54 protein-coding genes, 1 tRNA gene, 1 pseudogene and 1 riboswitch are annotated in these 54,171 nt (G+C 45.3%); of the genes and pseudogenes, 39 read left to right on the plus strand and 17 right to left on the minus strand.

What is annotated here, in order from left to right; all coding sequences use genetic code 11:
* Nucleotides 1-116: 116 nt before the first annotated feature.
* Together KJB35_RS25425 and KJB35_RS25430 are read left to right on the plus strand one after the other, a co-directional pair.
* Nucleotides 117-207, plus strand: a tRNA-Ser gene (locus tag KJB35_RS25425).
* A gap of 91 nt (nucleotides 208-298) precedes the next feature.
* Complete coding sequence (locus KJB35_RS25430) at nucleotides 299-421, plus strand: hypothetical protein (RefSeq protein WP_258483176.1); 123 nt, start codon at nucleotides 299-301, stop codon at nucleotides 419-421.
* A 498-nt stretch (nucleotides 422-919) separates the two neighbouring features.
* Here KJB35_RS25430 and KJB35_RS25435 read toward each other — a convergent pair whose 3' ends face one another.
* The 4 genes from KJB35_RS25435 to hemC are packed head-to-tail and all read right to left on the minus strand — an operon-like array spanning nucleotide 920 to nucleotide 4,999.
* Nucleotides 920-2,101, minus strand: coding sequence for a heme biosynthesis protein HemY (locus tag KJB35_RS25435; protein ID WP_017635979.1), 1,182 nt, complete (start codon nucleotides 2,099-2,101; stop codon nucleotides 920-922).
* Nucleotides 2,101-3,312: a uroporphyrinogen-III C-methyltransferase gene (locus KJB35_RS25440; RefSeq protein WP_005378751.1), complete on the minus strand. Its 1,212-nt coding sequence runs from the start codon at nucleotides 3,310-3,312 to the stop codon at nucleotides 2,101-2,103. Before KJB35_RS25440 ends, KJB35_RS25435 begins: the two co-directional genes overlap by 1 nt.
* A 17-nt stretch (nucleotides 3,313-3,329) precedes the next feature.
* Entirely contained in the window at nucleotides 3,330-4,058 is a 729-nt protein-coding gene (locus KJB35_RS25445; RefSeq protein ID WP_005383386.1) for a uroporphyrinogen-III synthase, read from the minus strand.
* 2 nt (nucleotides 4,059-4,060) lie between these two features.
* Nucleotides 4,061-4,999, minus strand: coding sequence for a hydroxymethylbilane synthase (gene hemC, locus KJB35_RS25450; RefSeq protein WP_115386364.1), 939 nt, complete (start codon nucleotides 4,997-4,999; stop codon nucleotides 4,061-4,063).
* A 346-nt stretch (nucleotides 5,000-5,345) separates the two neighbouring features.
* Between hemC and KJB35_RS25455 the strand changes: the two genes are divergently transcribed.
* Nucleotides 5,346-7,874 (plus strand): class I adenylate cyclase, encoded by a 2,529-nt coding sequence (locus KJB35_RS25455; protein ID WP_042523920.1) that lies wholly within the window; start codon nucleotides 5,346-5,348, stop codon nucleotides 7,872-7,874.
* Nucleotides 7,875-7,943: 69 nt separating this feature from the next.
* Here KJB35_RS25455 and cyaY read toward each other — a convergent pair whose 3' ends face one another.
* A complete protein-coding gene (gene cyaY, locus KJB35_RS25460; protein ID WP_085570113.1) occupies nucleotides 7,944-8,258 on the minus strand; it encodes an iron donor protein CyaY in 315 nt (104 codons plus the stop codon).
* Here cyaY and KJB35_RS25465 point away from each other — a divergent pair.
* The 7 genes and pseudogenes from KJB35_RS25465 to KJB35_RS25495 all read left to right on the plus strand — a co-directional run bounded on the left by KJB35_RS25465 (nucleotide 8,238) and on the right by KJB35_RS25495 (nucleotide 15,578).
* A pseudogene (locus tag KJB35_RS25465) lies at nucleotides 8,238-8,449 on the plus strand (lipoprotein). The gene cyaY and the pseudogene KJB35_RS25465 sit on opposite strands and share 21 nt — an antisense overlap.
* 61 nt (nucleotides 8,450-8,510) lie before the next feature.
* Nucleotides 8,511-9,764 carry a diaminopimelate decarboxylase gene (gene lysA, locus KJB35_RS25470; protein ID WP_005378745.1) on the plus strand — a complete coding sequence of 418 codons (1,254 nt, stop codon included), beginning with the start codon at nucleotides 8,511-8,513 and terminating at the stop codon, nucleotides 9,762-9,764.
* Nucleotides 9,765-9,774: 10 nt separating this feature from the next.
* Entirely contained in the window at nucleotides 9,775-10,605 is an 831-nt protein-coding gene (gene dapF / locus KJB35_RS25475; RefSeq protein WP_005378744.1) for a diaminopimelate epimerase, read from the plus strand.
* Nucleotides 10,599-11,330: a DUF484 family protein gene (locus KJB35_RS25480; RefSeq protein WP_182016945.1), complete on the plus strand. Its 732-nt coding sequence runs from the start codon at nucleotides 10,599-10,601 to the stop codon at nucleotides 11,328-11,330. The genes dapF and KJB35_RS25480 overlap by 7 nt, the downstream gene beginning before the upstream one ends.
* Nucleotides 11,296-12,228 carry a tyrosine recombinase XerC gene (xerC, locus tag KJB35_RS25485; RefSeq protein ID WP_005378742.1) on the plus strand — a complete coding sequence of 311 codons (933 nt, stop codon included), beginning with the start codon at nucleotides 11,296-11,298 and terminating at the stop codon, nucleotides 12,226-12,228. The genes KJB35_RS25480 and xerC overlap by 35 nt, the downstream gene beginning before the upstream one ends.
* Nucleotides 12,229-12,236: 8 nt before the next feature.
* The gene (gene yigB / locus KJB35_RS25490) at nucleotides 12,237-12,953 is read left to right on the plus strand and encodes a 5-amino-6-(5-phospho-D-ribitylamino)uracil phosphatase YigB (protein WP_047104010.1); all 717 of its coding nucleotides are present in this window, start codon (nucleotides 12,237-12,239) and stop codon (nucleotides 12,951-12,953) included.
* Between the two features lie 138 nt (nucleotides 12,954-13,091).
* On the plus strand, nucleotides 13,092-15,578 hold the full coding sequence (locus tag KJB35_RS25495; RefSeq protein WP_213908258.1) for an EAL domain-containing protein: 2,487 nt from the start codon (nucleotides 13,092-13,094) through the stop codon (nucleotides 15,576-15,578).
* Nucleotides 15,579-15,661: 83 nt separating this feature from the next.
* Here KJB35_RS25495 and KJB35_RS25500 read toward each other — a convergent pair whose 3' ends face one another.
* Nucleotides 15,662-16,258 carry a tRNA-uridine aminocarboxypropyltransferase gene (locus KJB35_RS25500; RefSeq protein ID WP_025768162.1) on the minus strand — a complete coding sequence of 199 codons (597 nt, stop codon included), beginning with the start codon at nucleotides 16,256-16,258 and terminating at the stop codon, nucleotides 15,662-15,664.
* A complete protein-coding gene (locus KJB35_RS25505; RefSeq protein ID WP_025768163.1) occupies nucleotides 16,258-17,808 on the minus strand; it encodes a COG3650 family protein in 1,551 nt (516 codons plus the stop codon). Before KJB35_RS25505 ends, KJB35_RS25500 begins: the two co-directional genes overlap by 1 nt.
* A 47-nt stretch (nucleotides 17,809-17,855) precedes the next feature.
* Between KJB35_RS25505 and KJB35_RS25510 the strand changes: the two genes are divergently transcribed.
* Nucleotides 17,856-18,326: an EVE domain-containing protein gene (locus KJB35_RS25510; protein WP_005378735.1), complete on the plus strand. Its 471-nt coding sequence runs from the start codon at nucleotides 17,856-17,858 to the stop codon at nucleotides 18,324-18,326.
* 50 nt (nucleotides 18,327-18,376) lie between these two features.
* Here KJB35_RS25510 and KJB35_RS25515 read toward each other — a convergent pair whose 3' ends face one another.
* Nucleotides 18,377-19,201: a Cof-type HAD-IIB family hydrolase gene (locus tag KJB35_RS25515; protein WP_053307416.1), complete on the minus strand. Its 825-nt coding sequence runs from the start codon at nucleotides 19,199-19,201 to the stop codon at nucleotides 18,377-18,379.
* Between the two features lie 244 nt (nucleotides 19,202-19,445).
* Entirely contained in the window at nucleotides 19,446-20,456 is a 1,011-nt protein-coding gene (locus KJB35_RS25520) for an alpha/beta fold hydrolase (protein ID WP_005378733.1), read from the minus strand.
* A gap of 65 nt (nucleotides 20,457-20,521) precedes the next feature.
* Between KJB35_RS25520 and rhtB the strand changes: the two genes are divergently transcribed.
* The 7 genes from rhtB (at nucleotide 20,522) to KJB35_RS25555 (ending at nucleotide 27,197) form a co-directional block, all read left to right on the plus strand.
* Entirely contained in the window at nucleotides 20,522-21,139 is a 618-nt protein-coding gene (gene rhtB / locus KJB35_RS25525) for a homoserine/homoserine lactone efflux protein (protein ID WP_005378732.1), read from the plus strand.
* Nucleotides 21,140-21,163: 24 nt separating this feature from the next.
* A complete protein-coding gene (locus tag KJB35_RS25530) occupies nucleotides 21,164-22,387 on the plus strand; it encodes an EAL and HDOD domain-containing protein (RefSeq protein WP_053304474.1) in 1,224 nt (407 codons plus the stop codon).
* A gap of 154 nt (nucleotides 22,388-22,541) precedes the next feature.
* On the plus strand, nucleotides 22,542-22,877 hold the full coding sequence (locus tag KJB35_RS25535) for a metalloregulator ArsR/SmtB family transcription factor (RefSeq protein ID WP_005378730.1): 336 nt from the start codon (nucleotides 22,542-22,544) through the stop codon (nucleotides 22,875-22,877).
* A 42-nt stretch (nucleotides 22,878-22,919) separates the two neighbouring features.
* Nucleotides 22,920-23,921, plus strand: coding sequence for an ArsJ-associated glyceraldehyde-3-phosphate dehydrogenase (locus tag KJB35_RS25540; RefSeq protein WP_005383630.1), 1,002 nt, complete (start codon nucleotides 22,920-22,922; stop codon nucleotides 23,919-23,921).
* Nucleotides 23,922-23,933: 12 nt separating this feature from the next.
* Nucleotides 23,934-24,428 carry a cyclin-dependent kinase inhibitor 3 family protein gene (locus KJB35_RS25545; protein ID WP_005383629.1) on the plus strand — a complete coding sequence of 165 codons (495 nt, stop codon included), beginning with the start codon at nucleotides 23,934-23,936 and terminating at the stop codon, nucleotides 24,426-24,428.
* 254 nt (nucleotides 24,429-24,682) lie between these two features.
* A complete protein-coding gene (gene arsJ, locus KJB35_RS25550; RefSeq protein WP_053307419.1) occupies nucleotides 24,683-25,900 on the plus strand; it encodes an organoarsenical effux MFS transporter ArsJ in 1,218 nt (405 codons plus the stop codon).
* Nucleotides 25,901-26,183: 283 nt separating this feature from the next.
* Complete coding sequence (locus KJB35_RS25555) at nucleotides 26,184-27,197, plus strand: acyltransferase (protein WP_017636080.1); 1,014 nt, start codon at nucleotides 26,184-26,186, stop codon at nucleotides 27,195-27,197.
* On the opposite strand, the gene KJB35_RS25560 is transcribed toward KJB35_RS25555, so the two are convergent.
* Complete coding sequence (locus tag KJB35_RS25560) at nucleotides 27,194-27,523, minus strand: DUF2500 domain-containing protein (RefSeq protein ID WP_005389668.1); 330 nt, start codon at nucleotides 27,521-27,523, stop codon at nucleotides 27,194-27,196. The genes KJB35_RS25555 and KJB35_RS25560 overlap by 4 nt on opposite strands.
* 94 nt (nucleotides 27,524-27,617) lie before the next feature.
* On the opposite strand from KJB35_RS25560, the gene KJB35_RS25565 reads away from it, so the two are divergent.
* From KJB35_RS25565 to KJB35_RS25585, 5 genes are all read left to right on the plus strand, one after another.
* Nucleotides 27,618-27,794: a hypothetical protein gene (locus KJB35_RS25565; protein ID WP_155490590.1), complete on the plus strand. Its 177-nt coding sequence runs from the start codon at nucleotides 27,618-27,620 to the stop codon at nucleotides 27,792-27,794.
* A gap of 56 nt (nucleotides 27,795-27,850) precedes the next feature.
* Nucleotides 27,851-28,219: a hypothetical protein gene (locus KJB35_RS25570; protein ID WP_005378717.1), complete on the plus strand. Its 369-nt coding sequence runs from the start codon at nucleotides 27,851-27,853 to the stop codon at nucleotides 28,217-28,219.
* 1,081 nt (nucleotides 28,220-29,300) lie between these two features.
* Entirely contained in the window at nucleotides 29,301-29,921 is a 621-nt protein-coding gene (locus KJB35_RS25575) for a lysoplasmalogenase (RefSeq protein WP_005389670.1), read from the plus strand.
* Between the two features lie 69 nt (nucleotides 29,922-29,990).
* Nucleotides 29,991-30,212 (plus strand): YecH family metal-binding protein, encoded by a 222-nt coding sequence (locus KJB35_RS25580; RefSeq protein ID WP_005378711.1) that lies wholly within the window; start codon nucleotides 29,991-29,993, stop codon nucleotides 30,210-30,212.
* Between the two features lie 107 nt (nucleotides 30,213-30,319).
* On the plus strand, nucleotides 30,320-30,904 hold the full coding sequence (locus KJB35_RS25585) for a YhgN family NAAT transporter (RefSeq protein WP_005389671.1): 585 nt from the start codon (nucleotides 30,320-30,322) through the stop codon (nucleotides 30,902-30,904).
* A gap of 57 nt (nucleotides 30,905-30,961) precedes the next feature.
* On the opposite strand, the gene KJB35_RS25590 is transcribed toward KJB35_RS25585, so the two are convergent.
* Both KJB35_RS25590 and rsmD read right to left on the minus strand, forming a co-directional pair.
* A complete protein-coding gene (locus KJB35_RS25590; protein WP_005378704.1) occupies nucleotides 30,962-31,228 on the minus strand; it encodes a DUF1145 domain-containing protein in 267 nt (88 codons plus the stop codon).
* 25 nt (nucleotides 31,229-31,253) lie between these two features.
* Nucleotides 31,254-31,853, minus strand: a complete 600-nt coding sequence (gene rsmD / locus KJB35_RS25595) for a 16S rRNA (guanine(966)-N(2))-methyltransferase RsmD (protein WP_285357177.1) — start codon at nucleotides 31,851-31,853, stop codon at nucleotides 31,254-31,256.
* 230 nt (nucleotides 31,854-32,083) lie between these two features.
* Here rsmD and ftsY point away from each other — a divergent pair, with 230 nt between their 5' ends.
* The 6 genes from ftsY (at nucleotide 32,084) to glpG (ending at nucleotide 37,637) form a co-directional block, all read left to right on the plus strand.
* Nucleotides 32,084-33,292, plus strand: a complete 1,209-nt coding sequence (ftsY, locus tag KJB35_RS25600; protein ID WP_285357175.1) for a signal recognition particle-docking protein FtsY — start codon at nucleotides 32,084-32,086, stop codon at nucleotides 33,290-33,292.
* A 22-nt stretch (nucleotides 33,293-33,314) separates the two neighbouring features.
* Nucleotides 33,315-33,989 carry a cell division ATP-binding protein FtsE gene (ftsE, locus tag KJB35_RS25605; protein ID WP_005393800.1) on the plus strand — a complete coding sequence of 225 codons (675 nt, stop codon included), beginning with the start codon at nucleotides 33,315-33,317 and terminating at the stop codon, nucleotides 33,987-33,989.
* Nucleotides 33,979-34,947 carry a permease-like cell division protein FtsX gene (gene ftsX / locus KJB35_RS25610; protein WP_005378695.1) on the plus strand — a complete coding sequence of 323 codons (969 nt, stop codon included), beginning with the start codon at nucleotides 33,979-33,981 and terminating at the stop codon, nucleotides 34,945-34,947. Before ftsE ends, ftsX begins: the two co-directional genes overlap by 11 nt.
* 176 nt (nucleotides 34,948-35,123) lie before the next feature.
* Nucleotides 35,124-35,981 carry an RNA polymerase sigma factor RpoH gene (rpoH, locus tag KJB35_RS25615; RefSeq protein ID WP_005378693.1) on the plus strand — a complete coding sequence of 286 codons (858 nt, stop codon included), beginning with the start codon at nucleotides 35,124-35,126 and terminating at the stop codon, nucleotides 35,979-35,981.
* Nucleotides 35,982-36,474: 493 nt separating this feature from the next.
* Entirely contained in the window at nucleotides 36,475-36,795 is a 321-nt protein-coding gene (gene glpE, locus KJB35_RS25620) for a thiosulfate sulfurtransferase GlpE (protein ID WP_005378691.1), read from the plus strand.
* On the plus strand, nucleotides 36,795-37,637 hold the full coding sequence (gene glpG / locus KJB35_RS25625) for a rhomboid family intramembrane serine protease GlpG (RefSeq protein WP_031781355.1): 843 nt from the start codon (nucleotides 36,795-36,797) through the stop codon (nucleotides 37,635-37,637). Before glpE ends, glpG begins: the two co-directional genes overlap by 1 nt.
* A 63-nt stretch (nucleotides 37,638-37,700) precedes the next feature.
* Here glpG and KJB35_RS25630 read toward each other — a convergent pair whose 3' ends face one another.
* Complete coding sequence (locus KJB35_RS25630) at nucleotides 37,701-38,111, minus strand: flagellar basal body-associated protein FliL (RefSeq protein WP_005378687.1); 411 nt, start codon at nucleotides 38,109-38,111, stop codon at nucleotides 37,701-37,703.
* Between the two features lie 161 nt (nucleotides 38,112-38,272).
* On the opposite strand from KJB35_RS25630, the gene KJB35_RS25635 reads away from it, so the two are divergent.
* Nucleotides 38,273-38,812 carry a chorismate lyase gene (locus KJB35_RS25635; protein ID WP_170894169.1) on the plus strand — a complete coding sequence of 180 codons (540 nt, stop codon included), beginning with the start codon at nucleotides 38,273-38,275 and terminating at the stop codon, nucleotides 38,810-38,812.
* Nucleotides 38,813-39,667, plus strand: a complete 855-nt coding sequence (gene ubiA, locus KJB35_RS25640; protein WP_005378684.1) for a 4-hydroxybenzoate octaprenyltransferase — start codon at nucleotides 38,813-38,815, stop codon at nucleotides 39,665-39,667.
* Between the two features lie 64 nt (nucleotides 39,668-39,731).
* On the opposite strand, the gene plsB is transcribed toward ubiA, so the two are convergent.
* On the minus strand, nucleotides 39,732-42,158 hold the full coding sequence (gene plsB / locus KJB35_RS25645) for a glycerol-3-phosphate 1-O-acyltransferase PlsB (protein WP_213907449.1): 2,427 nt from the start codon (nucleotides 42,156-42,158) through the stop codon (nucleotides 39,732-39,734).
* Between the two features lie 368 nt (nucleotides 42,159-42,526).
* Between plsB and lexA the strand changes: the two genes are divergently transcribed.
* The 3 genes from lexA (at nucleotide 42,527) to dinF (ending at nucleotide 45,531) form a co-directional block, all read left to right on the plus strand.
* The gene (lexA, locus tag KJB35_RS25650; protein ID WP_005378682.1) at nucleotides 42,527-43,147 is read left to right on the plus strand and encodes a transcriptional repressor LexA; all 621 of its coding nucleotides are present in this window, start codon (nucleotides 42,527-42,529) and stop codon (nucleotides 43,145-43,147) included.
* Nucleotides 43,148-43,331: 184 nt separating this feature from the next.
* Nucleotides 43,332-44,126 (plus strand): class I SAM-dependent methyltransferase, encoded by a 795-nt coding sequence (locus tag KJB35_RS25655; RefSeq protein ID WP_005378679.1) that lies wholly within the window; start codon nucleotides 43,332-43,334, stop codon nucleotides 44,124-44,126.
* A gap of 55 nt (nucleotides 44,127-44,181) precedes the next feature.
* Nucleotides 44,182-45,531, plus strand: coding sequence for an MATE family efflux transporter DinF (gene dinF, locus KJB35_RS25660; protein WP_054579651.1), 1,350 nt, complete (start codon nucleotides 44,182-44,184; stop codon nucleotides 45,529-45,531).
* Nucleotides 45,532-45,588: 57 nt separating this feature from the next.
* Here dinF and sthA read toward each other — a convergent pair whose 3' ends face one another.
* Nucleotides 45,589-47,019 (minus strand): Si-specific NAD(P)(+) transhydrogenase, encoded by a 1,431-nt coding sequence (gene sthA / locus KJB35_RS25665; RefSeq protein ID WP_206960053.1) that lies wholly within the window; start codon nucleotides 47,017-47,019, stop codon nucleotides 45,589-45,591.
* Between the two features lie 263 nt (nucleotides 47,020-47,282).
* Here sthA and fabR point away from each other — a divergent pair, with 263 nt between their 5' ends.
* Together fabR and KJB35_RS25675 are read left to right on the plus strand one after the other, a co-directional pair.
* Nucleotides 47,283-47,924, plus strand: a complete 642-nt coding sequence (gene fabR, locus KJB35_RS25670; protein WP_005378632.1) for an HTH-type transcriptional repressor FabR — start codon at nucleotides 47,283-47,285, stop codon at nucleotides 47,922-47,924.
* Nucleotides 47,924-48,289, plus strand: coding sequence for a YijD family membrane protein (locus KJB35_RS25675; RefSeq protein ID WP_005378634.1), 366 nt, complete (start codon nucleotides 47,924-47,926; stop codon nucleotides 48,287-48,289). Before fabR ends, KJB35_RS25675 begins: the two co-directional genes overlap by 1 nt.
* A 66-nt stretch (nucleotides 48,290-48,355) precedes the next feature.
* On the opposite strand, the gene trmA is transcribed toward KJB35_RS25675, so the two are convergent.
* Complete coding sequence (trmA, locus tag KJB35_RS25680) at nucleotides 48,356-49,465, minus strand: tRNA (uridine(54)-C5)-methyltransferase TrmA (RefSeq protein ID WP_206955044.1); 1,110 nt, start codon at nucleotides 49,463-49,465, stop codon at nucleotides 48,356-48,358.
* Nucleotides 49,466-49,649: 184 nt separating this feature from the next.
* Nucleotides 49,650-49,850: riboswitch (cobalamin riboswitch) on the plus strand.
* A 55-nt stretch (nucleotides 49,851-49,905) separates the two neighbouring features.
* Here trmA and btuB point away from each other — a divergent pair.
* From btuB to murI, 3 genes are read left to right on the plus strand one after another with little or no spacing between them, the layout of a single operon-like run.
* Nucleotides 49,906-51,741 (plus strand): TonB-dependent vitamin B12 receptor, encoded by a 1,836-nt coding sequence (gene btuB / locus KJB35_RS25685; protein WP_005389692.1) that lies wholly within the window; start codon nucleotides 49,906-49,908, stop codon nucleotides 51,739-51,741.
* A 59-nt stretch (nucleotides 51,742-51,800) separates the two neighbouring features.
* Nucleotides 51,801-52,493 carry an ATPase gene (locus tag KJB35_RS25690; protein WP_005389693.1) on the plus strand — a complete coding sequence of 231 codons (693 nt, stop codon included), beginning with the start codon at nucleotides 51,801-51,803 and terminating at the stop codon, nucleotides 52,491-52,493.
* Between the two features lie 31 nt (nucleotides 52,494-52,524).
* The gene (gene murI, locus KJB35_RS25695; RefSeq protein WP_047104461.1) at nucleotides 52,525-53,328 is read left to right on the plus strand and encodes a glutamate racemase; all 804 of its coding nucleotides are present in this window, start codon (nucleotides 52,525-52,527) and stop codon (nucleotides 53,326-53,328) included.
* Here the strand turns inward: murI and KJB35_RS25700 are convergent.
* Nucleotides 53,291-53,746 carry an RNA-binding protein gene (locus KJB35_RS25700; protein WP_017821270.1) on the minus strand — a complete coding sequence of 152 codons (456 nt, stop codon included), beginning with the start codon at nucleotides 53,744-53,746 and terminating at the stop codon, nucleotides 53,291-53,293. The two genes, murI and KJB35_RS25700, sit on opposite strands and share 38 nt — an antisense overlap.
* Nucleotides 53,747-54,171 lie beyond the last annotated feature (425 nt).

The raw sequence follows: 54,171 nt of genomic DNA on the forward strand, positions 1-54,171 counted from the left end.
ATGGTAGTGTGGGGCTTCCCCATGTGAGAGTAGGACATCGCCAGGCTTTAAATATCGTTATTTGCATAGACAAGTAACAACATCACCAGTGTACTAATCTGTTGATGACAATTTGTGGAGAGATGGCTGAGTGGTTGAAAGCACCGGTCTTGAAAACCGGCATACGTTAATAGCGTATCTAGGGTTCAAATCCCTATCTCTCCGCCACTATTAAGAAGCCTCGCTAGAAATAGCGAGGCTTTTTTCATTTCCGCACATCTTTATTACTCTATCTGTGCTTGCCAAAAATCAATTCCATATGCGATCTACTTTTGGACTAAGTAATATCGGTATCGGTATCGGTATCGGTATCGGTATCGGTATCGGTATTGGTATTGGTTGTGACGTTTTGATTTTTGCTAAGAAGTGCAGTTGCTTCTAAAGCTGTTCATCCTCATCACTGCATGCTGTCCCGATAAGGTTGTTGGAGATGCTTTGTTAAGGTGTTGAACCATCTATTGCCTTATCGTTCTCTTAAAGCACTACCATTGCTTCTCTAGCCCATTTTACCGGATAGACCGAACAAATAAGCATACTCAAATAGCCACTGTTTCACTGATGTATCTTTTTGTTTTACTCAGTCTAGCGACGCGTGTGCTCTATTGCCTAAATCTAGCTACGTCTTAAAACCATACATCAACAGGCTAAAGTTACGTATTCCTGCATCTTTTAAAATTGTTTTGGATTCTGCTGGAATGACAGGATCAGAGTAGTCAAAAGAGAAGAGGAAAGTGAAACGATAGTGAGTTGCTAGGAAGTTGAGAACTACTTGGGAGCCAATGAATTGGATAAACATATTGATGACTAAGGACTGAAGGGTTAATAGCAGGCAATAAAAAAGCCGACAGGTAAGCTGTCGGCTTGGTTAGGTCATCTTAAGTTAGTCATTCTGTACGAGCGTGAGAGCTTTACGAGAGACTTCGTGAGCAGCTTTGGTTAGATTTTGCTTCTCTAGTGTGTCTGCTAGGAATGCATAGTCAGAGACGTCAGAGCGAAGCTTTAAGGCGATCTCAAAGTGATCCTGGGCTTCTTGCCACTTCTCTTGACGGAAATAGAAGTGCGCTAATGCGCTATGGGCAGCGGCGTTATCCGGTTCTTTCTTCACTACTCCCTCTAAGAAGACCACGACAGGGTGGGTATCTGGCAGGTTTAGATCTGGCAGAAGTTGATAAAGCTCTGGGGCAGGTTGTTTTTTTAATGCTTCTTTTAGCACGGTAAAGGCTTCTGCATCAGCTTTTCGTGTGATGAGTTCTCGAGCAAAACAGGCAACGAGGTTTGTGTCTTGTTTCACTTTACGTGAGAGACTATTCCAATGGGAGATTAGCCCTTCGCTACCTTGTTGTTGCGCTACTTCATGGAGTAAGCCGCACTGCGCCTTTTGAATCAGCTCTGCATGTTCTTCTTCCGTGATGAGTTTTGCTTTGGTTAGTTGTGGCAAGAGGTCAATAAGAGGTTGCCACAACTTTAGCTGCATGTACGTTGTTTTCAGCAAGTTCAATACAATAGAGTTACTCGCATACTGACTTTTTAACGATTGCAAGGTATCGAAAGCGGACTCGAACTCGTTGTCGCGGATAAATTGTTTCGCTCGAGTCAGTTCTACTGCGAGATGAGCGTTCTCTTGTTGGCTCGCTAGCTCTAGATAGTGATCTCGTTTTGCTTTATCACCTTGGCCTTGTGCGGCTTCAGACGCAACCAAGTAGCAAAGCAGCGGCATATCGTGATGATTTGCCCAGCGAGTTACTTTCTTCTCAGCACCTTTCCAGTCACCTTCTAGAAGTTTAATAATGCCTTCATTGGTGTATCGGCGGGAATGGCGCATTTTGCGAACACTGAAGTAGTTCCATGTTGTAGAACTAGCATAAACTAACTTCTTAATCAGGTACTCAAGCAGAAAAAGACCTGCGAGTGCAGCGATAACGAAAACCACTAATGTCGTTACGCTCATCTCGATCGTTTTCTCGGCAATGGAGATGAGTACATAGCCTTGCTGACCAGAAAACTGGGTGCCAACAAATAGTCCTGCGCCTAGTACAACAAATAGGAAAATAAGACGAAACATTACTTATCCTCCATGCCTGTCATCGTTGTGACTTCACGACGTAGGCGTTCACGGATGACATCTGATAGTTGAGACTGACTTTGCAGTTTTGTTGGGTATTCCACTTGAATATTTTGCTGACTTAGTAGGTTAACCGTTTTGTTGAACTCTTTAACAGAATTATCGTCTTGGTTGAAGAAAGCTAATGCCCATTTGTCGGCTGTTTTTAGAGATGTGGTGTAAATTTCACCTTGTTCTTGGTACACCGCTTTTATTGCCGTTTCCAATTTGGCTTTGATGTTTTCTTTCAGGTAAAAGTGTTGCTCAGGAGAAAGCAGTGGAATGACGTTACCATCGCGCGTGCGGAAGGTAATGAAGTTTTCTGAAAAGTCCTTCAAAGAGGTCATTAAGTTATCTTGCCAGTTTGCGATATCTTCAGACACTTCAGTGTTTTCTACGGCTTCAGCTTCAGGTAGCAGTGCATTGGCGAGAGGGAGCTTGTCTACTTGCTGTTGTAGGGCAGTTAAGCGTAGTACCAATCCATCACGGTCAATTAGCGGGATCGTGCGAAGTTTGGTGATATCGTTCGCCATTGCTTTACGTAGTTTGACGAGGCTAGGGTCATTCAGTGCTGCAATGCGTTGGTCTGCACTTTCCATCAGTTGAGTCGCGCTTTCTACATCGTGCTCTAAGAACAATTTACGACCAGCTAATTTGACAAGGTAATCGGCTTCCGCTAATAGCCAGTCGTTTGGTCGACGACCTTTCACATCGGCAACGGCGAGCTGTAAGCTTTCAATGCTCTTCTGTTGCTGTCCAAGTACCACTTCCGCTTTGTGTGTCACGGTTGTTGCTTTCTCGATGGTTTCTTCTTGTACCCGGCTGAGTTCTTGCTTCATGGAAGCTTGAGTGCTTTCTAGCTGACTTTTTAGTTGGGCGATCTGCGCTTGGTAATCGGCTTGCTGTTGATGCAGCTTGTACGCGAGGCCACCGCCAAAAATAATCGATAAGATGATAGCGACCGTACCTAGTTTGACACCACGTTTACCTTGTTTTTCTTCAAACTCGACTTTGGTTGGCTCTGCTGTTTTTGGGGGCTCGGCCGCTTGTGGTTGCTCTTTTTTAAGGTCCGCATCCTGCTGCGATGTGGTTTTTTCGACTAGCGGTGCCGATGAGGTTTCTTCGGAAAGGTTTTTATCGTTATTTTTTTGGTCGTTATTTTTACTTGTCATGCCTATATCCTGTGTAGCTAGGGCTGGAGAGCCGCCAGTAATTCTTGGTTGGATGCGCTTCCCGTGCATCTCACGCGAGTGAACCCCCTTTGAATTGCGATGTCAGCGATACGCTGACTGGGGATATACAACTCTTGTTGATTAAGCCAAGTCAATTGCTCCGACGTCAATTGGCTGCACAAATAATCCAGTTGTTCACCACTGGTGACAATAATCTGGTTAATTTGTAGGTTTTTCCATAGTGAGATACAGCTTACTGGATCGAATGGGATGAATTCTCTCTTGTAAGTCTCACTATAGTGAACTTTTGCGCCACGCCTCACCAATGCATCTTTGATCAGCTCTCTTCCGCCGTTACCACGAAGGATAAGAACTTGTTGTTGTGCCACATTGTTGAGCTCTGGCAGTCGCAATAAGTGTTCACTATCACTGACTTGGGGATAGTGTACTTTCTGTTGGGTACATTTGCTTAAATAGTGTGCTGTTTTTTGACCAACGGCAAGGTAAATAGCTTGTTTCGGCCATGACATCCCGTTGCTGGCTAAGATTTGCTGTGCACATTGCACTGCATGTCGACTAACAGCGATAACAATTTGAGCTTGATGTAGATGTTTAGAGAGGTGCGTGTCCGTGAGATCGGCGACAATGTCGATCAGAGGATGGTGATATGCGGAAATGCCGTGCCTTTCGAGCAGAGAGCAAAGCGCGTTGCCTTGCTCTCCCGGCCGAGTGACCAACACTGCCATGGTTATTCGTGATCTGCGTACAGCTTAGTTAGGATTTCACGAGCGCCGTTATCTAGCAGCTCATTGGCTAGCTGCACTCCTAATGCTTCGCAATCTTTACGATGGCCACGAATTTCACCACGCACAATTTCGCTGCCATCTGGTTCGCCAACTAATGCGCGTAGCCAAATGTTGTCGCCGTCTAGCAGGGCATAGCTGCCGATAGGTACCTGACAGCCGCCTTCTAGCGTAAGGTTCATTGCGCGCTCACACAAAACGCGGTCTACGGTGTCTTGGTGGTTAAGTGGCTCAAGCAGCTTAAGCAGTCTTTCATCGTCAAGGCGGCACTCAATACCGACAGCACCTTGGCCTACCGCTGGTAGTGATTGCTCTGGTTCGATAAAGCTACGAATGCGTTCTTCAAGCTTCAATCGTTTGAGGCCAGCCGCAGCAAGAATGATTGCATCATACTCACCCGCATCTAACTTACCAAGGCGAGTGCCCACATTACCGCGAAGCTCTTTGATGATGATGTCCGGACGATATTCTTTCAGTTGGCATTGACGGCGCAAACTGCAAGTACCAACCACAGCACCTTGAGGGAGCTCATCAATGTGGCTATAGGTATTAGAGACGAAGGCATCACGAGGATCTTCACGCTCACAAATGGTCACGAGGCCAAGGCCTTCTGGGAAATCGACGGGTACGTCTTTCATTGAGTGAACGGCGAGGTCTGCACGTCCTTCTAGCATCGCGATTTCAAGCTCTTTTACGAACAAGCCTTTGCCGCCAACTTTTGCTAGTGGTGTATCTAAAATCACGTCACCTTTGGTCACCATGGTTACTAACTCGACTTCCAAGCCAGGGTGAGCGGCTTGAAGGGCGTCTTTAACAAAGTAAGCTTGCCATAAAGCAAGAGGGCTTTTTCGAGTTGCAATGCGAATCGGTGTGGATTGTGTCATGATCTTCTCAATGCTGTTTGGATTTGGGTTTATCCTACCATTCTCATCAAGAAATGCTTACTGTTAGTTCGTTATCTCTGAAGGCTATGAATGGAATTACATGACGTTATGAAAATAGTGTGACTGGATTCTCAATTAGACTAAGGACTATTATTAGTAATAGGTAATAAGAGCGACACTACCGCGCGATTAATTTTGTGACTAAAGTATGGTTTTGTATCCAGAGTGATACGCGGGCGTGAAGCTTTACCCGCACCAATAAAAGTGTTAAATTGATCACGTTTTTAAGCCATTTTGGTTTAAAACGTCAGCAGATTTTCGTGATTGTTCAACCAAGGAATTCCCCTTGCAGGCTTACACCCAAAAAATCATCCAGCGACTAGATAATTTGAATCAGCAGCGAGTTGATCGCGCGTTGGCGCTTATGGATTCGCAAAGCCAGCAAGTCTTCCACTTGATTCCTGCCTTGTTGAACTACAACCATCCTGTAATTCCTGGCTATTATGATGCCGATGTCCCGTTTGGTGTGCATGGGCTTGAACTAAATAGCATTCAGCAACAATTCATAGATGATATTCAACTTGCCATTGGTCAGCCGCTCAAGACGGTAGAAAAGCCCGCTATATTGGGTTTATACACCATGGGCAGTACCTCCTCGATTGGTCAAAGTACTTCCAGTGATTTGGATATTTGGGTGTGTATCTCGCCCGATATGGATTGTGACGAACGCGAGTTATTGACCAATAAATGCTTACTCATCACGGATTGGGCACAAAGCAAAGGCGTGGAAGCGAACTTTTTCTTAATGGATAAAGAGCGCTTTAGAAGCAATCATTCTGAGGAGATGACAGGTGATAACTGTGGTTCATCTCAGCACTTACTTTTGCTAGATGAATTCTATCGTAGTGCGGTGCGTATTGCCGGACAGCGTTTGTTATGGCAAATCGTGCCGCCAGAAATGGAAGAGTGTTACGACGAGTACGTTTCTCAACTGTGCAGTGATGGTTACATCGACTGTAGTGAATGGATCGACTTTGGTAAATTGAACTGCATTCCTGCTGAAGAATACTTCGGCTCGAACTTGTGGCAGTTATACAAAAGCATCGACTCTCCCTACAAATCGGTATTAAAAGCCATCTTGCTAGAAGCTTACTCGTGGGAATACCCGCATACTCAATTGTTAAGTATCGACACTAAGCGTCGTTTCTTTGCCCATGAGCCTGACCTCTATGGCATGGATGCGTACTACTTAATGTTGGAAAAAGTAACCCGTTACTTAGAGCGAATTCAAGACGATACACGTTTGGATTTGGTGCGTCGCTGTTTCTATCTCAAAACCCATGAAAAACTATCTCGTGAGCCGAATATTGGCTCAGTAGCTTGGCGTCGTGAAGCACTGAGCGATATGATTGCAAAATGGAATTGGGATGCCAGTGTCGTTGCAGAGCTCGATGACCGCCGTAATTGGAAGGTTGAACAAGTAAAGGTGGTACATCATGCATTGCTGGATGCGTTGATGCAAAGCTACCGTAACTTGATTCAATTTGCGCGTCGTAACGACATCACTTCTGCTATCAGTCCGCAAGACATCAGTATTTTGGCCCGTAAACTCTACGCTGCTTTTGAAGTATTGCCGGGCAAAGTAACGTTACTAAACCCACAGATTTCACCTGATCTGCACGAGCCTGACTTGAGCTTTATCGAAGTGAAAAAAGGGGGGGTAAACAAGTCTGGTTGGTACCTCTATAAACAACCGCTTATTGCGCACCGCATTTTGGGGCAACCATATCTAGAGCATCATGAATACTTGAGTAAGTTGGTTGCTTGGGCATTCTTCAATGGCTTGATCACTGAATCGACTCGTTTACATGCCGTGGTACGTGAAGCGCAGCTAGATATTGATAAGTTTTACCAAATGGTGAGTGACTTACGAAATACTTTTGCGTTGCGTAAGCGTCGTCCATCTATGCAGGCGCTAGCGAGTCCTTGTGAAATAAGCCAGCTTGCGATGTTCATCAACTTCGAAAATGATCCGACGTCTGAACTTTCTGGTCGTTCGTTGAAAGTGGATGTTAAGAACACCGATATTTTTAGCTTTGGTCCAGAACATAAAAATTTAGTCGGCAGTGTTGACCTTGTTTACCGTAACTCTTGGCATGAAGTGCGTACGCTGCATTTCAAAGGGGAAACGGCGATGCTGGATGCACTGAAAACCATTTTGGGCAAAATGCACCAAGATGCGTTGCCACCAGAATCAGTGGATGTGTTCTGCTATGCGAAGAACATGCGTGGTGTGATGCGTAATATGGTTTACCAGCTTTTAGCTGAATGTATCGACTTACGCTTGAAACCAGTAGAGCAAGAGAAACGTCGCCGCTTTAAAGCGATGCGTCTTGGTAACCAGACTTATGGGTTGTTCTTTGAACGTCGTGGTGTGTCGGTGCAGAAGCTAGAAAATTCCATCGATTTCTACCGCAGCATTTCTACTAACAAACTCAAAGGCTCGCCGCTGTTAATGCTCGATCGTGAGCAAGAATATCAAATGCCGGAAGCGGTGGATGGGTTTGCCAGTGAAGGTCTGGTGCAGTTCTTCTTTGAAGATAACGAAGATGGCTTCAATATTTATGTGTTGGATGAGTCAAATCAAGTAGAAGTGTATCACCAATTTAGTGGCTCCAAAGATGAAATGATTTCGTCTGTAAACAGTTTCTACACGTCGGTAAAAGACGATAGTCGCGTCGCGTCGAAGTTTATTAATTTTAACCTGCCTCAGTACTATCAAATTATTCACCCTGAAGAGGGGAATGCGTATATCATTCCTTACCGTAATGACGGTTGTTCACCGAGTCGCCCGACCAAAACTGTGAACGCGTAATTAAACCCTTATCAATAAACAAAAAGAGCACTTCGGTGCTCTTTTTGTTTTGGTGACGATTGACCAGTATTATACCCAATCAATGGCTTCGCCCGCGTGCTTTTCACACTCTTGCTTCACCATTTCAAATAGCTCCATACCCGTTTTTGAGCAGGTCCATTTACCTTCAATAAGCTTGAAGTGGAAACCACCAGATTTGGACGCTAGCCAGATCTCATGCATCGGCTCTTGGCGATTAATGATGATTTGGCTGCGGTCTTCAAATTCCAATGTCATTACGTTGCCAGTGACTTCGTAATCAATGTCTGCGCCTGAATCATCGATGGATTCTTCGATGATTTGCATCTGCGCATCCACCAGTTGATGAAATTCAGTATCGTTCATCCGTCTATCCTATTGCTTTTCCTGAGTGTGGTGCGATTATAGGGGGCATTGATTCAATAATCACGATATGCGAAATGAAAAAATTAGTTACTGTGTTGTTTGTGATGGTTGCCGCGACCTTAGCGGGGTGTGGTCAGTCTGGCTCACTATACATTCCAGATGACACTCAACAGAATGAGCAATCACAATAAATAACCGCACCTTAGGGTGAAATTAGGGTTCAGCAGTCGAATAAAATAAGGGAAGCGAATTTTGGATTACTTCAACTATCAGGATGATGGCCAGCTTTGGGCCGAAGACGTCCCACTTCAAGCTCTTGCAGAGCAATATGGCACTCCTCTTTACGTATATTCTCGAGCCACGCTAGAGCGCCATTGGAAGGCGTTTGATAGTGCTGTGGGTCAGCATCCTCACCTGGTTTGCTACGCGGTGAAAGCCAACTCAAACTTAGGCGTATTGAACACGCTAGCGCGTTTGGGATCGGGTTTTGACATCGTGTCGGGTGGTGAACTTGAGCGTGTGATTGCCGCAGGCGGTGATCCGAAAAAAGTCGTTTTCTCTGGTGTTGGTAAAACACCGGCAGAGATGAAGCGCGCTCTTGAGCTAGGTATCAAATGTTTCAACGTTGAATCTGAGCCAGAGCTAGAACGTTTGAACAAGGTTGCGGGTGAGCTTGGTGTGATTGCGCCAATTTCTCTGCGTATCAATCCAGATGTCGACGCGAAAACACACCCTTACATTTCGACTGGTCTTCGCGACAATAAATTCGGCATTGCGTTTGATCGTGCGCCAGATGTTTATAAATTCGCGCAAAGCCTGCCGAACTTGAATGTGCAAGGCATCGACTGCCACATTGGTTCTCAGCTGACCAATATAGACCCATTTATCGACGCGACAGACCGTTTATTAGCCCTGATTGATGATTTAAAAGCGCAAGGCATTAACATTCGTCACCTTGATGTCGGCGGCGGTTTGGGTGTGGTCTATCGTGATGAATTACCACCTCAGCCTTCTGATTACGCCAAAGCGTTACTTGGTCGTCTTGAAAATCACCAAGACTTGGAGCTGATCTTTGAGCCAGGCCGTGCAATTGCTGCGAACGCAGGTATCTTGCTAACGCGTGTTGAGTTTTTAAAACATACTGAGCATAAAAACTTTGCGATTATCGACGCTGCAATGAACGACTTGATGCGTCCTGCGCTATACCAAGCATGGCAAGATATTGTGCCAGTTTCACCGCGAAAGGGTGAAGCTCAGACTTACGACTTGGTTGGTCCTATTTGTGAAACCGGCGACTTCTTGGGTAAAGATCGCGCACTCGTTTTGCAAGAAGGTGATCTACTCGCGGTTCGTTCAGCAGGTGCCTATGGTTTTGTGATGTCTTCGAACTACAATACTCGTACCCGAGCGGCAGAAGTGATGGTGGACGGTAAACAAAGCCACTTAGTTCGCCAGCGTGAGGAGCTGACCAGTTTGTGGCAGCTGGAACAGATTCTACCGGAGTAACACACAACAAATGCATTTCCACTTTTCCAAAATGCACGGTTTGGGCAACGACTTCATGGTCGTCGACTGTATTACCCAGAACGTGTTTTTCTCGCAAGACCTGATCCGCCGCTTGGCGGATCGTCATACTGGCGTTGGTTTTGACCAATTGCTTGTGGTAGAGGCCCCGTACGACCCCGAAACCGACTTCCATTATCGGATTTTTAATGCCGATGGTAGTGAAGTTGAACAGTGTGGTAACGGTGCACGCTGTTTTGCCCGCTTTGTTCGCTTGAAGGGGCTGACCAATAAATACAGCATCAGCGTGAGCACCAAGAAAGGAAAGATGATTCTCAACATCGAAGATGATGGGGAAGTGACGGTCAACATGGGCGTGCCAGAGTTTGAACCGAACAAAATTCCTTTCAAAGCGAAGCAAAAAGAGAAAACTTACATCATGCGAGCAGGCGACAATACCTTGTTTTGTGGTGCTGTGAGCATGGGTAACCCGCACGTAGTGACCGTGGTCGACGATGTGGATACGGCAGAAGTGGAAACTCTCGGTCCGCTGCTTGAGTCGCATGAGCGTTTCCCAGAGCGCGTCAACGCTGGCTTTATGCAGGTGATGAGTCGTGACCATATTCGTCTTCGAGTTTACGAGCGAGGCGCAGGAGAGACACAAGCTTGTGGTAGTGGTGCATGCGCGGCAGTCGCGGTTGGGATTCTGCAGGGCTTGTTGGATGAAAACGTTAAGGTTTCTCTACCTGGTGGTGAATTGCGAATTGCATGGCAAGGCCCTGGCAAGCCGTTGTTTATGACCGGACCTACAACGCATGTATTTGATGGTCAATTGTCTTGCTAGTTGAAGAAAAAGGAAACGCTTTGTCTCAAGTAGAAGCAGATGCCTTAACGGCTGAAGTAGTGGCCGAGTACCTCAAAGATCATCCAGACTTTTTTGTGCAACGTCCGGAGCTTGTGGATCGTTTATCTTTCCCACACTCAGACTTAGGCGCGGTATCTTTGGTACACATCCAAATGAATCGCCAACGTCAGCGCATTGAAGAGTTAGAGGAAGAGATCACTACACTAATGTCGCTTGCGGCGAACAATGATCGCACCTTTTACGAATTTATGGATTTGCAGGGGCAGATTCTAAAGTGTGGTGACTTTAAACAAGTCATTCATTCTATCGAAGAGAAAGCCAAAGCATTGGGCTTACGTGCGTTTGTTCGATTGTTTAGTCAATGCGACGCATCGATTCAATTGAGTAAGGAAAGTTATCAACGCTTTGCGACCACTCACTTAAATGGCAAAGATGCGTACTTAGGACGTCTTCGCAAAGTGGATCGTGAAGCTTTGTTTGGCAACATGGAAGTGCCGGAAATGGGGTCCTATGTGGTACTGCCGCTCGTGAAACAGCAAACACTGGGCGTGCTTGCTTTTTCTAGTGAAGATGGCGGCCATTTTCAGCCAGATATGGATACCTTGTTTTTGCGTCACCTATCATTAGTAGTGGCACATCTCGCTCAAACACTGGTATGGCAAAGTTACGATGACGACAACTCCCAACACTCCTCTACCAAATAGTCTGCAAAAGCCTCTTGAGCGCTTCTATGAATTCTTACGAAGCGAAAAGGGGCTTAGCCTACATACTCAGCGCAATTACAAACAGCAGCTAGAAACTATGGCGCAGCACTTAGCTGAAATGGGGCTCAAAGATTGGTCTCAAGTGGATGCTGGTTGGGTGCGCCAATTAGCAGGTAAGGGCATGCGAGAAGGCATGAAAGCCAGCAGTTTGGCAACGCGACTCTCATCGCTGCGTAGTTTTTTCGATTTCCTTATTCTGCGTGGCGAGATGTCGGCTAACCCAGCCAAAGGGGTTTCAGCACCTCGCAAAAAACGCCCGTTGCCCAAAAACCTCGATGTTGACGAAGTGAGCCAATTACTTGAAGTCAACGAGGACGACCCGTTGGCTGTGCGCGATCGCGCCATGATGGAGCTGATGTACGGCGCCGGCTTACGTTTGGCTGAACTGGTGGGTGTGGATGTACGTGACGTACAACTGCGTAGTGGTGAGCTTCGTGTTATTGGTAAAGGCGATAAAGAACGTAAAGTGCCGTTCTCTGGGATGGCAACCGAGTGGGTTGGGAAGTGGCTACGCGTTCGTGGTGATTTAGCCGCTCCAGGTGAGCCCGCCTTGTTTGTATCTAAGCTCGGAACGCGTATTTCGCATCGTAGCGTGCAAAAGCGCATGGCTGAATGGGGGCAGAAACAGTCTGTCGCAAGCCATATTAGTCCGCATAAATTGCGTCACTCATTTGCGACACATATGCTCGAATCAAGCAATAACTTACGTGCGGTGCAGGAGCTTTTAGGGCACGAGAACATTTCGACGACCCAAATCTACACGCACTTGGATTTCCAACATTTGGCGCAAGCCTACGACCAAGCCCACCCACGCGCACGCAAAAAGAACGGGGAGTGAGCCGAAGTATGAAATTTTATCGCCGTATCGAGCCTATTAAGGCAATGACCTTTGACCTAGATGATACCCTCTATGACAACTATCCTGTGATCGTTCGCATGGAGCGTGAGTTGCTATCTTGGCTCAAGCACCATCATCCAGCGGTTGCTCATATGAACAAAGCGGATTGGTTTGCTCTCAAACAGCGAGTTGTGCAGCAACAACCCGAGCTGAAGAGCGATGTCACTTTATGGCGTTTAGTGCAACTTCAGCAAGCCTTCTCCCAAGTAGGCTACGACGAAGACGCAGCACATGCCGCTGCGAAAGCCGCAGTAGACGTTGCGTTGGACTGGCGTAACCGTTTTGAAGTGCCGCAGCAAAGCCTCGATGTACTGGAGGAACTCACGCAGCACATCCCGTTGGTGGCAATCACCAACGGTAATGTGGATTTAGACCGCATCGGTCTTACGCCTTATTTCCAACAGGTACTTAAAGCAGGACCAGATGGATTGGCGAAACCCGCAACCGATATGTTTACTAAAGCGAAGCGATTCTTGGATATCCCTGCGGAGAATATTCTGCATGTCGGTGATCACCTAACCACGGATGTGCATGGTGCAAAGTTGGCTGGTTTTGCAGCCTGTTGGTTTAATGATATGAATAAAAATGTCATTAACCATTCAAAAACACGTACTTTACCTGATATTGAAATCAATAGTTTGCAGCCGTTACTCACACTTTTTTAATTGCTTTCGCATTAATCCATTCTAATCTCATTTTGTGTCTAGAAAAGCAGCGCAAAGCCACGTAAATTATTCTCTATTAAATAAAAATAGTAACGCCACACGTCGTGGTGAAGATAGTGTTACGGCAGTGGTAGGTCCATGCGAGCTTTTTCAAAACTGGTTCACGATGTCAGTCAACTGAATGACTTTTTAGTCACTTTTCCAATTTCCTCAGATAAACAATATTTAGTACAAATATTGTCGACGCAATCGCGCGAATTTACGACCACACTTGCAGACGCCGTTTTGTCGTCGCTGCCGAATGCTCATGTTATGGGGCATAGTACGCGTAATGTAATTCTGGAAGGGGAGATATTTACCTCTGGTTGCCTAGTGAGTGTGATTGAATTTGAGCAAACCACGCTGACTTCTGCGGTACAAACATACTCTTACTCCCCTGACATTGATGGCGGGGAACTCAAGCGCTCTCTTCTAATGCAGCATAATTCACAGGTGATCCTCAGCTTTGCTGTGCAAATTGAACGACGTGACTATCCCTTGTTTCAAACCTTCGCCAGTGAAGAAGTCGTGATTTCTGGAGGGTTGGCGCAGAGTATTGACGATGGCTGCTGGGTGCTATATCAAAACCGAGTTTACGATAACGCTGTGGTTGCCGTAGCTTTGCACAGTGATACCTTGAAGCTATGGACTGATGCGTATTCGGAATGGAACCCGATTGGCATGCCACACAAAGTCACTCATGCAAAAGGAACGCGCTTGTATTGTTTAGGTGAGAAGAAAGCGCTGGAAGTATACAAGCGTTACTTGGCGGATGGCCATGACGTGACGCTGAGTCAACTGCTCAGCTTTCCTTTGTATCGAGAAAGCTTAGGGCGAAAGGAAGTTTGTACGGTAACGGAGCTGCACGCTGATGGCAGTATGAGCTTCGACAGGCCCTGGTGTCTTGGTGACGAAGTGCAATTTTGCTATAACCATCCCTCGTTAACGCTCGAGCAAGTGCGGCATGGTGTGGTTGAGTTAGCCATGCACCAACCTGAAGTCGTTATGATTTTTAACTGCGCGTCACGGTTAGACTTTATTGACAGCAGCGACGAAGTCCAAGCCTTCAAAGATATTGCGACGACGTTTGGTAGTTACTGTATGGGGGAACTGCATGGTGGTATTGGTCAGCCCGAAATTCTTCATCACAGCCTGACGTATTTAGCGATGCGAGAGGGAGACGAAGTGCAAACATTGAACTTGCCTAAGTCGCCCGTTAGCTCCTCTATTTCACCGTTGTTTAGCTTGATTCGAAATGCGATCGGCGATCTCAACCATATGAACGCGCATATGGGATATCAACTCGATCGCCAAACGCGCAAGTTACAAGAAAGCTATCGACGCGACAGTCGTACAGGGTTACAAAACCGGGTCGCATTGCAAGAGCGGCTGAGTAACATCGATTTGGATGAGCATTTGTTGACTCTAAAGCTACTTAACTTTAGTCATATCAACGAAAAATACGGCTACCGAGTGGGAGATCAATTACTCAAAGATCTCTCAATGCACTTTACGAATCGACTACGAAAGCGTTTCGGCATGCCAACGGCTTTGCAGCTTTATAGTATTGGGGTTGGTGAATGGGCGTTCATATTTAAAGCTGATCAAAGCAGCGAGACCATCAAACAGCACTTTGCGCGTTTTGCTGACGCGGTAGAACAAACTAATTTTGAGCCAATTGGCCTACGTGAAATAGATTATCTTTCTATCTCGCTATGCGGCGGCTTAGTGAGTCGTCGAGATTTTCCATCCGCTTCAGTAGATGAGCTCTTACTCAAAGGCATCGAAGCGAGGCGCTCCGGTGTACGCAGTAATACCCATATCTGTAATGCGAAAGATATTGAAGTCAGTGAGGATGTGCGTAAAGAGCAACTTGGATGGCTAAGTTGCGTTAGTAGAGCCATTCTCAAACAGAACATCATCACTTATAGCCAACCCATTGTGCATGCGGGTAGCCACAAATTGGCAAGCCAAGAATGTTTGGTTCGTATTCTGGAAGCCGATGGAACGGTGATTGCGCCAGGGCGTTTTCTGCCAATTATCTCTGATACGCATCTTTACACTCGACTAAGTCGGCACATGATTCATTCTACGTTGCATTACATGCGAGATAAGCAAGGTGACTTTTCTATAAACTTATCGCCGCAAGATTTGCTCAGTGATAAAACTTTAATACTTTTAGAGCATGAAATTAGCCAGCTAAATGACCCAAGGCGAATTGGTTTAGAAGTGCTGGAATCTGAGCAGATCAAAGACTATGGCCGAATGATAGAAGTGTGCAGTCATTTTAGAAGCTTAGGGGCGCGTATCATTGTTGATGACTTTGGGTCCGGCTATTCGAATATCGATGAAATCCTAAAGTTGGAGCCAGAAGTCATAAAGCTCGATGGCAGCTTGATTCGTGATATTGATAAAGACTTAAAACAGCGCAAGATCGCTTCCCAGTTGGTGCGTTTGTGCCAGGTGTTTAACGCGGAGACGGTGGCGGAGTTCGTCCACAATCAGGAGGTGTGTACCATTGCACAAGACATGGGGGTGGATTATTTGCAGGGTTACTATCTTGGCGAGCCGACTCGACTGTTTTAATGATGTTTCACGTGAAACTTCTTGTCGTAAAAAACGCAGCGTAGGCTGCGTTTTTTGTTTGGTTCTTCTACTGAGCTTAATGTTTAACGCTTAAGAGCGTGTCCACTCTTTTCAGCTTGGAACAGAGCGAGGTAATGGGCAAAAAAGCGCTGCATTTGTTGTTGGTTGTTTTGTTCTCCAAGTTGCCCGAGCAAATGTGCAGCGACTTCAAACGTGCACAAGTTACCTTGTTGTTGGTTGCGTCGCAGCTGATATTGTGAGTCCGCCGACGCAGACAATCCCATAGTAGGGATACCTTCTAACCAACGGCTCTTATTGATCATCTTGCGCGCCTCTTGCCAGGTGGCATCCAAAATAATAAACAGCGGAGTTTTGGTTTGTTGCTGGCTTTGGAGTACCACATCTTCGAGTGTGATACTTTCTTCACAGGGGAAGAGCAACACCGGATACCGCGACGGATCAGCTAATAGAGTGAGCAATTCTGCTGGTGGCTGTTTGCGATCCCAGATTACTCGCTCAATGTTGAGTTGGCACTGCTCTAGTAGCTGGCCGGTATTAGTATCACGCTTCAGTTCATTCGGATGCATTAACAGCAGGATGTTGTGCTCACTGGTAAGTTTCGGCATTAGCGAGCACATACAATTGAATTGAAAACCGCAGGTTGGACACGGTTGTGACATTACAGACGAACTCCTTCGCGCACCGGGCTTATCCCATCAGAGAACAGACGCACACCACTGACTTGGTTCGGCGTTGCCGTTGGCGCCATGCTTGGGTTGAGTGGGTAGCTAACCCCAGTGTATTGCATCACGTGTTGAGCCGCTTTAGCTCCGCCACCGCTGACATTAAAAATCAGATCTCGCCAACCATGAGAGGTTTGTTGGCCGAGCATAATCGGGCTTTGCACTAGTGTAATGCGGCTATTAAATCGCCATTCCTTTTCGTGATGTTCAAATATCAGCAATGTACAGCCTCCGGAACCACACCAATCCAACTGTACCAATAGCTCTTCGTTACCATCGCTGTTGAGGTCGTAAGTTAGCCAACGGTATTGGTTATTGTTGGGGGTGGTTTGATGGATAAAGAAGTAGTTGCGCACCGCGGCATCTACTTTTGAATCAAACTCTGCACTAGAAGGGACGTCAGCACTACCGATGGGGTTGTTGGTGCGTTTTTCGGCTGGTTGCATGATGCCTTCATCACGAACGGTGGCAGGATAAAGGACTAAACCACCATCGGCGATTGGGTATACCAAGTTACCGACTTTTTCTTTGGTCGCTTTGAGCTGATTGCCTTCTCGAGTAAACAGTCGCTCTGACATTAGCCTTTGCTGTTGATGATGCGTCATGACAACTTGAACCTGATACGGACTTAACTGTTGCCAGTAACCACGCTCGATTAATGGTGCTTGTCCATTGGCGTAACGGTATTTTGTTGTGGCGCTATGGTCTGGGTTTAAGGTCATTTGTACTTCAAAGCCTTGTGATTGGGTTGAGGTCGCGACATAGGTATTAGCCCAGCCAAGCGTTGCATCGACGTTTGCAGCCATACCACAACCTTGATACGTCTCGCCATCATGTTTTAGTGTTGCTTTCCAGCCATACAAAGAATCGCTCATTGTGTCTGAGCAGAGGTTTTCTGTTAAGCGAAGCTCACCATCTTGTAGTTGATAAGTGCGCTGGCGAGGTTGAAGCTGACTGCTTTTAATCGCTAATTTTGTGGTTTGTTTGCCGATTTGCTGGAATGTTAGTCCATTAGCCTCAAAGCTTGCCGACCAAGAAGGCTCATTACCAAACACGCGAGTTGGTTTGTTTGGTTGCTGACAACGGTTTGGATTTTCCGTTGTGAGGAAGTTCACTTGTTCCACGACAAAGTTAGCATCGAAATCAGCAGAAAACCCATCGATGCCCGGTGGGTTGAGGTGGCCGATAACCTCGCCATACATGGTCTGGTAAGGCTCGTTATTTAACTGAATTGCTCGTTGCATTTGCTGTGGTGACAGTTGCAACCAATATTGCTTGTCGCTGCCACAAGGCATGATGTATTGGCTCTCGTGACCGACGATCACTTTTCCGCGCAGCATAAAAGTTTGAGGTTGAATGGTTTCAGGCTTATCTAAGGTTGCTGGTGGAGAGGTTAGGTCAGCGGCACCAGATTGTGGCGACTGTGAACTACATGCTTGCAGAACCAGCAGGGTGGCAAGCGCCACTGGGTTTTTCAAAGCCTTCATGTTATATCTTCCTCATTATTGTTACTCAATCGGCATCGGATGGCATTATGGCATATTGGTTATTTAAAACTGAACCAGATACCTTTTCTATTGACACGCTTCGAACCCAAAAGGTTTCATGTTGGGAGGGAGTTCGTAATTATCAGGCGCGCAATATGATGCGTGACCAAGTGAAGGTGGGCGATTTAGTCCTGATTTACCACTCTTCTTGTAAACATGTTGGCGTGGCAGGTATTGCTAAAGTTGTGAGAGAAGCCTATCCCGATCATTTCCAATTCGATCCCGAAAGCGATTATTACGATCCAAAGTCAGACCCAGACAACCCGCGTTGGATTATGGTGGATGTAGAGTTTGTACGTAAAACGGCGCGAGTGATTCCGTTGTCGGTGATGAAAGCGATGCCAGAACTTGAGAACATGCCGTTGGTGAAACGTGGAAATCGCTTGTCGATTATGCCCGTGACAGAAGAAGAATGGGACGCGATTCTTGGCAAAGAGAAGCTGCCAAGTCAGCGATAAAAGAAAAGGGCTGCGAATGTGCAGCCCTTCATAATTTGGAGTATTGAAGCTTACAGCAAGTGTTCTTGTAGGTAGTGTGCAACCGCATCTTCTGCATTGCTGCCAATTACTTCATTATTTGGTAGAGCTTTCATCACTTTTTCGTGTGATGTACCCATAACTAGCCCTTTACCTGCCATCGACAGCATTTCTACGTCATTCATGCCATCACCAAATGCTACGCAGTTTTCTAACGTGAGGCCGAGTTTTTTCGCTACCGCTTCAAGAGCATGACCTTTAGACACGCCAGCGCTCATTACTTCCAAACACCAAGGCGTTGAAAATGCGATGTTCAGCTTATCACCAAACTGCTCACGTAGTTTGTTTTCAAATACGACCAAACGTTCGTGGTCTTCTCCAGGATGCGTGAAGAAAACTTTCGCAATACCGTCAGTTGGGGCGCGGTCTTCATCAAATAAGACGTAAGTGAATTCATCGTGGAAGTCACGTAACGTTTCATCATCCTTGTTCATCAACCAGCTATCATTTTGATACATGTGAATAAGTATTTCTTGATCATGTTTGATCGTGTCGATCACGCCTTGTACCAGTTCCGCAGGGACATTCTCGCTGTACATTAGCTGATCTTCCTGGTCATGCACTCGGGCACCATTCGACGTGATCATATAAGCTGGAATGCCAACTTGGCGACGGATGCTCGCAACGTCTACGTGGTGACGGCCGGTTGCAAAGACAAAGGTATAACCCTTTTCATGCAGCGCTTTTAGCGTCTCTTTTGAGTAAGCACTGAGCTGATGGTTAGGTGCGAGTAACGTGCCATCCAGATCAGAGGCAACGATTTTGGTGATCTCTTTGCAAGGTAGCGATGTGCTCATGAAGTCCTCGTAAACGGTTTGGATAGTGTGGAACAGGTGAATTGCAAACGGAGTACAGCAGACTGACTAGATCGTACTGCTCCGAATGCGGGGGAACTTGGGCTCATAGCACTATGCGGTTAAACACAGTGTCAAAGTAGCCAAGTTCAAGCAGTGTACGCCAAAATGAGGATGAAAAAGAGGGTAAATCGATGTGTAGACATTTCCTCTTTAATCTTAGTCGTGAAATGGTCGCCTAGAGTTCTTATTGTGCTTGTTCGTTTGATGGCGATTTAGGGTCATTCATAAAGCGGAAAATCGCATCGAGCGCTTGATTACGATACTTGTCGGTTTCGAACAAGATTTCATGCTGTGCGCCTTCGATAGAAAGCAGCTCCGCGTGCGGGTTGGTTTTCCGCAATTTATCAATAAAACGCTTTTGCGCGAGGTTGCTAACAATCCGATCGTTTCCGGCTTGGATTAGGATTACTGGTATTTTGACTTGGCGAGTTAATAAAAAGCACTGCTTAGCGGCCATGAGCCCTTGCCAAACCCAGCGAGTGCTTGGCCCACCGACTTGCAGTTCCGGTTTTTCCGTATATAGGTTTCGGAACCATTGGTAGCGGCCGTAACTTTGGCTAAGTGGGTTATCTTCAAAGGGCTTAGGGAAGTAGGCCTGATGTCCTGGTGCATAGCGTGGCAAAGTCGATACCGCTGACATAATTTGTGTGACCGGAATCGCTATTGGTGATAGGTACCATGGCAGGTTAATGCCAAACATGGGCGCACTTAGAATCAAACCAGTAAAAGGGTGTTCTGGGTGAGTTTGCAGGTAACGTGTGGCGATCGCGCCGCCCATAGAGTGCGCGATGATGAAGCATTGTTGATATTCGCTAAGGTCGTGTTTTTTTACGACGATGTCCATATCATCAATATAATCAGTAAAGTCATAGACGTGACCCATATCTGAGTCAGATAATAAACGATCTGATAAACCTTGTCCGCGGTGGTCAAAGGAATAGACATCGAAACCTTGGCGGTAGAGATCGTAAAACAGCTCTTGGTATTTCCAGGAAGACTCAATGCGTCCATTTACGATGAGCACGGCTTTTTTATGCTCTGGGTTGGTTAGCTTGCACCAGTAAATGTTCTTTTTCTCAGTCCCTTTAACAAAGCCCTCTTGGCGAGTTTGCCAAAGTGCTGCGATCGGACCACCAATTGCTTGCTCAAATAATGTCTCTTGAGTATAAGTCAAAGGTGAATGGTTAGTCGCCATTAGTTGATTACCTGAAGATACGTTGTTTACGCGATGTATCATCGAAGAATTAGTGAGGAAATGCAATGGATACCCATGTCTGGTTAGCTTATGTAGTAACAGCAATCGTTTTTAGTTTGGCTCCGGGCTCTGGCACGGTGAACTCAATCAGTAATGGTTTGAGTTACGGTACCCGTAAATCACTGGGTGCCATTATTGGCTTACAAATTGGTTTAGTTATCCACATCGCGCTGGTGGGGGCGGGTATTGGTGCGCTTGTCGCGCAGTCAGCAACCGCATTTTCTGTCATTAAATGGGTTGGTGCCGCTTATCTGGTTTGGTTGGGGATTCAGAAATGGCGCGATACATCAAGCTTAGTCGCAGCTGAAAACCACAACGAGATGTCAGGCACGGCGCTGTTGTACAAGGCTGTGTTAATTAACCTCACCAACCCTAAATCGATTGTTTTTCTGGTGGCGTTGTTCCCGCAGTTTATTGACCCGGCAAAAGACCAAATCACGCAACTGTTGGTGCTTGGCGTCACTACGGTCGTGATTGATGCGTGTGTAATGTTGGGTTACACGAGCTTGGCAGCACAAATGGGACGCTTTATTCGCTCCGATAAAATCATGGGAAAAATAAACAAAGTATTCGGTTCAATGTTCATGGGTTGTGGTGCATTATTAGCAGCTGCAAAGTCATAAGCCATTTATAGGTCCTTCTTTAGCATGAATACAACGTATGTCGCTCGCCAGCCGATCTTTAACCGAAAAAGACAGACGCTGGGTTATGAATTGTTGTTTCGAGACGGGGAGAGTAACGCATACCCTTCACATATTGATTCAAATCGAGCGACATACCGACTGATCGTCGAAAACTTCCTATCACTGGGCACTAACCCAGTGATTGCCTCTTCAAGATGCTTTATTAACTTTCCTCATCAAAGCTTGGTGCGACGTTTGCCGCGCAGTTTGCCGAAAAACAAAATTGTCATCGAAGTGTTGGAAACGTGCCAACCTACGGATGAGCTTCTTGATGCGATTCGTGAGTTTTATCGAGAAGGTTACTTGATCGCTTTGGATGACTTCACCCTAACACCAGAATGGCGTCGTTTTTTGCCATATGTGCATATTGTGAAGCTCGACATTATGGCGATGGGGCTCGAAAAGGCCTGTGAACTGGTCAAAACACACCTTGCCAAACGCGTCAAATACCACTTTTTAGCAGAACGTGTTGAAACCGCAGAAGAGTTTGAGCAAGCGAAAGCGGCTGGCTTTAAATTTTTCCAAGGTTATTTTTTTAGCAAGCCACTCGTCTCGCAGACTAAATACGTCAGTCCTGAGCAAGTGTTGGCATTGCAACTGTTTCGTGAAGTTTGTGCTCCTGAGCCTGACTTTACTCGTATCGAGTCCATCATTACGCAAGATGTCGCGTTGTCATATAAATTATTGCGTTTTGTAAATACGCAAGCGCCGAATTTGGCTGTCGAAATCAGCTCTTTTCGTCAGGCATTGATTTATCTTGGCCAGGATAACCTTAAGCAGTTTGTCTCTTTGGTTGTGGCATCGTATATCTCCAGTAACAAGCCTCGAGAGCTGTATCACCTTTCATTGCAACGAGCTCAATTTTGCCAATTGATGTCGCGCTATCAGCCATTCTCTCATCTCAACGAACAAGGTTTCATGGTTGGTTTGCTGTCGATTCTAGATGCGTTGCTGGATCTTTCGGTGGAATCTTTAGTTAGGCAGTTACCGCTTAGTCATTCAGTACAACAAGCACTATTACATCGCAAAGGGGTTTATGGTGCACTTATTTCCCTCGAAGAGTGCTACGAGCGTGCCGATTGGTCAGGGGTTGAAAAAATCACGATGCAATTGGGGTTGCCTTTAGAGGAAGTGAAGCTCTCCTTAGGTGAAGCGGTTCGCTGGAGTCAAAGCATCGCGACTGCATAATTTCTTGTCTTATCTTTTATCTTTTTGAATCTCTCTCTTTACAATCAAGCTGTTCGTTAGATGTGAAACTTTTATGACGATGGACGGTTTCCTCTTGACGATATATCTTAATTAAATAAACATATACGCATATCCATATATAGGTATGTTCATTATGCTTCCACATCAGTTTTTTAAGCTGTTATCCGATGAAACACGCGTACGTTGTTTAATGCTCGTGGCCCGTGAAGGTGAAACTTGCGTTGGTGATTTGGCGTTTGCTCTGCAAGAGAGCCAGCCGAAAGTTTCTCGTCATCTTGCTCAGTTACGATCCAGTGGCATCTTGGTGGATAAACGCCAAGGACAATGGGTGTATTACGAGTTATCACAGCAATTACCAGGTTGGATGCGAAAGTTAATTGAAGACTTAGTGGCATCAAACTGTTTGAAGCAGGAATACCAAGACGACATCACACGCTTACACGATAAAAGTCGTGAGGCTTGCTGTTAACAGCGAATAGAGATTCAAGGTAGAAGATTAGAGGGTAAAACTATGACAATTAAAGTAGGAATTAATGGCTTTGGCCGAATTGGTCGCTTAGCGCTGCGAGCGGCATTTGATTGGCCAGAATTGGAGTTTGTGTTAATCAACGATGTCGCAGGTGACGCCGCTACGCTTGGTCACTTATTAGAATTCGATTCAGTGCAAGGTCGTTGGCATCATGGAGTTCAGGTCGAAGGCAGTGAGCTCGTCATCAACGGCAAGCGTGTTGCCACGACTCAACAACGCGATATCGATGCGGTGAACTGGTCTGATTGTGATGTTGTGATTGAAGCGACAGGCGTACATCGCAAAACATCATTCCTAAACAAATACCTAGAGCAAGGCGTGAAACGTGTCGTGGTAAGCGCACCTGTGAAAGAAGAAGGTATTGCGAACATTGTGGTGGGCGTGAACGACCATATTTTCGACCCTGAAAAACATCGTATCGTGACAGCAGCTTCGTGTACGACTAACTGTATCGCACCTGTGGTTAAAGTCATTCATGAGAAATTGGGTATCGAACAATCTTCTTTTACGACCATTCACGACCTGACGAATACGCAAACTATTTTGGATGCGCCACACAAAGATCTACGCCGTGCAAGAGCATGCGGCATGAGCCTTATCCCGACCACGACGGGGAGCGCGAAGGCGATTGTCGAAATTTTCCCAGAATTAAAAGACAAAATTAATGGTCATGCGGTTCGCGTACCTCTAGCAAACGCATCGTTAACAGACATCATTTTTGATGTGAAGCGTGATACCACAGCAGAAGAAGTGAATGCACTGTTAAAAGAAGCATCTGAAGGTGATTTGAAAGGCATCCTTGGCTTCGAAGAGCGTCCTTTAGTTTCTATCGATTATAAAGGCGACCAACGTTCAACCATCGTTGATGCGCAATCAACCATGGTTGTGGGTTCTCGTATGGTTAAGATTTACGCTTGGTACGATAACGAAATGGGTTATGCAACGCGCACAGCAGAGCTGGTTCGTAACGTTGGTTTGGCTTAAAAGGGGGTCACAATGTCTCATCCTACATGGCAATTAGATTTGGACTCCGGTGCTTTAATCTTAACACCGTGCCCAGGAACGAAAGGTGTCGATTTGCATGCGTCGTTAGAACAGTTGAAAGAGCAGGGTGTTCAAGCGGTCGTTACTGCATTAGATGATAGTGAATTAGCTGCGAAGAATGTCTCTGCATTGGGTGAAGCCACTCAGCAACTGGGTATGAAATGGTTCCAGATCGAGATTGAAGACGACTGCGCACCAAATGAAGAATTTGCGACGAAGTGGCAACAAGCCAGTCCGGAACTGCACGCGATTCTTGCTCAAGGTGGCAAAGTTGCGATGCATTGCATGGGTGGTTCGGGGCGCACAGGTTTGTTCGCTGCTCACCTACTCCTAGAAAAGGAATGGCAGTTAGAAGATATCGTGCGAGAAGTGCAGGCATTGCGCCCTGGTGCATTTACAAAACCTGTGCAAGTTGAGTACATCGAACGCGTGGCTCAAGACGCTTGATCAGCTTAAATAGCTTTTGGTTCATTATGATCCAAAAGCTAAATTCGAGCTTCTTCAGGATACGACTGTTTACAAAAAAAGCCATTAATATTAACTAATGCATTGTTTTTAAGGTGTATTTTGCTTTTTATTGATGTTGGGGCATTTTTTGAAAATCACAGCAACATTGTATTGGTCAATGTTGCTGTACAGGTTAGGAAGTATTTAGAACATGATGATCTAAATGCTTCTATCGCTGTACATATGAGGTCAATATGATTTCTCAATTAAGCAAAAGTATTCGTCAGTACATGTTAGTGACGTTTAACTATTGGAACTTTACGGTGACCGATGGCGCACTGCGTATGCTGGTGGTGCTCTATTTTCATGACTTAGGTTATTCCACGTTAGCTATTGCCTCACTGTTTCTTTTCTATGAATTTTTTGGTGTGGTGACAAACCTGGTTGGTGGTTGGTTGGGCGCAAGGTTAGGCCTAAATAAAACCATGAACATTGGTTTAGCGATGCAAGTGTTTGCGTTGCTGATGCTCGCAGTACCAAATGCATGGCTGACCATTCCTTGGGTGATGGCAGCGCAAGCTCTGTCGGGGATTGCCAAAGATCTGAACAAAATGAGTGCTAAGAGCGCGATTAAAACGCTAGTACCAGACGAACAGCAAGGTGCGCTCTACAAATGGGTAGCGATTTTAACTGGCTCGAAGAATGCACTCAAAGGAGCGGGCTTTTTTGTTGGCGGCTTGCTGCTGTCTTGGGTGGGTTTTCAAAACTCGATGTTTATTATGGCGGGTGTACTTACATTAGTGTTTGTTTGCAGCATGATCTGGCTAGAAGCGGACATGGGTAAAGCAAAGAGTAAACCTAAGTTTCGCCAAATATTCTCCAAGTCTGAATCGATAAACATTTTATCCGCAGCACGCATGTTCTTGTTTGGTGCTCGTGATGTGTGGTTTGTCGTTGCTCTGCCTATTTATCTTGGTAGCGTGTTTGGCTGGGATCACTTGTGGGTTGGTAGCTTTCTCGCTGCGTGGGTCATTGCTTATGGGTTTGTGCAAGGCTTTGCGCCGCGTATTACTGGCAAAGCGCAAGGTCGTGTGCCTGATGGTAGTGCAGCATTGGTGTGGGCAGGAGTCCTAGCGTTAATTACGGCTGGTATTGCTTATGGTGTGCAAATCGGTTGGCAGCCTGAATTGGTGATTGTGGTAGGTTTGATGATTTTTGGCGCTGTGTTTGCCATTAACTCTTCGCTGCACTCGTACTTGATAGTGAGCTACGCTAAAGGCGATGGCGTCTCGTTGGATGTTGGTTTTTACTACATGGCCAATGCGATGGGACGCTTGATTGGCACGGTATTATCGGGTTGGATCTACCAAGAGGCTGGTCTTGCAGCGTGCTTATGGGTTTCTTTTGCTTTCTTGGCACTGACGACGCTGATTTCAATTAAGTTGCCAAAAGCTGATGTTGCTACTGCGTAACTATCCCCAGTATCGCTATCTGTCGATGGTATAAATGGCTCCAAATCGGAGCCATTTTTGTTTCTTATGCGCCGTTTGCTGTAATCAGATTGTGTCGGTTTGGCATCGAGAGTGAATACTGATGCTTGGTTTTTGGTTCTCGTTAAGTGATTAGAGTGGTGATGAAATCCCCGTTGTAGGTCATTGTTGAGTTAAAAATAAGCAAAAACAGATTGTTAACCATTTCACTGGTTGAGATTTACCCTATGCTATAAACGATAAGCGACTCAAAGTAGGGAAAGGTATGAGAGAAAGGGTTCTGTTTTTTGATTTATTGCGCTGCTTCGCAGCGGTAGCAGTGATCGCCATTCACGTCTTGGCACCGTATCGAAATGAGTTAGGAGTGATTCCATTTGACCAATGGCTGACAGCGGTAGGCGTGAATAGCGTAACCCGCTGGGCAGTGCCAGTTTTTATTTTGATCACCGGAGCGCTAATGCTCAGTGACACTCGACCATTTGACGGTAAGTATTATATCAAAAGGCGTTTGGGCAAAGTTTTAGTTCCATTTCTTATTTGGTCGATGTTTTATGCATACCTTTCAGGTTGGACTTCTCAAGGCTTTGATTTTGAAACCGTAAAAGAGGTATTAAGCAATAGCCCATTCCACGCAACGTATTACCATCTCGGCTTTTTCTATTACTTTATACCACTGTATTTTGTGATTCCGCTGTTTCAATGGATGGTACGCAACGTGGATGACAACGTCTTGTATACCTATCTCGCATTTTGGCTTTTCACCAGCACACTGTTCTTGTTCAAGATTGATGGCCCTTGGAGTAATCAGATGTGGCTTTATATGGGTTACCTTCCACTGGGGTATGTTTTATTTCAAAAGGTACCTTTGAATCGCTCTATGGTGACCCTATTTGTTGGGCTAGGACTCGTGGCGTTGGCAGTGACCTTTACGATGGTTGTGACAAATAGCTTAGAGGCGGAGAAGTATACGGTTGGGCGCTGGCTCTCTTATAAAACACTGAATGTGATTCTAGCAGCTTCGATGATTTTTATGATCGGGCGTTACTTTGGTGAAGGCTTATCACCAAAAGTACAAAAAGTGGTAAGTGTGATCAGTCAGCACAGCTTAGGGATTTACTTACTTCATCCTATTTTCTTATGGCCGATGAAAGAGTTCGGTTGGTACACAGGACATCCTGCGTGGGTGATTCCAGTCTGGATCGTTCTAAGTGGAGCTGGAGCCTTGGCGATGAGCTATCTCTTTTCTCGTTCTGCCAAGACTCGTTGGTTACTGCCTTAACGTTTGATAGCGAAGTGAAGGAACTTGTTGCCGCGATAGGTCAGTGTTCCCTTATCTCCAGGATTGAGTGCATGGTAGTAATGCACTCCAATTTGGAATTCACGCTTTGGACCGATAGAACCACGTTGAACGTAAATCCAATACTCTTGATCGTCTTGACCTGGTGGTGCGTTTGGTATGTCTATCGCTTGTTTATCTAAAACCGTTACCTGCGCGCTTTGCTCTGGAGCGTCTTCGCCCACATAGTGCTTACTATAAAAACGGAAAAACACCCACGCGCCCAAGGCAATAAGGGCGAATAGGGCGACAATAAGTGAGATTGGCATATTAACCTCCAATGTTTTATCGGGTCCCATTCTACAGAACTCGCTGACGAAACGATGAGTTGAGGTAACTTATTCATAATCTAATGAAAGGGATATGGAGATTATTCGGCGCACTTCACGATTTATCTTAATGATGCACGATGAAATCGTCGCTTCATCTGCAAGCGAAGTCACTAAAGCTGAACGAAGCGGCTTTCACTTGTTAGGCTATATGAGCTCAAGGGCACAAATTGAAAGTAAAATTGCACTTAACGGCTCGAAAAAGCTCTAAATTTATAGAAGAATAAAAATAATGAACATAGGAAGGGTCTGGTAAGGAGGGTTACGATGTCAGATATTGAAAAAGTAGTCATGCGTACCCGAACGATCGAAAAACTTTTGCGTACTCAGTACCATGCAGAAGGGAAAGGGTTGCACCAACTTATTAATAGTTGTGAAGAACGTTTACCGCATGACGTGATAGCAAAGCTTCGATTCATCGCGACAGTGCGTAATAAAGTGGTGCACGAAGACGATTACAAGCTGGATGATCGTAAAGGCTTTATGGCGGCATGTGATGCTTGTGAAAAAGAGCTGACACCAAGAAGCTCTCGCTTTATTTGGCGTACAGCAATTTTGCTAATGACGTTGATTACGCTGGCCGCTCTTGGTTTCTACTATATGCACTGGGATATTTTGTCTAAGCACATTCAGTAGAGCAATACAGATAAATAAAAAAGGACGCATTTGCGTCCTTTTTTATTTTAAATCATTTGGTTAGTACATCATTGGCAGTGTCATTAAACCCACAACCACTGCAATCATAACCAGCCCTTGTTTTTGAGAAGATGAAATCATAACACTACCCCTTAATCTTTGATGAACTCGATGAATTTAATATAGCACTGTTTTTGGGGTTTGATCAACATATGCTCGTTAATCTTTTCAAAAACCACACTTAACTTGTCTGGTTTTACGTGATTCTGACTAATGAAACTATGTTTTTTGTCCTGTATTTAAAGTGTTCACATTGTTTTGTTTTTATCCTTTCTTGTTTTAAGTATTTGATTTTATAATGTTAAATGGTTTGTGGTGTTGGCTTTGTAATTGTTTTTTGTTTCGAATGGTATGTTGGATGTTTATTTTGTCTGTATTTCTCAAAAATTGAGAAAATTAAAGAATGTGCTATGAGGTTGCATCGTCAAATCGAAAGCATGGAGTGAGATTTTCTTACCTTATGAGAAAATATGGGCTTCAAAAGTGTTTAGTGATTTTAGGGTTTATGAAGTCCGCACTTTTATCTGTTATTGAAATTATGATTTTATTTATCATTGACTTACTTTTCTTGTCTGATGTTTTTTTTACTGAATTAAGGTCGGTTTTCTTAGTTTTTACCCCTAATCATCAGTAGTTCCTCCTCTCTTAGATCGCTACTAAGACTATTTTCTATTTTGTGTCTGTTATTTATTCTTGTTGCCTGCATTACATACATCCTGGTGGTTTAATCGTCAGTTTGTAAAATGGCGGCTTACCTGGAGCACTTATCTGTTTTTCAGTTAAATAGTTTTAGAAAGCGCTGGTTATTGTGTCGTGTGATTTGATGGGTTCGGCTGATGAGCAAAGCTTGGCCCCAATGTTTAGTGGCATCATTCAGGCTCATCGGCTTTATTATTACGTAGGCTGAGGGTTACAAAATGTTTCGAATCGCTAGCGAGATCCAACTTTCGTAGATTGTGTCTTTACATCAAAACTGGTCTACCTAGACTAGCGGCGAGTTTAAGTAAAAGGTGTATACTGCATGTGGAGTTGGCTGGCGATAGGGCTATCAGGTGTGTATTCCGTGTTGGGAGCAAAGCAAGCTAACCCGACACAATCCCTCGTGTTTAAAATCTTTACTCTGCTACTTCTTCTTGTGTTGGTGTTAACTCAAGGTGCATCCGCAACATATACCTACTGGATTGCGGGTGGGCTGATTGTGTCTATGGTGGCAGATACGCTGCACTCGTTTAAAACTCGTAAGCTAATCTATTTTACGGCTTATCTGGTCGCCCAGGTATGCTACAGCAAGTCATTTTGGGTGCAGCTTAATGGTGAGATTGTCTGGTGGCTGTTGGCCCTGCTGCTTGCAGCGAGTATCGTGGCGTTCTTTTTGTTGCTACCTCAACTCGACTCTCTGGTATTCCCCGTTGTGATCATGGGGATGATGCTGGTTCAACTTGCTTGGGCAGCCGGTGAAGTTTGGTTACAAGTGCCGAGTTACGCCAATGCTATCGGCTTTAGCGGAACCTTAGTTCTGATCTATTCGGCGCTGGCATACGCGATACACGGTTATCGAAAACCGATGAAACACGCCTATTTGTGGGTGAGTGGTAGTTACTTTTTTGCTCATGCCCTCATTGTTGCCTCAATCATTTACTAATTTAAGTCAAAGCAGCTCTTGAGGATTTCAGTAAACTGAACGCATTGTTCTTAATAACTGGAGTCAATAATGAGTGAAATCCATGCTCACGAGCTGCTAAACCTACTTAGAGAAACGCCAATGGATCGCGAAGCCCTCACACAGCACTTTGGCGCTAGCGTTCGCTTTCACACCTGTAAACTGAATGATCTAGACTTAGATGCATTACTAGCATTTTTGCTCAAGCGCGACAAAATTCGTGAGCTTGAAGGTAAGTTTGTGGTCAATATGGCGCGAGTTTGTAATCACTAAAACGGCGGCTAAGATCGAGGGTGAATATGGTGTTTTCGCCCTCAGTCATATACTCATGTTGTCAGTTTGCTATACACTGGCCGCCATTTTTTAGGTGAGGCCAGAATATGGATATTCTTTCTGCAGCGACCATGCTGTTTCTAATCATGGACCCTCTCGGTAACTTGCCGATTGTGTTGTCTATTCTCAAACATATCGATCCCAAGCGTCGTCGTAAGGTATTGATTCGTGAACTACTGTTTGCCTTACTGATCTTGATGCTATTTCTGTTTGCAGGACAAAGCATCTTAAGTTTTTTGCATGTCCAGCCAGAAACGCTCAGCATTTCTGGTGGCATTATTCTCTTCATTATTGCGATTAAGATGATTTTCCCGAGTGCTGGCAGCATCACTGGACTGGCAGCAGGCGAGGAGCCCTTTATTGTTCCGATGGCCATTCCTATGATCGCGGGCCCTTCAGTGATTGCAGCCTTGCTTTTACTGTCTTCGCAACATCCAGAGAAAATGTTGGAAATGTCAGCATCAGTCGTAATTGCGTGGGGCGCAACATTTTTTATACTGATGTTTTATGGCTTCTTTAATCGCTTGTTGGGTGAACGTGGCTTGAAGGCGGTAGAACGCTTAATGGGCTTGTTACTGGTGATGATCTCCACTCAAATGTTCTTGGATGGTGTAAAAAGTTACATTGGGTGACGAACAAAACGCAGAAAAAAAGCCGCTCACAAGAGCGGCTTTTTCGTATCTGAGCGATTACATCATGTGTTTACGACGAATATCGAGTAGGGCAAAAATACCAAAAATCAGGATTGAATATTTTTCCCAACTGCTCATTTTTATTTTGTCGCCAAATGCACCAATGAAGATGGCCATTTGTAAACCGTGCATGATGAACAAAAAAGCGGTCATGATGTAAAGCGCAATCGCGGCATTGCCGGGAAAGGGCATAAAAATATTTAGGATTAATACTAACCAAACAAAGGCGATAGCCGCTTTGGCCAGCATAATTAGTGCTTTCATTTAAGTATCCTTTTAAATCGAGGCGTTATGCGGAGGTACGTTCGTACAGACGATAGCTCACTTGGCCTGCTGTTTTTTCTCGATGTAATTGCCAGTTTTCTGGTAAGTCGGCAATATTGAGTTCTTTTTCTGTTTCAATATAAATCATCGCATCTTCCGCGAGCCAGCCATTTTGTTCTAGCAGAGCCACGGTCTCATCCAATAGACCTTTGCGAAACGGTGGGTCAATAAACACCACATGATGAGCAGAACCCGGTTGCTTCAAAAAACTCAGTGCGTCGGTATTTACCACTTGGATGTTGTTCGCGCTAAGAGAGGCAATATTCTTTTGTAACTGTTGGAAAGCTTGTGGGTTTAGCTCAACCATGGTCACTTGCTCTGCTTGGCGCGAAGCTGACTCAAATCCCAAGCCGCCAGAGCCAGCAAACAAGTCGAGACATTTTGCCTGTGGTACATCTTGAGCTAACCAGTTAAACAGCGTTTCTTTGACGCGATCGGTCGTGGGGCGTAAGCCTTCAGCATCGTGTACAGGAAGTTTTCTGCCTCTCCATAAGCCACTAATAATGCGAACAAAGCCCGTTGTTGGCTTTTTTTGTGATGAGTTTTGCTGGCGACGTCTTACCATAGATTTTTTGACCGCTAATAAAGTGATACTATATCTAATCGCCCAAGCAATGAGCTTGGAGTTTGGATACAGCCCAGAATATTCAAGATGACAGAGTGTAACACTAATAAGATTAGAATTACCTAATCGGAAAGTTTTCAGAACTTTGTCATTAGCCTTTTTTAGACAGATAATAATCTTGTCAAAAAAGAGTCATTAATAGATAAAAGAACAATCTAGGATAGCCCCAGATGACGGAAAAAAAGAAGCGCGGATTACTTTCGTGGCTAGGTTTTGGTGACGAAGAACAAAGCCCAAAACCAAAAACTGAAGAAACAGTAAAAGAAGAAGCAGTGGAAGCGCCTTCTGAAGAGCAGCAAACCGAAGCGGTTGCTGAGCAAGCGGAAGCAACGCCAGAACTTGAAGAAGAAGAGAAACAATCAGAGGCTGCCCCAGCAGAAGCAGAAGCAGAAGCAGAAGCAGAGGAGCCAGAAGTCGTATCGGCCGCGCCTCGTATTCAAGAACAAGAAAAGCCAACAGAAAGCTTTTTTGCTCGTCTGAAACGCAGCCTAAGCCGAACAAAAGCAAATATTGGTGCTGGCTTCTTCGGTCTGTTCAGCGGTAAGAAAATCGATGAAGACTTATTTGAAGAGCTAGAAGAGCAACTGCTTATTGCTGATGTGGGCATGAATACCACAACAAAAATCATCAACAACCTGACAGAAAAAGCCACACGTGGCGATCTGAAAGACGGCGAAGCCCTTTATGGTTTGTTGAAAGAAGAAATGGCTGAGATTCTTTCTAAAGTCGAACAGCCACTAGAAATCGATAGCAACAAAACGCCTTACGTCATCTTGATGGTGGGTGTAAATGGCGTGGGTAAAACCACGACCATCGGTAAGCTAGCGAAGCAGTTCCAAACTCAAGGCAAAAAAGTGATGCTTGCAGCGGGCGATACTTTCCGTGCCGCAGCGGTTGAGCAGCTACAAGTGTGGGGTGAACGTAATAATGTTCCTGTGATTGCTCAACATACTGGCGCAGACAGTGCCTCTGTTATCTATGATGCGATTGAAGCGGCAAAAGCACGTGGTGTGGATGTGGTGATTGCTGATACAGCAGGTCGTCTACAGAACAAAGCGAACCTAATGGAAGAGCTGCGTAAGATTGTACGTGTGATGAAGAAAATTGATGACTCTGCACCACATGAGATCATGCTAACGCTTGACGCAGGTACAGGACAAAATGCCATTAGCCAAGCGAAACTTTTCAGTGATGTTGCCCCTCTAACCGGGATTACTTTGACTAAGCTGGATGGTACAGCCAAGGGCGGCGTAATTTTCGCTATTGCTGATCAGTTCGGTATTCCAATTCGTTACATTGGTGTGGGTGAAGGTATCGAAGACTTGCGTCCATTTGAAACTCAAGAGTTTATTGACGCACTGTTTAGTCGTGAAGAATAAAAAGAGTTAGAGGAAATCAACGGTGATCAAATTTCAGCAAGTAAGCAAAGCTTACCGAGGTGGTCGACAAGCACTGCAAAAAGTCGATTTTCACCTGAGGCGCGGTGAAATGGCGTTTTTAGGCGGACATTCCGGGGCTGGTAAAAGTACCTTGCTGAAATTGATCTGCGCGATAGAGCGACCAACCGATGGCAAAATCCATTTTAATGGCCACGACATCACGCGTATTCCAAGCAAAGACATCCCTTTTTTGCGCCGCAATATTGGGATTGTTTTTCAAGATCATCGCCTATTGATGGATCGCAGTGTGTACGACAATGTCGCTCTGCCAATGCGTATCGAATCGATTTCTGAAAACGAAATCAAACGCCGTGTTTCTGCGGCGTTAGATAAAACGGGCTTACTCGATAAAGCTCGTTGTCTACCTAGTCAACTTTCTGGTGGTGAGCAACAGCGCGTCGGTATTGCCCGTGCTGTGGTTAATCGACCAACGTTGCTGGTGGCTGATGAGCCTACGGGTAACCTTGACCCAGAATTATCCAACCGTGTGTTGCGTCTATTCGAAGAATTTAACCGTGCGGGCGTGACTATCCTACTTGCCACGCACGATGTGGGGTTAGTAAACACTCGCCCACAGTATCGTCATTTTGAATTGAACCAAGGCTTCCTAAGTGAGGTAGAAGACTATGGCAGGTAACAAGCACTCCCAAAAGAAGGGGAAAGGCCGCAGTGCCAAGCGTGCGAATACCGATGGTTTTTTCTCTGTCCACGCAAAACAAGCTAAATCCTCTTTTAGCGCCTTATGGCAACGACCACTAGGCAACATTCTGACCCTAGCGGTCATCTCCATGGCACTTGCCATGCCAGCTTGTTTGTATCTATTGGGGAAAAACGTTGCGGGGGCAGCGGAAGATGTCGCTTCTCCTTCACAAGTTAGTGCTTACTTAGTTGAAGGTATGCCGGATGCGCGAGTGATGGTTCTCAAAGATCAAATTGAAACTTGGCCTTTGGTAAAAGAGGTAGAGTATATTTCACCGCAACAAGGTCTATCTGATTTAAGCCAATATGCAGGGTTCGACCAAGCTATCAGTCTTTTAAGTGGCTATGCGCTTCCTGGTGTGTTGGTGATTACGCCAGATTCTGAGCTAAAAAGTGATATTCAGTCATTAGCCAAAGACGTTCGAGAGCAACAAGATGTGACCGACGTGAGACTTGACGAAGACTGGCTGGCGCGTCTTGATGCCATCAAAACTCTCGCGAGTATTATTGTCATTACCCTGACAGTGCTGATGCTCGGTGCGGTATTTTTAATCGTTGGCAATACATTGCGATTTAATGTGCTGGCGAATAAAGAAGAGATTCAAACCATGAAACTGATCGGTGCGACGGACAGTTTCATTCTGCGCCCTTACTTGTACACAGGTATGTGGTTTGGCGTGTTAGGTGCCACTATTGCGTGGTTGGTAACGGCTTTAGTGACCATTGTCATGAATAGTGCGGTGGAAGACCTTGCTGCGTTGTACGATAGCCAGTTCCGCCTGATTGGTCTAAGTTGGGATGAATCTTTGTTACTAATCATCATTGGGAGTCTTTTGGGATGTATTGCGGCGCGCTTTTCTGCGCAACGACATTTAAAAGAAATTGAACCAGTTTAAGTGATGGCGGTCTTATTACTTGGATTTCATTAGCACTAGCTAATTTTGAACCCTTGCTTAGACCAAATGTTTATGGATAATTGCTTCCCCTTCTTGAAACTTGTTCATTTTGAGTTCAAGATATCGAAGCTAAATTGCAATGTAATGCTCCAGATCAGAGATTGATGAGGAATTGAATGACAAAAGAAGCGTATCCGATGGCTCTAGTCACGCAAGATAGCCTTGATAGCTATATTCGCTCAGTAAACAGCTACCCAATGCTGACTGCAGACGAAGAGCGTGAGCTGGCAGAACGATTACACTATAAAGGTGAGATTGAGGCTGCAAAAGGTCTAATTCTTTCGCACCTACGATTCGTTGTTCACGTTGCTCGTGGTTACTCTGGCTACGGTTTGCCAATGGCGGATCTTGTGCAAGAGGGTAACATCGGTCTAATGAAAGCCGTTAAGCGTTTTAACCCAGAAGTAGGGGTTCGCTTGGTTTCTTTCGCTGTCCACTGGATCAAAGCCGAGATCCACGAATACGTGCTACGTAACTGGCGTATCGTGAAAATTGCGACCACTAAAGCGCAACGTAAATTGTTCTTCAACCTGCGTAAGTCGAAAAAGCGCTTGGGTTGGTTTAACAACGGTGAAGTAGAAACCGTTGCGCGCGAGTTAGGTGTTGAGCCTTCTGAAGTTCGCGAGATGGAATCACGCTTAGCGGCGGTGGATTCAACCTTTGATATGCCAACTGATGAAGACGACAGCTCAAACGCTTACACAGCGCCGATGCTATACCTAGAAGACAAATCGTCTGATGTGGCCGACAACATTGAAGCCGCCAACTGGGAAATGCATACCAACAATCGCTTGGGTCATGCATTAGCGAGTTTGGATGAGCGTAGTCAGCGCATCGTGCGTTCTCGTTGGTTAGATGATGAGAAAGCAACATTGCAAGACTTAGCTGATGAGTTCGGTGTTTCTGCCGAGCGTATTCGCCAGCTAGAAAAAAATGCAATGAAGAAACTAAAATTGGCCGTGGGTGAATTTTAATTTCCACTGCTAATTGAAAGTAAGATTTTCATAGAAAGCCGAGATCATGTGATCTCGGCTTTTTTATTGTCGATCGAAAATCGATAGCGTTTGCGATCCGGATTTTATGTGCTACCTGTGTATAACTCTGTGAAGTAATTATTTATCAACTGTTCGAAACCCGGACAAAATAAGGGATTCAAGCACTTTTCCATCTGGGGATAGTTATAGATATACACACAGTTAGATCAGGATCATCACTACATATTGTGGATCAAAAGATCCAAATACACTTTATCAACGCAATTCACAGCTTTATCCACAAATGGTTGGAATGTGTACACTTTTGAAAAGCCTGATTATCCATGTGTCTAAGTTTGCCGTTGGATAGGTTACAATGGCGGCAGTATACCCAAGCAGCTTCAAATATGGATTTTATGCTGTACCACGGGTGCTGATTAGTACGTTAGGTTCGAGGTTGCTTGGGTATATTAATAAGACAATGAGAAAGTAAATGGATCAGTTTAAGCATATCGATGTACAAGGTGCGCAAGCGCTGCTCGAGCAGGGTGATGCGAAGCTTGTAGATATCCGTGACCCTCAATCGTTTGCCGTTGCGCATGCGGAGTCCGCGTATCATTTAACTAACGATACGATCGTTGCGTTTATGGATGAAGTGGAGTTCGAACAACCTATTCTAGTGATGTGTTACCACGGTATTAGTAGCCAAGGTGCGGCGCAATATTTGGTTAACCAAGGCTTTGAACAGGTGTACAGTGTAGATGGTGGCTTTGAAGCCTGGCATCGAGCAGAACTACCGATAGTGAGAAGTTAATGAAGAGATTGGTAACGTTAAATAATCCACGTATGGCGCAAGCCTTTATTGATTATATGGCCTCTCGCCAAATTGACATCGAAATGATGCCAGAAGGGGATGGGCAATTTGCGCTGTGGCTGACTGATAGCCAGCATGAAATAGAAGCGGAAGCCGAACTTAAGCTGTTCCTTGCTAACCCGTCTGATTCAAAATACAGCGCCGCCTCGTGGGACGTTGCCGATACTCGTAAGAGCACATTTCATTATTCCAGCCCGAGTATCATAAGCATGGTCAAAGCGAAAGCTGGCCCCATGACTTTGCTGATTATGACAGTCTGTATCATCATCTACTTGTTACAAATGTTTGGCTTTGGCAATGGCGTGTTTAAGTTGTTGCACTTCCCGGCTTTTGAGGGGCAACAATGGCAAGTGTGGCGATGGCTAAGTCATGCGTTACTGCACTTTTCAGTAACTCACATCGTGTTTAACTTACTATGGTGGTGGCAGTTGGGTGGCGACATCGAACGTCGTCTCGGTTCCGGTAAGCTATTGCAACTCTTTGTGGTGTCGGCAGCGCTTTCAGGGGCAGGCCAGTTCTATGTTGAAGGGGCTAACTTCGGCGGCTTGTCTGGCGTGGTCTATGCACTGCTTGGTTATTTGTGGATATTGGGTTACCGCTTGCCACATTTAGGCCTTACGCTACCCAAGCCAATTATCGTCTTTATGTTGGTATGGTTAGTTCTTGGTTTTGTGCAGCCATTTATGGCGATTGCAAACACCGCTCACTTAGTTGGGCTACTGTCGGGGATGGCGATTGCGCTGTTTGATTCAGGCAAGATGAAATACCAACAGCAAGCCTAAAGCAGATGAAATGAAAAGACCGCTCAAGAGCGGTCTTTTTTTATGTTCAAAACGGATTTGGGTTTATTGATAAAGGTATTTTGTAAACAACAAATCGGCAATGATGGTTTTACCTGTTTCAGGCAAAAGCGTTTCGTTGAGGGTCGTCACTAAGGTTTTGCGCAGATCTTCTCGGCCAGACAGGGACTTAATCGTATCTTCTGTTTGCTTACCCAATAATTCAATCACTGCATCGCGAATCAAAGGTTGGTGATGCTCAACAACTGATAAATCTTGTTGACTCATTACCATGATGTCGATGCGCACTTGCACATAACCTAACTTTTTGCCTTTGGTGTAAAAGTTAGTAGTGAGGTCAGGCTCTAGGGTAAAGTATGCCAACTTAGGTCCAGCTTCTTCCGTTTCAGCCCAACTTGGTGCGGCGAATAGTATGGTTAACGCAAAAATAATTTGGGCTATATAACGTTTGTACATATTTCTAACTTTTCTTTCTCTGGATCGCGATATTCGAATCGCTTCAGTCTTGATACAATGGGCCGTCTATAACAAATAACGGAACTTACGGTTACATACATTACTATGGACGGTAAGTTGTTGCTTTATTGTACGCATAAAGCCTCCAATTGAATACTAGTATGAATCAGCCAACATCACTCTATCTTGCTTCTTTATTGGAAGTAGAGTGGCAAAACCCCGAAGAATTCGAATTTCCAAATGAATTTGCCAAGCATTGGCTTGAAGAGCAAGGGTCTTTGTCACGTCGTTTAAAACAGCACTGCCAAGCGTTAACGGTAGAATTGCTACAAAATCAGATCGTCACTGCAGCGACATTAAAACAGGACGAAAGCCAGTTATTGTCCGAACAAGATTGCTTACTGAGAGAGGTAATTTTGTGTGGTGACAATGATAACTGGGTTATCGGACGGACATTAATTCCTCGCTCAACCTTAGTTGATCAGCAGTATGATTTGGCTCAACAAGGGGATATCCCACTAGGACTAACTGTGTTTAGCGCCGACAACGTTGAGCGAGACTCTTTGCAAATGGGATGGGTAGCCGTACCAGAAGGACATTTGTTAGCGCGACGCTCAAGGTTGTGGATGAATCACAAACCGATGCTGGTCGCCGAGTTATTCTTATCTAATTCACCAGTTTACGCTAAGGAGACAGTGTAAATGTCCGCAGAAAAAGCCAAAGCATATTGGCAACTGATGCGCATGGATCGCCCGATCGGTTCACTGTTACTGATGTGGCCAACTATTTGGGCGCTAATTATCTCAGCCCAAGGGATGCCGAGTTGGGATGTATTTATCGTGTTTGTATTGGGTGTATTCCTAATGCGTAGTGCGGGGTGCGTGATTAATGATTTTGCAGATCGCAAAGTCGACGGCCATGTAAAGCGTACTAAGCAACGTCCACTGCCATCAGGGAAAGTGACAGCAAAAGAAGCGATTGGATTATTTTTGGTTTTGGGTATCAGCTCGTTTTTGTTAGTGCTGACCATGAACCCGCTGACGATTCAGCTATCCTTCGCTGGTATTGTGTTGGCGTTCATCTATCCATTTATGAAGCGTTACACTCATATTCCACAGCTATTTTTAGGCTTGGCTTTTAGCTGGGCGATTCCAATGGCTTGGGCTGCACAAACTGGGGAATTACCATTGATTGTTTGGTTTTTGTTCCTCATTAACGCTTTGTGGACCATTGCGTACGACACTCAATATGCGATGGTAGACCGAGATGATGATCTAAAGATTGGCATTAAATCGACGGCAATTCTGTTTGGTCGTCATGACAAGCTTATTATTGGTGTGTTGCAACTGATTACACTCGCGATGCTGGTTTGGTTAGGGCAGTTCTACCAATTGGGACAAAGTTACTACTGGACCCTTTTGATTGCAGCGTCGTTGTTTGTTTATCAGCAGCACTTAATTCGTCACCGTGAGCGTGAGTTGTGCTTTAAGGCTTTCCTTAACAACAATTATGTTGGCATGGTGATAGCGATAGGGTTACTGGTCGCATTTTGGTAAGCGAAGAAATAGAAAAAGGCATCCGATTGGATGCCTTTTTTCTTATTGGACGAAGGTAAAACGGTTACGACCGAAGTTGGTGAATACTCTCTTCTATCGTCAGTTTCACTTCTGGATAAAGCAGAGTGAACAGTAGCCGTGCAAATTGCTGCGTTTTCTTCGTGTCACAGTTACCATCGTTATCGAGGTATTTTTGCTGTTTGAGCGTATTGAACATCGCGGTAAACACACCTTTATCGAAGAATTCTGGCGCATTAATACCGTGCAAACGCCCTAGGCGTTGAGCAATATCTTGGCTCTTCTGCTCTAGGTCCGATTTACCCAGCTCAGGGTAAGCAACAAGCAAGTTCATCGCGATAGAGTAGCGTTGCAGCGTTTCAGTTATCGTACGACCTAGCAGAACCAAAGGCTGGTTGTTCGATTGATTGATCTCTAGCTTATCACCATCAAGACTAATCATTTTCTGATCGGCAAATTCATGCAGTGTTTTAACGACCAATTCATCTAACTCGTCTTCTTGGTAACTTAAGAACAGCTCTTTCTTCAAGAATGGGTAGATTTGCGCGACATTCGCTTGAATCTTGGCTACCGAAAGGTTGCGCTGACGAATGAGCATTTGGGCAATTAATGACGGCAGAGCGAACAAGTGAATGATGTTGTTGCGATAGTAAGTCATCAGGATCGATTGGCTACGGTCCAGCGAAATGATGTCACCCATGCTATCGGTTTCAATCACGAACTTATCAAGCGAAATTGCATGATCGACCAACTCCTCAGAACTTTCGGTAGGGATAGTGGAGGTGCTTGAGTACGGATTATTTTTGAGTAGCTTTAAGTAACACTCGATCTGATTGATCAGCGAGTCACGAGAAAGTGCACGTTGACGAGAAGCAAGCAGTGCGGTTGCACACAAGGTCAACGCGTTTGCTGCCGCCGCATCGTTGATGTGCGTCATCATCTTATTAGCAAGGTCGTTGACCACAGGATTCATCCATTGTGGTTTGTTACCACCCATGCTGTCGATGTCTTTCGTCCACTCAGGAGCATGCTCGTTCAAGTATTGGTTGAGCTGAATTGGCTCACCGAAGTTCACATAGCCCAAACCAAAGTTACGCAGTTTACGCAGAGTACGCAGTACAAGCCCTGCGTTTTCTTTCTCTTTGCGTTTGCCACGCAGCTCTTTCGCGTAAGTGCCCACTTCCATTACGTGCTCGTAGCCGATGTAGACCGGCACTAGCGTTACTGGGCGGTTTAAACCACGTAGCATTGCTTGGATGGTCATAGCCAGCATACCCGTTTTCGCTTGCAGTAAGCGACCTGTACGTGAACGACCACCCTCACTGAAGTACTCGACTGAATAGCCTTTGGCAAACAGCTCTGCTAGATACTCACGGAAAATGGTTGAATATAGTTTGTTGCCTTTAAAACTACGACGAATAAAGAACGCCCCACCACGACGGAAAAGAGGACCGGCCGGGAAGAAGTTCAAGTTAATGCCTGCCGCAATGTGCGGAGGCACCATGCCTTCATGGTATAAAACATAAGACAACAGCAGGTAGTCCATGTGACTACGGTGACACGGAACGTACACAATTTCGTGGCCGTCTTGCGCTAAACGACGCACAGTCGAGGCGTTATTGATGTGCAAACCTTGGTATAGTTTTGTCCATAACCAACTCAGGATGCGGTCGCCGTTTTTCACCAGACTATAGGAGAAGTCGGCAGCAATTTCATCCATGATGTCGTGGGCTTCTTTACGTGCCTTATCAATCGAGATGTTTTTGCTCTTGGCTTCGTCAGCAATCGCCAGTTCAATAGCTGGAGATTTTAGTAAACGAGCAAACAACACTTGGCGTTGTGGCAAGTTTGGGCCTGAAGCAGCCAGTTTCTGGCGTGAGAAGTGGATACGCGCCACGCGAGCCAGTTTGTGCGCAATTGCGCTGTCGGTACCGTGAGAGTCTGCCATATAACGCAGAGATACCACGGGACTAAAGCGAACTAAGCAGTCGCGTCCCGCCGCCATTACTGCTTTGGCTTTTTGCGGACCATTCATCGGTTGAAGGTAAGGCTTTTGGTTCTCTTCTTTACCTGGCTTACGACCCCAAAGCACGGTTGCAGGGATCATTTGAACATCCAACTCACTATTCAGCTTGTGCAGTTCCAGTAAGTCAGTGAACAGAGAGACAGAATCGGTTGGGACATCATTATCGTTGTTCATCACAGTTGGACGCGCAGCGATAAAGACGAAACGGTTCAGCGTTTTGCCATTGATTTCCAGCGGGCTGAGCGGGTCGGGTAGACCAAGGCTCATGGCTTGTTTTTGCAGTGTCAGCAAATCCACGTTCGAGCGGAACGGCAGGGCATATACAATCGGTTTAGTTAGGTCGATGTTCAGATCTTCAATCGGGTTCGACGGGATTGCGGTGCCCTTTACCAGTACCGATAAAGGTAGTTTTAGTAATGAACGTGAAAATGATTGTCCAGAAGACATAAAGTTCACAGCCTCAATAGGTATTCAAACAGGCCTAACCTTATTTCAGTTTCCGCTTTGCATGTCTTCTCTATAAAAAGAGATGAGTACGGCAATAGAAATAAGCCTAGGCGATAAAATTTAAGCGCTGCAAGGATACCAGAAACTGGTCAAACCTTTTAATTTTATTGGCTGTAAATTAGTCGAACCCCTAAGTTATTGCTTTGACTTGATTAACTGAAAAGTCGGTGTTTTAAACGAATAAAGAATGAACTTAATCGGTAAGCTGAAAGCTCCCCACAAATAAATTAAAAAACAACCAATTGGGTTTTCATTTGAGCATTTACTGGATATACTCACAGTTAACTGTATAAAAAGACAGGTGAGACATGAAGCCGTTAACGCCACGCCAACAACAAGTCTTCGATTTGATCAAAAGTAAAATCGATGACACCGGAATGCCACCAACTCGTGCAGAGATTGCGCGTGAGCTTGGCTTCCGCTCTGCGAATGCCGCAGAGGAACACCTAAAAGCGCTTGCTCGTAAGCAAGCAATTGAAATTATTCCAGGCGCTTCTCGTGGGATTCGTATCCTGCTTGAAGACGCAGCCAATGATGAGCAGGGTTTGCCTTTGATTGGTCAAGTCGCAGCGGGTGAGCCAATTCTGGCTCAAGAGCACGTAGAGGCGCACTACCAAGTCGATCCTGCGATGTTCAAACCGCAAGCGGATTTCTTACTTCGTGTAAATGGCGAGAGTATGAAAGACATCGGGATTATGGATGGCGATTTGCTCGCGGTGCATAAAACCCAAGACGTGAGAGACGGTCAAGTTGTCGTTGCGCGTGTTGATGATGATGTGACTGTGAAGCGTTTGGAGCGCAAAGGTTCAACCATATTACTGCATGCTGAGAATGAAGAGTTTGCCCCAATCCAAGTGGACTTAACGTCTCAGCACCTTACGATTGAAGGCTTAGCCGTTGGTATTATTCGTAATACCGATTGGATGTAAGTGTATTTAAGCAGCCCAGTTGATCTGGGCTGTTTTGTCTTTTCTCTTTTTCTACTTCCTCCAAAAGCTTGCTCATCATCTTGACCTTGTTTGTTTTGACCAATTTATAAGCTTGATAATGTAATTGATATTCATTATCATCTTTATTAATGTCTATGTTTTCTCTCTGGCGCAGGAAATGCCCATGTCTCAGTCTAAACATCAAGTTCCTAACCATTTATTAAAGCCACTGTTATTGCGTAGCCGTGAAAGCATGGTCGACAATGGCTTGGTGTACGATCCGATAGCTGCTAAAGCGTGTTTGAGCTGTAAGATGGCGCCGGATTGTTTGAGTGGTGATATTGCGCAGAAGCAATTGCTGCACGTGACGCTGACTCAGCTTTGTGACCAGCAGGTTAGTCACTTCTTACAGCAGTATCCCGATGCTTGGATAATCAATGTTGGAGCGGGGTTGGATACCCGCTTTTATCGTTTGGATAATGGACGCTGCCATTGGATAGAGCTGGATGTGACGGAAAATTTGGTATGGCGTCAGCGTTTGTTCCACAAAAATGAACGTTATGAACATCGCTGTGGCAGTGTGGATGAAATGTCGTGGCTAGAGACGTTAGCCATTCCAGAGCAAGCACCGGTACTCATTTTATGTGAAATGGCACTGCTCGATTGCACAGAGCGTCAAGTCGCGAAATTTATTCAAACCTTAGGTCGACATTTTGTTTCTGCTGAACTGTGTATGGTGCTGGCAGGAGATTTAACGGAAACCAAGTGGGGACAAAAGCTTGGCTCTGATCGTTATGCTCATGGCTTTGAAGCGCCTGCAGCACAGATATTGCAATGGTTACCATGGGCACAGTGGGTGAAAGCTTTCTCGCCATTCGATAGATTCTGTTCTCGTTGGAAAGCTTGGCAGCGTTGGCTTAATAAGATTCCAATGTTGAAGCATCGCCTCACGCCAGTACTCGTTCATATCAAGTGGTAATTGGCTAGTCGTTAAGCGCTCAGGTACACTCGTCGATCTTACTGATGAGGTGCCTGTGACAAATTCAATCTTCTCTCCTTTATCTAACCCAAAAGTTCATCGCCAAGTCTTAGCTTTAGCGATACCTATGGTGCTGTCGAATATTACTGTTCCATTGCTCGGTTTGGTCGATGCTGCGGTGATTGGTCATCTAGACCACGCTTGGTATTTGGGCGGTGTTGCGTTGGGCAGTACCATGATCAGCGTGACATTTTGGCTGCTTGGTTTTTTGCGTATGTCGACTACTGGGTTGGCGGCGCAGTCCTATGGCGGTGAAGACCGAAAGCAACTTGCCTTAGTGTTCATGCAAGGCTCACTTATGGCGCTGCTGTTTGCGTTAGTCTTCCTTATTGCCCATAACCCGATTGCTGATTTGATCTTTGGCTGGAGTGACGCCAGTGCTGAAGTGAAGCACTACGGCATGCAATATTTCTCTATCCGAGTGTGGAGTGCCCCCGCTGCGCTAATGAACTTTGTGTTGTTGGGATGGTTGCTCGGAACGCAAAATTCCAAAGCACCAATGTGGATGGTGATCATCACTAACGTGACGAATATTGTCCTCGATTTGTTGTTTGTGATTGGTTTGGGGTGGAAAGTAGAAGGCGCTGCACTGGCATCGGTGATTGCTGACTACTCAGGCATGGGTTTTGGTCTCATGTGTGTCTGGAAAACCTGGCGAGAGAGGCAATTACCATCACCTCAAAAGTTGCTAACCAGCACTCAACACGGTTTAGGGCGATTCGTGAAATTGAATCGTGATATTTTCTTACGCTCTTTGTGTCTGCAAGCGGCTTTTAGCTTTATGACGTTCCAAGGTGCGAGCTTTGGTGATGAGGTTGTCGCTGCAAATGCGGTTCTGATGAGCTTCCTGATGATTATCTCGTATGGCATGGATGGCTTTGCTTATGCAATGGAGGCCATGGTCGGGAAGGCGATTGGTGCCAAAGATAGGCAACAATTGAGTGCATCGCTTGTCGGCACTTTCTTTTGGAGTTTGGTTATTTGCTTAGGACTGACCGCGCTCTTTGGTTTGGCGGGATCGCAGTTGATCGCCATGATCACTTCAATTGAGGTGGTACAACAGCAAGCAGCGGTGTATCTACCTTGGCTGGTGGTGATGCCACTTGCGTCGATGTGGTGCTTTCTATTGGATGGCATTTTTGTCGGTGCAACCAAAGGCAAAGACATGCGCAATAGTATGTTTGTCGCGACCAGCAGTTTCTTCGTTGTCTTTTACTTATTCGCCGAGTGGGAAAATCACGCGCTGTGGTTTGCAATGACGAGCTTTATGTTGATGCGGGGTATTGGTTTAGGGGTTATCTTTCTCTATCAATGGCACAAGGATACCTTCCTCGCACAATGTTGATATAAAAACAGCAGGTCCAAGCCTGCTGTTTTTCTGTCTGCTATCAAGAAGCATAGATTAGAACAAGCGGTTCAAACCATTCAACGCAGCGACACGATACGCTTCGGCCATTGTTGGATAGTTGAAGGTGGTATTGACGAAATACTCGATGGTATTCGCTGAGCCTTTTTGCTCCATAATGGCTTGACCGATGTGGATAATTTCCGCGGCACGTTCGCCAAAACAGTGAATCCCTAAAATTTCTTTGGTTTCACGATGGAACAATATCTTCAAGCTACCGATGTCTTTTCCTGCGATCTGTGCACGAGCTAGATGCTTGAACGAAGAGCGTCCTACTTCATACGGTACTTTCGCAGCTGTTAGCTCTTGCTCGGTTTTACCCACAGAGCTAATCTCTGGGATGGTGTAGATACCTGTTGGAATGTCATCAATCAGATAGTTTTCTGCCTGACCTCTCGTAATGGCTTGTGCGACAAATCGCCCTTGGTCATAAGCGGCGCTTGCAAGGCTAGGGTAACCGATGACATCGCCTACAGCGTAAATGTGCTCAATATCGGTTTGGTAGTTACGGTTTACTTTTAGTTGTCCGCGAGAGTCCGCTTCCAGACCCACTGCACCCAAATTCAACTTATCGGTGTTACCTGTTCGACCATTCGCATACAACAAGCAGTCTGCCTTCATCTTCTTGCCAGATTGTAGGTGAATAATCACGCCATCTTCTGTGCCTTCGATTTTTTCATAGGTCTCATCATTACGAATTACTACACCGCTGTTCCAGAAGTGGTAAGACAGCGCATCTGACACTTCATTATCCAAAAACTCCAACAAGCGGTCTCGGGTATTGATAAGGTCGGTTTTCACTCCAAGGCCGCGGAAGATAGAAGCGTATTCACAACCGATAACGCCCGCACCGTAAATGATGATATGGCGAGGGTCGTGTTTCAGGCTCAAAATGGAATCACTGTCGTAGATGCGCTCATGCAAGAAATCTACGTCGTTAGGCTGATACGGACGAGAACCCGTCGCGATGACAAACTTATCTGCAGAATAGATTTCTTCTGTACCGTCGCTTTGCATCACTGCAATTGAGTAGTTATCGATAAATCGCGCGGTTCCGAACAAAAGTGTGCATGAGTTACGGTCATAAAAGCCCTGACGAAGTCGAGTTTGCTTATCAATGACCGATTTAGCATGACCTAAAATGTCAGAAAATGTTGCATGAACGCTGGTGTTGTTTCGACAAAATAGCGGGTTGCTATTAAATTCGATGATGCGGCTAACGGCATGACGCAGTGCTTTAGATGGAATAGTTCCCCAGTGAGTACAACCGCCGCCGACACTGCTTTCTTTCTCGACAATGGCAACATTCAGTCCCGCTTTGGTTAATCCCATTGCAGCCCCTTCTCCGCCAGGGCCACTACCGATTACGATCACGTCATAGTGATTAACATGCGCCATGATGCCTTCCTTGTTATATTTGCTTAACATTGCTTTAGCGCGATTTTAACTCATTTACTCTATTGGTACACGTCATGCCTGTTAGAGAGTGGAAGTGATCACGCAGAATCGACCAAAAGGGTGATTTGGTATGTTGTATGTCTATAAATTGCATCGAGAACATTGCAATTAGATGCATGCCAATAGTAACGTTCTCGGCGCTCAGAGCGAGCGAAGCAACATATCTTTCTCCGTAGGAGCAAATTGCGTTATATTGAGGCTCTTGTACCCTACAGAAAAAGAGCAAGTTAAGAATGAAATCGATGGGAATCCGCGCACAGCAAAAAGAGAAGACACGTCGATCATTGATCGATGCGGCATTTAGTCAATTAAGTGCGGATCGCAGCTTTTCCAGCCTTAGCTTGCGAGAAGTCGCCCGAGAGGCAGGGATTGCACCGACTTCTTTTTACCGCCACTTCAAAGATATGGATGAGCTAGGCTTAACCATGGTTGATGAAGGCGGTTTGCTACTACGTCAACTGATGCGTCAGGCGCGTCAACGTATTGTGAAAGAAGGTAGCGTAATTCGTACCTCGGTCGAAACCTTTATGGAATTCATTGAAAGTAGTCCGAACGTTTTTCGTTTGTTGTTGCGTGAGCGCTCCGGCACTTCTGCTGAATTTCGTACCGCTGTTGCTCGAGAAATCCAGCATTTTGCGGCAGAATTAACCGAGTATTTAATGAGCACCGGCGTGACCAGAGAAGAGGCGTATACTCAAGCAGAAGCGTCTGTGACTTTGGTTTTCAGTTCGGGAGCTGAAGCTTTAGATTTAGATCGACGTGAGCGCGATGAACTCGCCGAGCGATTGATCATGCAATTGCGAATGATAGCCAAAGGGGCCTATTGGTATCGCAAAGAACGTGAACGTAACCGATTAAAAGGCGGGATAGAATAATGTCGAATGGAAATAAATCTGAAAAGAAAACGCTGATTTTGGCACTGGTTGCAGGTATGTGTGGTGATGCTTTGTTGTCATGGTTGACCATGAGTGAAGTGTCTTTTTCAATCTTCCCATTGATTGCACTCGTACTGGCTGTACAAGCTCTTTACCAAGAGTACCTAAATAATCCGGTATCAGAAGATATCCCATTAGTTGGCTTGGCGTGTTTCTTCGTAGGTGCGTTTGGCCACTCTGCGTTTATTAAGGCGCAATACCCAGAAGCAGGCTCAAACTTCTTTGCGATCATGGTTTCAATGATCTTACTCGCATGGATTGGTAAGAAGTTAGGTTTTGTCAGCAAGAAGACTTCTGCGGAATAAGCAAAACGAATCAAATACAAAAAAGCGAGCCATTGAGCTCGCTTTTTTTGTATTTGACGCAGTGGGTTACGCTTTGCGTTCCAATAGCACGCCCGCTTCCATATGGTGGGTATAAGGGAATTGGTCAAACAGAGCAAAACGCGTCACGTTGTGTGTTTCGCATAGAATGTCCAAGTTCTCTTTTAGAGTCTCAGGGTTACAAGAGATGTACATGATGCGCTCGTAACCTTGCACCATCTTACAAGTATCGACATCCATCCCAGCACGTGGTGGATCGACAAAAATCGTGTTGCAGTTGTAGCTCTCCAGATCTACACCTGCATCTTGTAGACGACGGAATTCACGCTTACCTTCGATCGCTTGAGTAAATTCCTCTGCTGATAGACGTAAGATTTGTACGTTATCAATCTTATTGGCGGCGATGTTGTACTGTGCAGATACCACAGATGGCTTCGCTAGCTCAGTTGCCAGTACGCGGTCGAAATTCTGTGCCAACGCCAGCGAGAAGTTACCGTTACCACAGTAAAGCTCTAGTAGGTCGCCAGTGCTTTCTTGGGTACAGTCGACCGCCCATTCCAGCATCTTCTCTGCGACTTTGCCGTTCGGCTGAGTGAAGCTGTTCTCTACTTGTTGGTAGATGTAGCTTTGACCATTTACATCGAGCTTCTCGATAACGTAGTCTCGGTCTAGGACAATCTTCATCTTACGAGCGCGACCAATGATGTTTAGGTTAAAGCCTTCATCATTTAAACGCTGTTTAAGGGCTTTCGCGTTTTCAATCCACTCTTCATCAAGTTGGCGATGGTAAAGGAGTGAGACCAGAATCTCACCACTTAGCGTCGATAGGAAATCCACTTGGAACAGTTTACGACGTAGTGAGTCGTTGTCTTTCATCGCTTCAACCAATAGCGGCATCAGGTCGTTGATCAGACGGCTTGCTGCAGGGAATTGGTCAACACGGTACTTCTCACGAGTTTCTTGGTTGAACATGATGTAGTAAAGATCTTCGCCTTCATGCCAAACACGGAACTCAGCACGCATGCGGTAGTGCTGCTCTGGTGATTCAAACACTTCCAGTTCTGGCATGTTGTATGGCGCGAACATATCCGTGAGACGTTCGACTTTTTCAGCCAGTTGTTCTTGGTAGCGTTGTGGGTTTACATCAAGAGTAGCCATGATCTTACCTTTTATGGTGCATTCAATTTAAGAGCGCAGATTTTATTCAATCTCAATAGGATGTCCAGTTTTGTACTGGAATTGATTTAAAGATAGTGCGTACAGGCAGAGTAGAAAGCAAAATCAATCAAAACGTTACAACTTCTAAGGGCAATATTGGCTGGACAAATAATCAATAGCTGAATAATATTTGCCTCAAGTTGGTGCTATCTAGCAATCTAGATGGCTGAAATGGGAATCTGGTGTGAATCCAGAACTGACGCGCAGCGGTAAAAGAGAACGAACGCTCATCAGACACTGCATTAGTTTATGTGGGAAGTCGAGCAAGTAGGCGGTACACCCGTGCTCTTGAGTCCGAATACCTGCCAACAACTGAGCCACAGCACTGGACTGTCATGATGACAGGGCTCGGAAGGAATTACGCGATTTAGGACAATACAATGAGAAAATCCGCACTGGCGATAACTTTGGCATCGCTGCTTTCACCTGTCTCTTATCTACAGGCCCAAGAAACCTCCACTGACGAAACCATCGTTGTTACTGCAAACCGTTTTGAGCAAGCCGAAAGCCGTACGTTGGCAGATGTCGAAGTAGTTACTCGACAAGACATCGATCGCATTCAAGCGAAAACCCTACCAGATGTATTGCGTCGCCTTACGGGGATTCAAGTTTCACAAAATGGTGGTCGTGGTCAGTTAGCGTCTTTATTTGTTCGTGGAACCAGTTCCGACCAAGTTTTAGTACTGGTTGATGGCGTACGTTTTGCACGAGCAGCGAAGGGCGCTGTGGACTTTAACCAAATCCCACTTACTTACGTTCAACGTATTGAGTACGTGCGTGGTGCGCGTGCGTCACTTTATGGCTCAGAAGCGATTGGTGGCGTGATCAATATCATCACCATTGCGCGTGCTGACGAAGAAGGAACGAAGTTAAGTGCGGGTTTAGGTAGTTTAGATTATCAAGAATTGAGTGTGGCATCTGGTATTAAAGTCACAGAGAGCGGCCAGCTAAATATCGCGCTTGGTAGTGAAAGTGATGATGGTTATAACGTTCGTCCTGTACCGGGAGTTAATGACGGCGATCGCCATGGCTTTGATACAAAGAATGGTCTGCTAGGTTACGTGCATAACTTCAATGACCAGTGGTCTGCATTTGGTAACCTACGTGCTTACGAAAATGTTTATCAATATGACAGCAGCTACGGCAGTCGCGGTTACTACGAAGCAGAAAAAGACGATCTTTCTGTCACTCTGGGCGGTAAGTATCAGTCTGATAATGTGATGTCAGAACTACAAGTAACAGCACAGAAACAGAAGTCTTGGAACTATGAGCAAGCAAAAGGCAAACACTCAGGTACTGAAGATGAACTTGAGCAGCAAAATGTCCAGTGGACCAACAGTTACTTGCTAAACAACAATACGACGTTGGCTGGTGGTATTGATTGGCGCAACGAGTCTTATAAAGACAAGAGTGCGAATAAAACGTTTGATCGTACCAATGGCGCTCTGTTTGGTATGGCAACCACTAGTATTGATAAAGCAATGCTCGAGGGCAGTGCTCGCCTTGATGATAACGAAGAATACGGTAGTGAGTTCACTTACAGTTTAGCGGCTGGTTACCAGTTTGTACCAGAGTTTGGGGTTAAAGCCTCTTTTGGTACTGCGTTTAAGGCTCCAAACCTATATCAACAGTATGACCCAACATACGGTGAGAAAGATCTGAAGCCGGAAGAGTCAGATGCTTGGGAGTTAGCATTCAGCGGTGATGTCCAAGGCGTTTTTTGGTCCGTAACGGGTTATGACTATAAAATCACGAATCTTATCGATTACCATCCAACCACATACAAATATTTGAATGTCGATGGTGAAACACATATCCAAGGTGTGGAGCTTGTTGCTGAGTTTGATACAGGGATTGTGCAGCACCAGTTGAGTGCAGATTACAAAGATGCCGAAGACGATAAAGGGCATCAGTTGCAGCGCCGCGCTAAAGAAATGTATAAGTGGAATGCTTTAGTGAGCTTCGATAAAGTGGATTGGTCGGTTAGCTATCAGTACGTCGGTAAGCGTCCAGATGTGGATTACAGCACTTGGCCTTCACAAGATATTACACTTTCTTCTTACTCGTTGGTTGATACGGCGGTGACTTACTATCCGAATGAGTCGACCTCTATTAGCGCTCGTATCGATAATCTACTTGATGAAGAGTATGAGATGGCAAAAGGTTACCCTGCTGCAGAGCGAGCGTACTATCTCAACGTTGGCTACGAATTCTAATCGTGAATGAGCACAAACCGCCTTCGGGCGGTTTTTAATATTTTGTGGTGGAAAATCGAATGAAGAAACCCAAGCGAGTGGTGATCAGTTGGTCCAGCGGTAAAGATTCGACATTAACGCTTGAGCGCCTTAACGAGAATCCAAATTATCAAGTTGTCGGTTTGTACACGACTTACGTAGGAAAAGAAGTCCCTTTTCAAGCAACTCCGCTTGAGGTTGTACAAATGCAAGCAGACTTACTTGCGCTTCCGCTCATTACTATCGAACTGCCTGAAGTCTTTCCGAGTAACGAAATTTATCAATCAACCATCGTTAATGCATTACAAAGTAGTGGTCTGAACATAGAAGCTGTCGCATTTGGTGATATGTTTTGCAATGGCATTGCCGATTACCGACGCAGCTATATTGAACCTGTTGGCTGGGAATGCGTCTTTCCTCTATTAGGGGAGAGCAGCGAAAAACTAGCGATGGAAATCATAGAGCGTGGTATTCAAACGATGTTAATCACCATCGACGGAAGAGTTCTCCCTCCAGAATGGTGTGGTCGCTGGTATGACAAAGCCCTAATAGAGTCATTACCAAGTCAAATTGATCCCTGTGGGGAAAATGGTGAATTTCACACATTGGTCACGTCTTCGCCATCTTTTCAAGGACATATCGAGTTGACGAAGCGAGATGTAGAATCTGGAGATAGATTCAGCCATCAAAGATACCATGCTAAAGCATTGCCAAAACAAATCTACGCAGTATGATCGCAACGTTTCTGTTCTTTAGGTAAGGCTCGTGCGAGTAGCAAGTAAGAAAAAAGTCCTAGTTTTTGACTCCGGTGTTGGTGGCCTTTCTGTATTCCAAGAGATACATCGCCTATTGCCCCAGCTAGACTACTTATACTTATTCGATAATCAGGCTTACCCTTATGGTGAACTCGATCAGGCTGTACTCGTTTCACGAGTTAACCAACTGGTCTCTTCATTAGTCGAAGAACACCAAGTCGACATTGTTGTCATTGCTTGCAATACGGCGAGCACCATAGTGCTTCCTTCCTTACGCGAAAATTTATCGATTCCCGTTGTTGGTGTTGTCCCTGCGATTAAACCCGCATCGCTATTAGCATCAAAAGGAGTAGGGCTGATCGCCACTCCGGCGACAGTAACACGCCAATATACTCACGAGTTAATACGGGACTTTGCGCAAGGCAAACCAGTTGAGCTGGTGGGATCAACTCGCTTGGTAGATATGGCCGAAGAGAAGTTGCGAGGCAACAGCGTTTCTCTCGACGAACTGACAAATATCCTGCTTCCCCTTCGCGATAAAGTCGATGTTGCGGTGCTCGGTTGTACTCACTTCCCTTTAATCAAAGAGGAGATTCATCAAGCTTTGGGTGGGGACGTTACTTTAATTGATTCAGGCGCAGCGATTGCACGTCGAGTAAAAGCATTGCTATTAAGTGATGAAATTGAGGATACAGAAGAGGGAAGTAAGTCGATTTATGCCAGTGCAACTCCTTGGCAGGAAGATGCACTGAACATTTGTTTAAAGAAGCTAGGTTTTAATCCTGTTCAGGTTTACCACCATCCGGATGTTTAGGATCGTTCGCAATTCTCACTTTTAGCGTTCTCTCCATATATTCCTTTTCATTAAGTTTAGCGATAGCTGGCTTGGCATCTGCCGCAGCCATCACTACAAAACCAAACCCTCTTCTTTTTCCAGTACGCTTATCTTTCATTAAGCGTACTGCATAGACCTGTCCATATTCAGCAAACAAATCGCGAACATGACTCTCATTGGCCTTATAAGGAAGGTTGCCGACATACAGCGTTTTAGTTGAAGGATCAGGCTCCGAAGATTGAAGAACAGGTGTTTTGCTAGAAAATGAAAAAAGAAAAGCAGTAGCGATAACACCAATGAGGAAGCTCAAGGCTGGTGGGATGATGAATTGAGAGAAAATGATTCCCCCAACGATGGCCAGCCCAACACATAAAATCAGATTTTTTTTAGACGTCATTTTAATTACTACACATAGTGATAAAGAGATCGATTGTCCATTAACAGAATAGACACATGAATCTTACGTATATGGTTGGTGTTTTTCCAACCAATTGCTGTGATATGTCTCAAATGTGACGAAGAAATATGCAAATATCGCACTTTTGGCTAATTTGTGACCGGTTGGTTTTTTATTTGCAAAAAACGCTTGTACTAATTTCTCAACCCCCTATACTGCGCATCCACCGACACGGAGTGAGACGAAAGTCACATAGCGAGTCGGGAAGAGAGAAAAAAGAATTTGAAAAAAATGCTTGACTCTCTCACGGTGTAAAGTAAGATACGCACCCCTAACGACGAGCAACTAAGTTGCTGAAAATGTTAGAAAAGCTCTTTAAAAATAAGAACCTATCAATCTGTGTGGGCACTCGTTGATGATAATCC

Origin of the sequence: Vibrio sp. D431a, assembly GCF_030248655.1 — a bacterium.
Lineage (GTDB): Bacteria > Pseudomonadota > Gammaproteobacteria > Enterobacterales > Vibrionaceae > Vibrio > Vibrio alginolyticus.

Bases quoted from the DNA above. Each gene is read 5' to 3' on its own strand.
- KJB35_RS25430 (WP_258483176.1), top strand. From the start codon at position 299: ATGCGATCTACTTTTGGACTAAGTAATATCGGTATCGGTATCGGTATC.
- KJB35_RS25435 (WP_017635979.1), bottom strand. From the start codon at position 2,101: ATGTTTCGTCTTATTTTCCTATTTGTTGTACTAGGCGCAGGACTATTT.
- KJB35_RS25440 (WP_005378751.1), bottom strand. From the start codon at position 3,312: ATGACAAGTAAAAATAACGACCAAAAAAATAACGATAAAAACCTTTCC.
- KJB35_RS25445 (WP_005383386.1), bottom strand. From the start codon at position 4,058: ATGGCAGTGTTGGTCACTCGGCCGGGAGAGCAAGGCAACGCGCTTTGC.
- hemC (WP_115386364.1), bottom strand. From the start codon at position 4,999: ATGACACAATCCACACCGATTCGCATTGCAACTCGAAAAAGCCCTCTT.
- cyaY (WP_085570113.1), bottom strand. From the start codon at position 8,258: ATGAACGATACTGAATTTCATCAACTGGTGGATGCGCAGATGCAAATC.
- dapF (WP_005378744.1), top strand. From the start codon at position 9,775: ATGCATTTCCACTTTTCCAAAATGCACGGTTTGGGCAACGACTTCATG.
- xerC (WP_005378742.1), top strand. From the start codon at position 11,296: ATGACGACAACTCCCAACACTCCTCTACCAAATAGTCTGCAAAAGCCT.
- yigB (WP_047104010.1), top strand. From the start codon at position 12,237: ATGAAATTTTATCGCCGTATCGAGCCTATTAAGGCAATGACCTTTGAC.
- KJB35_RS25495 (WP_213908258.1), top strand. From the start codon at position 13,092: ATGCGAGCTTTTTCAAAACTGGTTCACGATGTCAGTCAACTGAATGAC.
- KJB35_RS25500 (WP_025768162.1), bottom strand. From the start codon at position 16,258: ATGTCACAACCGTGTCCAACCTGCGGTTTTCAATTCAATTGTATGTGC.
- KJB35_RS25505 (WP_025768163.1), bottom strand. From the start codon at position 17,808: ATGAAGGCTTTGAAAAACCCAGTGGCGCTTGCCACCCTGCTGGTTCTG.
- KJB35_RS25510 (WP_005378735.1), top strand. From the start codon at position 17,856: ATGGCATATTGGTTATTTAAAACTGAACCAGATACCTTTTCTATTGAC.
- KJB35_RS25515 (WP_053307416.1), bottom strand. From the start codon at position 19,201: ATGAGCACATCGCTACCTTGCAAAGAGATCACCAAAATCGTTGCCTCT.
- KJB35_RS25520 (WP_005378733.1), bottom strand. From the start codon at position 20,456: ATGGCGACTAACCATTCACCTTTGACTTATACTCAAGAGACATTATTT.
- rhtB (WP_005378732.1), top strand. From the start codon at position 20,522: ATGGATACCCATGTCTGGTTAGCTTATGTAGTAACAGCAATCGTTTTT.
- KJB35_RS25530 (WP_053304474.1), top strand. From the start codon at position 21,164: ATGAATACAACGTATGTCGCTCGCCAGCCGATCTTTAACCGAAAAAGA.
- KJB35_RS25535 (WP_005378730.1), top strand. From the start codon at position 22,542: ATGCTTCCACATCAGTTTTTTAAGCTGTTATCCGATGAAACACGCGTA.
- KJB35_RS25540 (WP_005383630.1), top strand. From the start codon at position 22,920: ATGACAATTAAAGTAGGAATTAATGGCTTTGGCCGAATTGGTCGCTTA.
- KJB35_RS25545 (WP_005383629.1), top strand. From the start codon at position 23,934: ATGTCTCATCCTACATGGCAATTAGATTTGGACTCCGGTGCTTTAATC.
- arsJ (WP_053307419.1), top strand. From the start codon at position 24,683: ATGATTTCTCAATTAAGCAAAAGTATTCGTCAGTACATGTTAGTGACG.
- KJB35_RS25555 (WP_017636080.1), top strand. From the start codon at position 26,184: ATGAGAGAAAGGGTTCTGTTTTTTGATTTATTGCGCTGCTTCGCAGCG.
- KJB35_RS25560 (WP_005389668.1), bottom strand. From the start codon at position 27,523: ATGCCAATCTCACTTATTGTCGCCCTATTCGCCCTTATTGCCTTGGGC.
- KJB35_RS25565 (WP_155490590.1), top strand. From the start codon at position 27,618: ATGGAGATTATTCGGCGCACTTCACGATTTATCTTAATGATGCACGAT.
- KJB35_RS25570 (WP_005378717.1), top strand. From the start codon at position 27,851: ATGTCAGATATTGAAAAAGTAGTCATGCGTACCCGAACGATCGAAAAA.
- KJB35_RS25575 (WP_005389670.1), top strand. From the start codon at position 29,301: ATGTGGAGTTGGCTGGCGATAGGGCTATCAGGTGTGTATTCCGTGTTG.
- KJB35_RS25580 (WP_005378711.1), top strand. From the start codon at position 29,991: ATGAGTGAAATCCATGCTCACGAGCTGCTAAACCTACTTAGAGAAACG.
- KJB35_RS25585 (WP_005389671.1), top strand. From the start codon at position 30,320: ATGGATATTCTTTCTGCAGCGACCATGCTGTTTCTAATCATGGACCCT.
- KJB35_RS25590 (WP_005378704.1), bottom strand. From the start codon at position 31,228: ATGAAAGCACTAATTATGCTGGCCAAAGCGGCTATCGCCTTTGTTTGG.
- rsmD (WP_285357177.1), bottom strand. From the start codon at position 31,853: ATGGTAAGACGTCGCCAGCAAAACTCATCACAAAAAAAGCCAACAACG.
- ftsY (WP_285357175.1), top strand. From the start codon at position 32,084: ATGACGGAAAAAAAGAAGCGCGGATTACTTTCGTGGCTAGGTTTTGGT.
- ftsX (WP_005378695.1), top strand. From the start codon at position 33,979: ATGGCAGGTAACAAGCACTCCCAAAAGAAGGGGAAAGGCCGCAGTGCC.
- rpoH (WP_005378693.1), top strand. From the start codon at position 35,124: ATGACAAAAGAAGCGTATCCGATGGCTCTAGTCACGCAAGATAGCCTT.
- glpE (WP_005378691.1), top strand. From the start codon at position 36,475: ATGGATCAGTTTAAGCATATCGATGTACAAGGTGCGCAAGCGCTGCTC.
- glpG (WP_031781355.1), top strand. From the start codon at position 36,795: ATGAAGAGATTGGTAACGTTAAATAATCCACGTATGGCGCAAGCCTTT.
- KJB35_RS25630 (WP_005378687.1), bottom strand. From the start codon at position 38,111: ATGTACAAACGTTATATAGCCCAAATTATTTTTGCGTTAACCATACTA.
- KJB35_RS25635 (WP_170894169.1), top strand. From the start codon at position 38,273: ATGAATCAGCCAACATCACTCTATCTTGCTTCTTTATTGGAAGTAGAG.
- ubiA (WP_005378684.1), top strand. From the start codon at position 38,813: ATGTCCGCAGAAAAAGCCAAAGCATATTGGCAACTGATGCGCATGGAT.
- plsB (WP_213907449.1), bottom strand. From the start codon at position 42,158: ATGTCTTCTGGACAATCATTTTCACGTTCATTACTAAAACTACCTTTA.
- lexA (WP_005378682.1), top strand. From the start codon at position 42,527: ATGAAGCCGTTAACGCCACGCCAACAACAAGTCTTCGATTTGATCAAA.
- KJB35_RS25655 (WP_005378679.1), top strand. From the start codon at position 43,332: ATGTCTCAGTCTAAACATCAAGTTCCTAACCATTTATTAAAGCCACTG.
- sthA (WP_206960053.1), bottom strand. From the start codon at position 47,019: ATGTTAAGCAAATATAACAAGGAAGGCATCATGGCGCATGTTAATCAC.
- fabR (WP_005378632.1), top strand. From the start codon at position 47,283: ATGAAATCGATGGGAATCCGCGCACAGCAAAAAGAGAAGACACGTCGA.
- KJB35_RS25675 (WP_005378634.1), top strand. From the start codon at position 47,924: ATGTCGAATGGAAATAAATCTGAAAAGAAAACGCTGATTTTGGCACTG.
- trmA (WP_206955044.1), bottom strand. From the start codon at position 49,465: ATGGCTACTCTTGATGTAAACCCACAACGCTACCAAGAACAACTGGCT.
- btuB (WP_005389692.1), top strand. From the start codon at position 49,906: ATGAGAAAATCCGCACTGGCGATAACTTTGGCATCGCTGCTTTCACCT.
- KJB35_RS25690 (WP_005389693.1), top strand. From the start codon at position 51,801: ATGAAGAAACCCAAGCGAGTGGTGATCAGTTGGTCCAGCGGTAAAGAT.
- KJB35_RS25700 (WP_017821270.1), bottom strand. From the start codon at position 53,746: ATGACGTCTAAAAAAAATCTGATTTTATGTGTTGGGCTGGCCATCGTT.